At 69.5% G+C, this 55,832-nt stretch carries 54 protein-coding genes and 2 pseudogenes (1 of these 56 running past the window's edge); 17 read left to right on the top strand and 39 right to left on the bottom strand.

The features are described 5' to 3' along the window. A pseudogene (locus H0X91_RS35435) lies at positions 1-100 on the top strand (IS110 family transposase); the annotation flags it as partial. Positions 101-273: 173 nt separating this feature from the next. On the opposite strand, the gene H0X91_RS22920 reads toward H0X91_RS35435, so the two are convergent. From H0X91_RS22920 to H0X91_RS23000, 17 genes are all read right to left on the bottom strand, one after another. Further along, positions 274-1,479, bottom strand: a complete 1,206-nt coding sequence (locus H0X91_RS22920) for an acetyl-CoA C-acyltransferase (protein ID WP_060263952.1) — start codon at positions 1,477-1,479, stop codon at positions 274-276. 23 nt (positions 1,480-1,502) lie between these two features. Next, positions 1,503-1,988 (bottom strand): MaoC family dehydratase, encoded by a 486-nt coding sequence (locus H0X91_RS22925; protein ID WP_034202294.1) that lies wholly within the window; start codon positions 1,986-1,988, stop codon positions 1,503-1,505. Further along, positions 1,988-2,788, bottom strand: coding sequence for an SDR family oxidoreductase (locus tag H0X91_RS22930; RefSeq protein ID WP_006481546.1), 801 nt, complete (start codon positions 2,786-2,788; stop codon positions 1,988-1,990). Before H0X91_RS22930 ends, H0X91_RS22925 begins: the two co-directional genes overlap by 1 nt. Further along, positions 2,785-3,987, bottom strand: coding sequence for an acyl-CoA dehydrogenase family protein (locus tag H0X91_RS22935; RefSeq protein WP_006481541.1), 1,203 nt, complete (start codon positions 3,985-3,987; stop codon positions 2,785-2,787). Before H0X91_RS22935 ends, H0X91_RS22930 begins: the two co-directional genes overlap by 4 nt. Then, positions 3,984-5,222: an acyl-CoA dehydrogenase family protein gene (locus H0X91_RS22940; protein WP_196433372.1), complete on the bottom strand. Its 1,239-nt coding sequence runs from the start codon at positions 5,220-5,222 to the stop codon at positions 3,984-3,986. The genes H0X91_RS22935 and H0X91_RS22940 overlap by 4 nt, the downstream gene beginning before the upstream one ends. A 3-nt stretch (positions 5,223-5,225) precedes the next feature. Continuing rightward, positions 5,226-6,104: an SDR family oxidoreductase gene (locus H0X91_RS22945; RefSeq protein ID WP_006494776.1), complete on the bottom strand. Its 879-nt coding sequence runs from the start codon at positions 6,102-6,104 to the stop codon at positions 5,226-5,228. A 41-nt stretch (positions 6,105-6,145) separates the two neighbouring features. Further along, on the bottom strand, positions 6,146-7,297 hold the full coding sequence (locus H0X91_RS22950) for an acetyl-CoA C-acetyltransferase (RefSeq protein WP_196433373.1): 1,152 nt from the start codon (positions 7,295-7,297) through the stop codon (positions 6,146-6,148). Further along, positions 7,294-8,364, bottom strand: coding sequence for an acyl-CoA dehydrogenase family protein (locus H0X91_RS22955; protein ID WP_196433374.1), 1,071 nt, complete (start codon positions 8,362-8,364; stop codon positions 7,294-7,296). Before H0X91_RS22955 ends, H0X91_RS22950 begins: the two co-directional genes overlap by 4 nt. A 33-nt stretch (positions 8,365-8,397) precedes the next feature. Beyond that, positions 8,398-9,567: an acyl-CoA dehydrogenase family protein gene (locus H0X91_RS22960; RefSeq protein ID WP_006481533.1), complete on the bottom strand. Its 1,170-nt coding sequence runs from the start codon at positions 9,565-9,567 to the stop codon at positions 8,398-8,400. After that, positions 9,564-10,379, bottom strand: coding sequence for an enoyl-CoA hydratase family protein (locus H0X91_RS22965; protein WP_196433375.1), 816 nt, complete (start codon positions 10,377-10,379; stop codon positions 9,564-9,566). The genes H0X91_RS22960 and H0X91_RS22965 overlap by 4 nt, the downstream gene beginning before the upstream one ends. 19 nt (positions 10,380-10,398) lie before the next feature. Continuing rightward, the gene (locus H0X91_RS22970; protein WP_034202287.1) at positions 10,399-11,499 is read right to left on the bottom strand and encodes an NAD(P)H-dependent flavin oxidoreductase; all 1,101 of its coding nucleotides are present in this window, start codon (positions 11,497-11,499) and stop codon (positions 10,399-10,401) included. Beyond that, the gene (locus tag H0X91_RS22975; protein ID WP_196433376.1) at positions 11,496-12,416 is read right to left on the bottom strand and encodes an enoyl-CoA hydratase; all 921 of its coding nucleotides are present in this window, start codon (positions 12,414-12,416) and stop codon (positions 11,496-11,498) included. Before H0X91_RS22975 ends, H0X91_RS22970 begins: the two co-directional genes overlap by 4 nt. 8 nt (positions 12,417-12,424) lie before the next feature. After that, complete coding sequence (locus H0X91_RS22980; protein ID WP_006481539.1) at positions 12,425-13,222, bottom strand: CoA-transferase subunit beta; 798 nt, start codon at positions 13,220-13,222, stop codon at positions 12,425-12,427. A gap of 10 nt (positions 13,223-13,232) precedes the next feature. Then, positions 13,233-14,126, bottom strand: coding sequence for a CoA transferase subunit A (locus tag H0X91_RS22985; RefSeq protein ID WP_048988182.1), 894 nt, complete (start codon positions 14,124-14,126; stop codon positions 13,233-13,235). 9 nt (positions 14,127-14,135) lie between these two features. Then, positions 14,136-15,032, bottom strand: coding sequence for a VOC family protein (locus H0X91_RS22990; RefSeq protein ID WP_006481531.1), 897 nt, complete (start codon positions 15,030-15,032; stop codon positions 14,136-14,138). A gap of 259 nt (positions 15,033-15,291) precedes the next feature. After that, entirely contained in the window at positions 15,292-15,708 is a 417-nt protein-coding gene (locus H0X91_RS22995) for a type II toxin-antitoxin system VapC family toxin (protein ID WP_006481544.1), read from the bottom strand. Continuing rightward, positions 15,695-15,931 carry a FitA-like ribbon-helix-helix domain-containing protein gene (locus tag H0X91_RS23000; RefSeq protein ID WP_006481537.1) on the bottom strand — a complete coding sequence of 79 codons (237 nt, stop codon included), beginning with the start codon at positions 15,929-15,931 and terminating at the stop codon, positions 15,695-15,697. The genes H0X91_RS22995 and H0X91_RS23000 overlap by 14 nt, the downstream gene beginning before the upstream one ends. A gap of 492 nt (positions 15,932-16,423) precedes the next feature. On the opposite strand from H0X91_RS23000, the gene H0X91_RS23005 reads away from it, so the two are divergent. After that, positions 16,424-17,650 (top strand): acyltransferase family protein, encoded by a 1,227-nt coding sequence (locus tag H0X91_RS23005; RefSeq protein WP_034202283.1) that lies wholly within the window; start codon positions 16,424-16,426, stop codon positions 17,648-17,650. A 10-nt stretch (positions 17,651-17,660) separates the two neighbouring features. On the opposite strand, the gene H0X91_RS23010 is transcribed toward H0X91_RS23005, so the two are convergent. The 8 genes from H0X91_RS23010 to H0X91_RS23045 form a co-directional block, all read right to left on the bottom strand. Further along, on the bottom strand, positions 17,661-18,338 hold the full coding sequence (locus tag H0X91_RS23010; protein ID WP_080323790.1) for a hypothetical protein: 678 nt from the start codon (positions 18,336-18,338) through the stop codon (positions 17,661-17,663). 648 nt (positions 18,339-18,986) lie between these two features. After that, entirely contained in the window at positions 18,987-19,760 is a 774-nt protein-coding gene (locus tag H0X91_RS23015; RefSeq protein WP_006481545.1) for an SDR family NAD(P)-dependent oxidoreductase, read from the bottom strand. Positions 19,761-19,794: 34 nt separating this feature from the next. Further along, positions 19,795-21,381: a FadD3 family acyl-CoA ligase gene (locus tag H0X91_RS23020; RefSeq protein WP_058903178.1), complete on the bottom strand. Its 1,587-nt coding sequence runs from the start codon at positions 21,379-21,381 to the stop codon at positions 19,795-19,797. Positions 21,382-21,419: 38 nt separating this feature from the next. Then, positions 21,420-22,469, bottom strand: coding sequence for a ferredoxin--NADP reductase (locus H0X91_RS23025; RefSeq protein WP_196433377.1), 1,050 nt, complete (start codon positions 22,467-22,469; stop codon positions 21,420-21,422). Positions 22,470-22,484: 15 nt separating this feature from the next. Next, positions 22,485-23,003: a flavin reductase family protein gene (locus tag H0X91_RS23030; RefSeq protein WP_006483126.1), complete on the bottom strand. Its 519-nt coding sequence runs from the start codon at positions 23,001-23,003 to the stop codon at positions 22,485-22,487. Continuing rightward, positions 23,000-24,760 carry an FAD-dependent oxidoreductase gene (locus H0X91_RS23035; protein WP_058903180.1) on the bottom strand — a complete coding sequence of 587 codons (1,761 nt, stop codon included), beginning with the start codon at positions 24,758-24,760 and terminating at the stop codon, positions 23,000-23,002. Before H0X91_RS23035 ends, H0X91_RS23030 begins: the two co-directional genes overlap by 4 nt. Before the next feature lie 10 nt (positions 24,761-24,770). After that, on the bottom strand, positions 24,771-25,964 hold the full coding sequence (locus tag H0X91_RS23040) for an acyl-CoA dehydrogenase family protein (protein ID WP_196433378.1): 1,194 nt from the start codon (positions 25,962-25,964) through the stop codon (positions 24,771-24,773). Positions 25,965-26,127: 163 nt separating this feature from the next. Next, positions 26,128-27,267, bottom strand: a complete 1,140-nt coding sequence (locus H0X91_RS23045; RefSeq protein WP_006493091.1) for an LLM class flavin-dependent oxidoreductase — start codon at positions 27,265-27,267, stop codon at positions 26,128-26,130. 260 nt (positions 27,268-27,527) lie between these two features. Here H0X91_RS23045 and H0X91_RS23050 point away from each other — a divergent pair, with 260 nt between their 5' ends. Then, the gene (locus H0X91_RS23050) at positions 27,528-27,878 is read left to right on the top strand and encodes a VOC family protein (RefSeq protein ID WP_006483121.1); all 351 of its coding nucleotides are present in this window, start codon (positions 27,528-27,530) and stop codon (positions 27,876-27,878) included. Positions 27,879-27,938: 60 nt separating this feature from the next. Here the strand turns inward: H0X91_RS23050 and H0X91_RS23055 are convergent, their stop codons facing one another. After that, complete coding sequence (locus H0X91_RS23055; RefSeq protein WP_006483122.1) at positions 27,939-28,799, bottom strand: LysR family transcriptional regulator; 861 nt, start codon at positions 28,797-28,799, stop codon at positions 27,939-27,941. A gap of 157 nt (positions 28,800-28,956) precedes the next feature. Here H0X91_RS23055 and H0X91_RS23060 point away from each other — a divergent pair, with 157 nt between their 5' ends. Then, the gene (locus tag H0X91_RS23060; protein ID WP_058903598.1) at positions 28,957-30,345 is read left to right on the top strand and encodes a DHA2 family efflux MFS transporter permease subunit; all 1,389 of its coding nucleotides are present in this window, start codon (positions 28,957-28,959) and stop codon (positions 30,343-30,345) included. Positions 30,346-30,354: 9 nt separating this feature from the next. Here the strand turns inward: H0X91_RS23060 and H0X91_RS23065 are convergent, their stop codons facing one another. Beyond that, positions 30,355-30,735 (bottom strand): DUF4377 domain-containing protein, encoded by a 381-nt coding sequence (locus H0X91_RS23065; protein ID WP_048988163.1) that lies wholly within the window; start codon positions 30,733-30,735, stop codon positions 30,355-30,357. Between the two features lie 222 nt (positions 30,736-30,957). Here H0X91_RS23065 and H0X91_RS23070 point away from each other — a divergent pair, with 222 nt between their 5' ends. From H0X91_RS23070 to H0X91_RS23080, 3 genes are all read left to right on the top strand, one after another. Next, positions 30,958-32,133, top strand: a complete 1,176-nt coding sequence (locus H0X91_RS23070) for a helix-turn-helix transcriptional regulator (protein WP_059720817.1) — start codon at positions 30,958-30,960, stop codon at positions 32,131-32,133. A 111-nt stretch (positions 32,134-32,244) separates the two neighbouring features. After that, a complete protein-coding gene (locus tag H0X91_RS23075) occupies positions 32,245-33,000 on the top strand; it encodes an SDR family NAD(P)-dependent oxidoreductase (RefSeq protein WP_125331851.1) in 756 nt (251 codons plus the stop codon). A gap of 93 nt (positions 33,001-33,093) precedes the next feature. Next, positions 33,094-34,293: a tyrosine-type recombinase/integrase gene (locus tag H0X91_RS23080; protein ID WP_006483703.1), complete on the top strand. Its 1,200-nt coding sequence runs from the start codon at positions 33,094-33,096 to the stop codon at positions 34,291-34,293. Positions 34,294-34,419: 126 nt separating this feature from the next. Here the strand turns inward: H0X91_RS23080 and H0X91_RS23085 are convergent, their stop codons facing one another. The 7 genes from H0X91_RS23085 to H0X91_RS23115 form a co-directional block, all read right to left on the bottom strand. After that, positions 34,420-34,638: a YXWGXW repeat-containing protein gene (locus tag H0X91_RS23085; RefSeq protein ID WP_077021155.1), complete on the bottom strand. Its 219-nt coding sequence runs from the start codon at positions 34,636-34,638 to the stop codon at positions 34,420-34,422. Between the two features lie 56 nt (positions 34,639-34,694). Then, entirely contained in the window at positions 34,695-35,852 is a 1,158-nt protein-coding gene (locus H0X91_RS23090; RefSeq protein ID WP_077056833.1) for a DUF1501 domain-containing protein, read from the bottom strand. 2 nt (positions 35,853-35,854) lie between these two features. Beyond that, complete coding sequence (locus H0X91_RS23095; RefSeq protein WP_084751492.1) at positions 35,855-37,249, bottom strand: DUF1800 domain-containing protein; 1,395 nt, start codon at positions 37,247-37,249, stop codon at positions 35,855-35,857. A gap of 227 nt (positions 37,250-37,476) precedes the next feature. Beyond that, the gene (locus tag H0X91_RS23100; RefSeq protein ID WP_006483702.1) at positions 37,477-37,980 is read right to left on the bottom strand and encodes a periplasmic heavy metal sensor; all 504 of its coding nucleotides are present in this window, start codon (positions 37,978-37,980) and stop codon (positions 37,477-37,479) included. Beyond that, complete coding sequence (locus tag H0X91_RS23105; RefSeq protein WP_006494754.1) at positions 37,977-38,396, bottom strand: hypothetical protein; 420 nt, start codon at positions 38,394-38,396, stop codon at positions 37,977-37,979. The genes H0X91_RS23100 and H0X91_RS23105 overlap by 4 nt, the downstream gene beginning before the upstream one ends. Next, entirely contained in the window at positions 38,393-39,178 is a 786-nt protein-coding gene (locus H0X91_RS23110) for an RNA polymerase sigma factor (protein WP_077021739.1), read from the bottom strand. The genes H0X91_RS23105 and H0X91_RS23110 overlap by 4 nt, the downstream gene beginning before the upstream one ends. A 226-nt stretch (positions 39,179-39,404) precedes the next feature. Then, the gene (locus tag H0X91_RS23115) at positions 39,405-39,704 is read right to left on the bottom strand and encodes a YXWGXW repeat-containing protein (protein WP_060263996.1); all 300 of its coding nucleotides are present in this window, start codon (positions 39,702-39,704) and stop codon (positions 39,405-39,407) included. 323 nt (positions 39,705-40,027) lie between these two features. Between H0X91_RS23115 and H0X91_RS23120 the strand changes: the two genes are divergently transcribed. From H0X91_RS23120 to yddG, 3 genes and pseudogenes are all read left to right on the top strand, one after another. Continuing rightward, a complete protein-coding gene (locus H0X91_RS23120) occupies positions 40,028-41,713 on the top strand; it encodes a purple acid phosphatase family protein (protein ID WP_006485997.1) in 1,686 nt (561 codons plus the stop codon). Positions 41,714-41,972: 259 nt separating this feature from the next. Continuing rightward, positions 41,973-42,146, top strand: a pseudogene (locus H0X91_RS35025) (hypothetical protein); the annotation flags it as partial. A gap of 126 nt (positions 42,147-42,272) precedes the next feature. Next, entirely contained in the window at positions 42,273-43,214 is a 942-nt protein-coding gene (gene yddG / locus H0X91_RS23130; protein WP_143272892.1) for an aromatic amino acid DMT transporter YddG, read from the top strand. Positions 43,215-43,232: 18 nt separating this feature from the next. On the opposite strand, the gene H0X91_RS23135 is transcribed toward yddG, so the two are convergent. Continuing rightward, complete coding sequence (locus tag H0X91_RS23135; RefSeq protein ID WP_084752139.1) at positions 43,233-43,865, bottom strand: LysE family translocator; 633 nt, start codon at positions 43,863-43,865, stop codon at positions 43,233-43,235. Positions 43,866-43,983: 118 nt separating this feature from the next. Further along, on the bottom strand, positions 43,984-44,880 hold the full coding sequence (locus tag H0X91_RS23140; RefSeq protein WP_034202272.1) for a LysR family transcriptional regulator: 897 nt from the start codon (positions 44,878-44,880) through the stop codon (positions 43,984-43,986). A 321-nt stretch (positions 44,881-45,201) separates the two neighbouring features. Between H0X91_RS23140 and H0X91_RS23145 the strand changes: the two genes are divergently transcribed. The 3 genes from H0X91_RS23145 (at position 45,202) to H0X91_RS23155 (ending at position 47,322) form a co-directional block, all read left to right on the top strand. Further along, on the top strand, positions 45,202-46,068 hold the full coding sequence (locus H0X91_RS23145) for a sulfite exporter TauE/SafE family protein (protein WP_046337914.1): 867 nt from the start codon (positions 45,202-45,204) through the stop codon (positions 46,066-46,068). Positions 46,069-46,491: 423 nt separating this feature from the next. Next, positions 46,492-46,749, top strand: coding sequence for a hypothetical protein (locus tag H0X91_RS23150; protein ID WP_006478949.1), 258 nt, complete (start codon positions 46,492-46,494; stop codon positions 46,747-46,749). Positions 46,750-47,022: 273 nt separating this feature from the next. Further along, complete coding sequence (locus H0X91_RS23155) at positions 47,023-47,322, top strand: DUF4148 domain-containing protein (protein WP_006486001.1); 300 nt, start codon at positions 47,023-47,025, stop codon at positions 47,320-47,322. An 84-nt stretch (positions 47,323-47,406) separates the two neighbouring features. Here H0X91_RS23155 and H0X91_RS23160 read toward each other — a convergent pair whose 3' ends face one another. The 3 genes from H0X91_RS23160 to H0X91_RS23170 form a co-directional block, all read right to left on the bottom strand. Continuing rightward, a complete protein-coding gene (locus tag H0X91_RS23160) occupies positions 47,407-49,179 on the bottom strand; it encodes a sensor domain-containing diguanylate cyclase (RefSeq protein ID WP_058903190.1) in 1,773 nt (590 codons plus the stop codon). Next, positions 49,176-50,306, bottom strand: a complete 1,131-nt coding sequence (locus H0X91_RS23165) for an ABC transporter substrate-binding protein (protein ID WP_060211163.1) — start codon at positions 50,304-50,306, stop codon at positions 49,176-49,178. The genes H0X91_RS23160 and H0X91_RS23165 overlap by 4 nt, the downstream gene beginning before the upstream one ends. Before the next feature lie 182 nt (positions 50,307-50,488). After that, the gene (locus H0X91_RS23170; RefSeq protein ID WP_058903192.1) at positions 50,489-51,211 is read right to left on the bottom strand and encodes a FadR/GntR family transcriptional regulator; all 723 of its coding nucleotides are present in this window, start codon (positions 51,209-51,211) and stop codon (positions 50,489-50,491) included. Positions 51,212-51,478: 267 nt separating this feature from the next. Here H0X91_RS23170 and uxuA point away from each other — a divergent pair, with 267 nt between their 5' ends. The 4 genes from uxuA to H0X91_RS23190 form a co-directional block, all read left to right on the top strand. Then, the gene (gene uxuA, locus H0X91_RS23175; protein WP_196433379.1) at positions 51,479-52,540 is read left to right on the top strand and encodes a mannonate dehydratase; all 1,062 of its coding nucleotides are present in this window, start codon (positions 51,479-51,481) and stop codon (positions 52,538-52,540) included. A gap of 72 nt (positions 52,541-52,612) precedes the next feature. Further along, positions 52,613-53,923 carry an MFS transporter gene (locus tag H0X91_RS23180; protein WP_043204671.1) on the top strand — a complete coding sequence of 437 codons (1,311 nt, stop codon included), beginning with the start codon at positions 52,613-52,615 and terminating at the stop codon, positions 53,921-53,923. A gap of 129 nt (positions 53,924-54,052) precedes the next feature. After that, positions 54,053-55,486, top strand: a complete 1,434-nt coding sequence (locus H0X91_RS23185; RefSeq protein ID WP_084751494.1) for an aminotransferase-like domain-containing protein — start codon at positions 54,053-54,055, stop codon at positions 55,484-55,486. Positions 55,487-55,583: 97 nt separating this feature from the next. Then, positions 55,584-55,832 carry the 5' portion of a hypothetical protein gene (locus tag H0X91_RS23190; protein WP_196433380.1) on the top strand. It continues 141 nt past the right edge of the window, so only the first 249 of its 390 coding nucleotides appear in the window; the start codon lies at positions 55,584-55,586; its stop codon lies beyond the right edge, outside the window.

Genomic DNA, 55,832 nt, shown 5'->3' on the forward strand with positions numbered 1-55,832 from the left:
GAAGGTCGCCCTCGTCGCATGCATGCGCAAGCTGCTCATCACGCTCAACGCCATCGCTCGCACTGGCGAGCGTTGGCAGCCGGATTTCAATTGCGCATGACATGGGCTGTCTCAAGATGGTTGCTGTGTCTGCGGTCGACGGCGGCAGGCGCCGAAACGCCGGCCACCGTCGGCCGCCAGTCTCCGGGCCGTCGGTCGTTGCCGCGGCCTCGAAGGGTCCTGAATGGATGGCCGCTCGTGCGGCGCGGCTCGTCCGCGTGCCGCTACCGGACGTTATGCGCCGACGTCGAACAGCGCGGCCGCCCCCATCCCGCCGCCGATGCACATCGTCACGACCGCGTGCCGCACACCGCGCCGCGCGCCTTCGAGCAACGCGTGCATCGTCATCCGCGTGCCCGACATCCCGAACGGATGGCCGAGCGCGATCGCGCCGCCGTCCACGTTCAACCGGTCGTCCGGGATGCCGAGCGTGTCGCGGCAGTACAGCGCCTGGCACGCGAATGCCTCGTTCAGCTCCCACAACCCGACGTCGGCCACGGTCATCCCGAAGCGCGCCAGCAGCTTCGGAATCGCGAACACCGGGCCGATACCCATCTCGTCCGGCGCGCAGCCTGCCACCGCGAGGCCGCGGAACGCGCCGAGCGGCGTCAGCCCGCGACGCGTCGCCTCGGCGCGCGACATCACGACCACGGCCGCCGCGCCGTCCGACAGCTGCGATGCGTTGCCCGCGGTCACGAACTCGCCCTGCTCGACGAGCTTGCCGCCGCTCCACGACGGCTTCAGCCCCGCGAGCCGCTCGGCCGTCGTGTCGGCGCGCACGCCCTCGTCGCGCGCCGCGCGCACCGCTTCGTGGCCGGCCGGATTGCCTTCCTTGTCGAACAGCGCGCGCCGCACGTCGAGCGGCGCGATTTCCGCGTCGAAGCGGCCGGCTGCCTGCGCGCCGGCGGTGCGCTGGTGGCTCTGCAGCGCGAATGCGTCCTGCGCCGCGCGCGAAATGCCGTAGCGGCGCGACACGATCTCGGCCGTTTCCATCATCGCGATGTACGCGTCGGGCTGGTGCTCGAGCACGGCCTGCGAACGCGCGCGATACGCGTTCTTGTGCTTGTTCTGCGTGAGCGAGATCGACTCGACGCCGCCCGCGACGACGATTCGCGCATCGCCCGCGCCGATGCTGCGCGCCGCGCTCGCGATCGACATCAGGCCCGACGAGCACATGCGGTCGATCGCCATCCCCGGCACCGACGCCGGCAGCCCGGCCGCCGCGGCCGACAGACGGCCGATGTTGTAGCCCTGCGTGCCCTGCTGCGCGGCGCAGCCGATCAGCACGTCGTCGACGTCGGCCGGCGCGACGCCCGCGCGTTCGAGCGCGGCGCGCACGACGTGGCCGCCCAGCGCGGGCGCCTCGGTGTCGTTGAACATGCCGCGAAACGCCTTGCCGATCGGCGTGCGTGCGACGGAAACGATGACTGCGTCTTCCATGTGCTGGCTCTCTGAATCGGAAACTAGAAGTAATAGCGGCTGATCGTGTCGGCCACGCAGCCGGGCCTGGCCTCGCCGTCGATCTCGACGGTCACGCGAATCCATGCCTGCACGCCGCCGTCGAGCGGCTCGACGCGCAGCAGCTCGCCCACGCCGCGCACGCGTGCGCCGACCTTCACCGGCGCGGGAAAACGGATCCTGTCGCAGCCGTAGTTGACGCCGAGCCGCGCGCCGTCGATGCGCACGATCTGCGGCAGGAAATGATTGACGAGCGCCAGCGTCAGGTAGCCGTGCGCGATGCACGCGCCGAACGGGCCGTCCTTCGCGCGCACCGGATCGACGTGCACCCACTGGTGATCGCCCGTCGCATCGGCGAAGCCGTCGATGCGGATCTGGTCGATCGCGAGCCACGCGCTCGCGCCGAGCGTGTCGCCGGCGGCGGCCGCGAGTTCGCCGGGATGCGCGAACACGCGCGGCGTCGCGCGGACGGAGTCGAGGGTCGTATCCATCATGCGTGCTGGCTGCTGACCGACAGCACTTCGCCCGTCATGTACGACGCGTAATCGCTTGCCAGGAACACCATCACGTTCGCAACCTCCCAGACTTCGGCGGCGCGCCCGAAGGCTTCGCGCGACGCCAGTTGATTCAGCAGATCGGCCGGAGCCGACTTCTTCAGAAAATCGTGCATCGCGATGCTCGGCGCGACCGCGTTGATGCGCACGCCGTACGGCGACGCCTCGAGCGCCGCGCAGCGCGTGAGCGCCATCACGCCCGCCTTCGCCGCCGCGTAGTGCGCCTGTTCCGCCTGCGCACGCCAGCCGAGCACCGATGCGTTGTTGACGATCGCGCCGCGGCCGCGGGCCTGCATGTGCGGCAGCATCGCGCGCGTCATCCGGAACGTCCCGGTGAGGCTAATGTCGATCACGCGCGACCATTCGGCATCGTCCATATCGACGATGCGGGTCGATCCGCCGAGCCCGGCGTTGTTGATCAGCACGTCGACGCCGTCGAGCCTGTCCTGCGCTTCGGCGACCAGCGCCTGCACGTCGGCCTCGACCGCGACGTTGCACAGGCGGCCATGGACCTGCTGCAGCCCGGTTTCCGCGCGCAGCGTCTCGACGGCCTGTGCGAGGCGCTTGTCGTGGATATCCGAAATGAACAGCGCGCGGCAGCCTTCCTCCGCGCAGCGGCGCGCGGCCGCGAAGCCGATGCCGGCGCCCGCGGCAGCCGTGATCAACACCGATTTGCCGGCGAGCAACTGATGGCCGGGAACGTATGCCGGCGCTTTCTGGATCTGGGGTTCGGTCATGCTGTGCCTCGTGGTTCTCTTGGCATGCCGAGCCCGCGCTCGGCCATGATGTTGAGCTGGATTTCGTTGGTGCCCGCGTAGATCGTGTCCGCGCGGGAGAACAGGAATACGCGCTGCAGATGGGTGAGCTTGTCGTCGGCCGGATCGAGCACGTTCGCGCGCGGGCCGAGTGCGTCCATCGCGAGCTGGCCGAGATCGCGGTGCCAGTTCGACCAGAAGTACTTGTAGATCAGCGCCTCGCGCCGCAGCGACGCACCCGAGCCGCCGTCGGCATCGTCCGCGCCGGACAGCATCCGCAGCGCGTTGTAGCGCATCACGCGCAGCCCGGCCCACGCGCGGCCGATCCGCTGGCGCAGCACGGGGTCGCGGTCCGCGCCCGATTCGCGCGCCGCGTCGATCACCCATTCGAGTTCGCGGACGAACTGCATCTGCTGGCCGAGCGTCGACATCCCGCGCTCGAAGCCGAGCAGCGTCATCGCGATCCGCCAGCCGTCGCCGGCCGCGCCGACCAGATCGCGTGCGTCGGCCCGCGCGCCGTCGAAGAACACCTCGTTGAATTCCGCGCCGCCGTTGAGCTGCCTGATCGGCCGGATCTCGATGCCCGGCTGGTCGAGCGGCATCAGCAGGAACGACAGCCCCTTGTTGCCCGTCGACGCGGGATCGGTGCGGGCGAGCACGAAGATCCAGTCGGAATCGTGCGCGAGCGACGTCCATACCTTCTGGCCGTGCACGCGCCACGCGCCGTCCGCGTCCTGCTCGGCGCGCGTGCGGACGTTGGCGAGGTCCGAACCCGCGCCGGGCTCCGAGTAGCCCTGGCACCAGAACTGCGTGCCGGCCAGGATGCCGGGCAGGAAGCGCGCACGCTGGTCGTCGGTGCCGCACGCGACGAGCGTCGGCCCAAGCAGCCCTTCGCCGATGTGGCCCATCCGTCCGGGGCCGCCGGCGCGCGCATATTCCTCGTGAAAGATCACCTGCTCGGCGACCGAGAAGCCGCGGCCGCCCTGGCGGGTCGGCCAGCCGAGGCCGGTCCAGCCGCCGTTGGCCAGTTCGCGCTCCCACGCCTTGCGCAACGCGGGCCACGCTTCCTCGTCGCCGGGGCCGCCGCGGTATTTCAGGCATGCGAATTCGCCGGTCAGGTGCGATTGCACCCAGTCCGCCACTTCGTGCCGCAATTGCCGTTCACGCGTTTCGCTGTTCATTGGAGGGCTCCTGCGCGCGCGGCCGATGCACGCGTGGCGATCGAAACCGGCGACGCTGCCCGGGCTTCGTCGCGCGGCGATGCGCCGCCGTCGATCGCACGGGATGCGATCCATTCGAGCAGGTGCGGCGTGCTGCCGAACTGAGCGCTCGACGCCTGTGCGCGCTTGAAATAGAGGTGCGGGTCGTATTCCCACGTGAAACCGACGCCGCCATGCAGCTGGATCGCTTCCTGCGCGCAGAACGCATACGCATCGTTCGCGGCGGCCTTCGCGGCCGCGATGTCGGCGCGCAACGCGGCGCCCGGCATCGCGCCGGTTTCGGCATCCCATGCGTGCGCGGCGCCGAGTACGGCCGAACGCGCCGCTTCGATCAGCACCATCATCTGCGCGCATCGATGCTTGACGGCCTGGAACGACGCGATCGCCCGGCCGAACTGCACGCGCTGGCTCGTGTAGTCGAGCGTCAGGTCGAGGCATTGCTGCGCGCCGCCGAGCTGTTCGGCGGCCAGCGCGAGCGCCGCGAACCAGGCGGTGCGTTCTATCGTCCGGGCCGCGGCGGCGCCGACGGCGAGCAGCGCGTCGCGGCTCACGCGCGTTTCGTCGAGGACGATGCGCGCGATCGGCCGCGTCGCATCGAGCGTGTCGAGCGGCGTGACGGTCAGGCCCGTTGCCGTTGCGACGTCGATCGAGAACAAACCGATCGACTGCCCTTCGTTCGCGACCCGGGCGGGAATCAGCAGCAGATCGGCGCGCACGCCGTCGATCACCTGTGCGACCTCGCCGGACAACGCATAGCCGCTCGCGGCCTCTTCCGCGACGACCGGCAACGACCACGAACCCGCGGGCATCTCGAATGGCAGCGCCAGCGTCGCGCTGCACGCGCCTTCGGCGATCTTTGCAAGCCAGCCGGTGGCGCCGGCCGCCTCGCGGCAGCCAGCCAGTGCGGTCGCCGCCAGGCACGCGGTCGAAAAATACGGCACGCACGCGACGCGCCGGCCGAGCTGCTCCATCAGCACCGTCTGTTCGACCGCGCCGAGCCCGAGCCCGCCCGCCGCTTCCGGCAGCGCAAGCGCGTTCCAGCCGAGCTCGCCCGCGAGCGCGGCCCACAGCGCATCGTCGCGGCCGGCCGATTGCTCGATCGCGCGGCGTACGTCGGCGGACGCGCTGCGTTCGGCGAGCACGTCGGCCGCCGCGTCGCGGATCATCGCCTGTTCGTCGGTGAGCGCCAGATCCATCGGTCAGCTCCCGTACACGCGCTGCGCGGGCCGCGCGTCGGCCAGCAGTCGAGCAACCGCCGGGCCAACCTCTGCCGCCGCCCAGCGCGCGCCGCGATCGACACGGGGGCCGGTGCGCCAGCCTTCGGCGACCGCGATCATCCCGCCCGCGACCTCGAACACCTGGCCCGTCACGTCGGCCGACTGCGCGCTGCCGAGCCACACCACCAGCGGCGCGACGTTGGCCGGATCGAAATAATCGAAGCCGCCGTCCTCGGGCTTCTTCATCATGTCGGCGAACACGCCTTCGGTCATCGACGTGCGCGCGGCCGGCGCCAGCGCGTTCACGCGCACGCCATAGCGCTGGAGTTCCGCCGCCTGCATCAGCGTGAGCGCGGCGATCCCCGCCTTTGCCGCGCCGTAGTTCGACTGGCCGATCGAGCCTTGCAGCCCGGCGCCCGAACTCGTGTTGACGATCCGCGCGTCGACCGGGTTACCGGCCTTCGCGGCGTCGCGCCACGCGCGTGCCAGCACGCTCGACAGACAGAAGTGGCCGCGCAAATGCACGCGCATCACGTCGTCCCAGTCGGTTTCGGTCATGCTCGTGAACATCTTGTCGCGGCAGATGCCCGCGTTGTTGACGAGCACGTGCACGTCGCCGAACGCAGCACGTGCGGCATCGACGATCCGCTGCGCCGTGTCGACCCGGGTGATGTCGTCCGAATTCGCGAGCGCGCGGCCGCCGCGCCGCGCGATCTCGTCGCACACGGCCTGCGCGGCGTCGTGCCGGATGTCGTTGACGACGACCGCCGCGCCCTCGGCCGCGAACGCGAGCGCGTATTCGCGCCCGAGCCCGCCGCCCGCGCCGGTGATGATGACGGTGCGCCCGTTGCAGATTCCCATGCTGGTGCCTCGTGGATCCTGAGATGGTGAAAGTGACGCGCTCACAGGCGCTCGATGATCGTGACGTTCGCGAGGCCGCCGCCTTCGCACATCGTCTGCAGCCCGTAGCGGCCGCCCGTGCGTTCCAGCTCGTGCAACAGCGTCGTCATCAGCCGCGCGCCGGTCGCGCCGAGCGGATGGCCGAGCGCGATCGCGCCGCCGTTCGGGTTGGTCTTTTCGTGCGGGAAACGCGTATCGGCCAGCCACGCCTGCGCGACCGACGCGAACGCCTCGTTCAGCTCGACGACGTCGATCCGCGCCAGATCGAGCCCGCTCTTCTTCAACGCAGCCCGGGTCGCCGGAATCGGCGCGGTGAGCATCCACAGCGGATCGTCGCCGAGCACGCTCAGGTGATGAATGCGTGCGCGCGGCGTGAGGTCGTAGCGCTTGAGCGCCTCCTCCGACACGATCAGGAGCGCCGCGGCCGCATCGCAGGTCTGGCTCGCGACGGCGGCCGTCAGCGAGCCGCCCGGCGTCAGCGGTTCGAGCGTCGCCATCTTGTCGAGCGACGTGTCGGGGCGCGGCGTCTCGTCATGCATCACCCTTTCGAACGGCACGATCTCCCGCTTGAAATGGCCGCCCTCGATCGCCGCGACCGCGCGGCGGTGACTCTCCAGCGCGTAACGCTCCATCGCGTCGCGCGACAGGTTCCAGTGATCGGCGATCCGCTGCGCGGCGACGAACTGCGACACCGGCGCGTCGCCGAAGCGCGCGCGCCAGCCGGCGCTGCCCGAGAACGGATCGGTGAAGCCGAGCGGCGCCGCGCAGGTCATCGCAGACGAGATCGGGATCTGCGTCATCGTCTGCACGCCGCCGGCGACGACCACGTCCTGCACGCCGCTCATCACGGCCTGCGCGGCGAAGTGCACGGCCTGCTGCGACGAGCCGCACTGGCGGTCGACCGTCACGCCCGGCACCTGCAGCGGCAGCCCGGCCGCGAGCCAGCAGGTGCGCGCGATGTTGCCCGCGAGCGGGCCGATCGTATCGACGCAGCCGAACACCACGTCGTCGTATTCGTCGGCCGGGATCGCGTTGCGCTCGACGAGCGTCTTCAGCACGAAACCGCCGAGGTCCGCCGCATGCACGTGCGCGAGCCCGCCCTTGCGGCGGCCGGTGGGCGTGCGCAGCGCGTCGACGATATAGGCTTGTTTCATCGGTTCGTTTCCTCGAAATCGAAGGTCTGCGCGGGGCCGATCGGCAATGCGTCGCCGAGGATCGCGTCGGCCACGCGGGCCTTGTGGAGCGCGCTGTCGCCCCAGCTGCCGGACAGCGCCCAGATGCGCTTCATGAAGATCTGCAGATCCAGCTCCCACGTGTAGCCGATCGCGCCGTGCACCTGCATCGCGTGGCGCGCGGCCAGTTGCGCGGCCGACATCGCGGCGAGCTTCGCGTGCGACACGAACACCGCGCGCTGCGGGTGATCGTCGGCGATCGCCTGCGCGGCGCGTGCGACCACCGGCCGTGCGAACTCGTAGCGGATGGCGACGTCGGCGAGCAAATGCTTGAGCGCCTGGTACGAGCCGATCGCCTTGCCGAACTGCTTGCGCTGCGCGCTGTAGTCGATCGCGACGTCGAGCACGCGCTGCGTGAGGCCGAGCAGTTGCGCGGCGACCGCGAACGCGCCATGGTCGAGCGCGCGGTTCAGCAGCGGCGCGGCTTCGTCGGCGCTCGCGATGCGGGTGGCCGCCGACGGCTCCCAGTCGAGCGTGAACAGGCGCCGCGACGGGTCGACGCTGTCGACCGTGCGCCATGCGCACTGCGCGGGATCGACGCGGTGCAGCTCGCCGCGGTGTTCGCACAGCAGCGTGTCCGCGACATGCACGTCGGCCGCATACGGGTTCACCGGATGCACGAGCGCGACGCGCGCCCGCCCTTCGGCGATGTCGCGCAGCAGCGCGTCGCGCCAGTCGCTCGCGGGCAGCCGCGCCAGCACGCCGGCCGACACGAGCGCCGTGTCGAGCAGCGGCTCGGGGCTGCCGAAATAGCCGTAGGCCTGCGCGAGCAGCGCCCATTCCGCTTCGGTCAGGCCGAGGCCGCCGTGTGCTTCGGGCACCGACACGGCGGTCAGCCCCTGCGACGCGAACAATGCCCACAGCTCATCCGAGCGCCCGGTCGGCGTCGCCCACAGCTCGCGGATCAGCTCGGGCGTCATCTCGGTCATCAGCAGGCGCTTCACGCTGTCCGCGAGCGCTTCCTGGTCTTCATCGAATACGAAATCCATACGATGTCCGTTCAGTGAGTGTCGCCGGCGCGCTTACGCGCGCGGCATGCCGAGCATCCGTTCGGCGACGATGTTGCGCTGGATCTCGTTGGTGCCCGCGTAGATCGTGCCCGCCTGCGCGAACAGGAAACCGTCGAGCCAGTGGCCGAGCGTCGCGTGCTGCGCGGCCGTCTGCGGGACGACCTCGCCGTGCGCACCGAGGATGTCGAGCGCGGTCTGATGCATGCGCAGGTCGAGCTCCGACCAGAACACCTTGTTGGTGCTCGACTCCGCGCCGATGTGGCCGCCCTTCAGCAGCCGGCTCGCGGTCGCATAGGTCGACAGCGCATACGCCTGCGCGTCCATCCAGGCCTGCACCACGCGTTCGCGCAGCGTCGGATCGCGGTCCGCGCTGTCGCGGTGCGCGAGATACAGGTCGCGCAACGCCTGCGCGGTGCGCTGGAAGCGCGCGGGCGAACGCAGCATCAGCCCGCGCTCGAAACCGGCCGTCGCCATCGCGACCTGCCAGCCGGCGCCTTCGGCCGCGAGCCGGTTCTCGACCGGCACGCGCACGTCGTCGAAGAAAATCTCCGCGAAGCCGGTCTGCCCGTTCAGCTGGCGGATCGGCCGCACCGTGATGCCGGGCGCGGACAGCGGCACCATCAGGAACGTCAAGCCGTGGTGACGCGTCGATTCGGGATCGCTGCGGAACAGCCCGAACAGCCAGTCGGCCCACACCGCGCGGGTCGACCAGATCTTCTGGCCGTTCAGCACGTATTCGTCGCCGATCCGGGTGGCGGTCGTGCGGATCGCGGCCATGTCCGAGCCCGCGTTCGGCTCCGACCAGCCCTGCGCCCACACGTGCTCGCCGGCCGCCATCGCGGGCAGGAAGCGCGCCTTCTGCGCATCCGTGCCGAAATCCATCAACGTCGGGCCGAGCAGGAAGATGCCGTTCTGGTTCACGCGCATCGGCGCATCCGCGCGCCAGTACTCTTCCTCGAAGATCAGCCATTCGATCAGGTCGCAGCCACGCCCGCCCAGCTCGCGCGGCCACGTGACCATGCTCCAGCGGCCCGAGTGCAGCGTGCGCTCCCATTGGCGGTGCGCGGCGAAGCCTGCCTCGGTGTCGAAGCTCGGCAGCCGCTCGCGCGGCACGTGCGCGGCGAGCCATGCACGGATTTCCGCGCGAAACGCCTGCTGTTGCGGCGTATAGGTCAGGTTCATGCGCGTGCCTCCGCGGCGCTGGCGCGTGCGTCGAAATGCGAGTCGCGCTTCTCGACGAACGCGGCGCGCGCTTCCGTCGAATCGTTCGTCATGTATGCCTGCAGCGTGAAGCCCTGCTCCCAGCGGTACTTGTCTTCGAGATCGCCGTCCTCGACGCCGTTCAGCGCCTCCTTCGCGAGCCGCACCATCGCCGGGCTCTTCGCGGCGATCTTGCGGGCGATCGCGAGCGCCGCGTCGCGCAGCGCGTCGCGCGTCACCACCTGCTCGAGCGCGCCGAGCCGGTACGCTTCGGCCGCGTCGATCATGTCGCCGGTGAAGTACATCGCGCGCACCTTCTGCACGCCGAACAGCCGCTGCAGGTGCGCGCCGCCGCCCATCGCGCCGCGGTCGATCTCGGGCACGCCGAAACGCGCGCAGTCGGCCGCGACGACGATGTCCGCCGCGCCGCAGATGCCGATCCCGCCGCCGAGCACGAAGCCGTGCACCGCCGCGATCACCGGCTTCGGATTGCGGTGCACCGCGCGGAACGTCTCGTAGTTGCCCGCGTTGACCGCCACGATCCGCTCCGGATGCGCGGCCAGCTCCTTGATGTCGACGCCCGCGCAAAAGCCGCGGCCTTCGCCGCGCACGACGATCACGCGCACGTCGTCGTCCTCGCCGAGCGCGTCGAGCGCGCGGGACAGCGCCTGCCAGCCGTGCGCGTCGAGCGCGTTCACCGGCGGATGGGCGATCACCAGCTCGGCGATGCCGTCCGCGCGATCGATCCGGAACGGCATCGCGCCGGCCGGTTGATTGGTTGCTGCCATCTCCATTGCCTCCCTGTGATGTTCGTCATGCGGCCTGCGCCGCTGCCGCGCCGCGCAGCGCGGCCAGTGCGTCGAGCCGCTCGCCGGCTTCCGCGACGATTCGCGCGATCAGTGCATCGCACGATTCGATCGCGCCGATCATCGCGGCCGCCTGGCCGCTCGGCAGCACGCCTTCGTCGGGGCGGCCTTCGACGATCGCGCGCTGGATCAGGAACGGCGCGTTCGCGGCCATCAGCGTCTGGCTGGCCGTGTAGTCGTGCGAGCGCAGCGCCTTGATCGCGAGGCCGAGCATGTCGGCCGTGCTCAGCCCGTTCTGGCGCCGCCACGCGTCGGCCGTCTTCAGCGCGAACCACGTGCGGCGCAGCGGGCCGAAGCGTTCGAGCTTCAGCAGGTACGGGTTGTCGATCATTCGTTGCGGCAGCCCGTCGAGCGCGTCCGACACGCGGATGCGCGCCGGGTCGCCGACCGCCACGTAGCGCTCGAGCGTCGCGCGCGGTACCGGCGATTCCGCGCTCATCAGGAAGCGCGTCCCCATTGCGATGCCGGCCGCGCCGTACGCGAGCGCGGCCGCCAGTCCGCGCCCGTCGAAGAAGCCACCGGCCGCGACGACCGGCACGCGCACCGCGTCGAGCACCTTCGGCAGCAGCAGCGTGGTCGGCACCGCGCCCGTGTGGCCGCCGCCTTCCGCGCCCTGCACCGTCACGATGTCCGCGCCGAGTTCGACGGCCTTCGCCGCATGCTTCGGCGCGCCGACGGTCGGCATGCAGACGATGCCGGCATCCTTGAAACGGCGGATCGTCTTCGCATCGGGGCCGCGCCCGTAGCTGACCGCGCGCAGCCGGTGCTCGATCGCGAGATCGACCACCTGCGCGGCGTTCTTCTGGAACATGTGGAAGTTGATGCCGAACGGCCGATCCGTCAGCGACTTCACCTTCAGGATCTCGGCCTCGACCTGCTCCGGTTCGAGCGTCGCCCCGGCCAGGAAGCCGAATCCGCCGGCGTTGCTCGTGGCGGCGACGAGCCGCGCGTCGGCCACCCAGCCCATCGCGGTCTGCACGATCGGGTAGCGGCAGCCGAGCAGGTCGCACAGCGGCGTATGCAGCGGGCCGTGAAGCGTCGTGCTCATGCGACGGCTCCGTTGACGGCGACCGGTGCCGGCGCGTCCGCGCGGTCCGCGCCGTTCGGCTGGCGTTGCGAGCTGGCCATGCTGCGGGCGTCGTAACCGCCGAGGCGGTCGCCGCTCACGAGCTCGTTGTGCGCATGCGCGAAGTGATGCCACGCGAACGCCGCGTCCATCGCCGCGCGCTTGCCTTGCAGTTCCTCGACGTGATTCAGCGCCTGCTTGGTCAGCGTGAGCCCGAGGCGCGGCATCGTCGCGATCTTCGCGGCGATCGCGTAGGTCGCGTCGCGCAGCCGTTCGCGCGGCACCACGCGGTTGACCATCCCCATCTGGTACGCGCGCTCGGCCGGCATCCGCTCGCCGAGAAACAGGAATTCCTTCGCGATGCGCGGATTCAGCTCGTACGCGTGGGCGAAATACTCGACGCCCGGAATCCCCATCCGCACGACCGGATCGGCAAAGAACGCATCCTCCGACGCGACGATCAGGTCGCACACCCACGCGAGCATCAGCCCGCCGGCGATGCACGCGCCCTGCACCATCGCGATCGTCGGCTTCGGCAGGTCGCGCCAGCGCCGGCACATGCCGAGATACACCTCCTGCTCGCGCGCATAGAGGAATTCGCCGCCTGCCTTGTCGACGTGGTCGTACCACAGCGACGCGCGCTCGAACGACTCGTGGATGTCGCGGCCCGGCGTGCCGATGTCGTGACCCGCCGAGAAATGCTTGCCGGCGCCCGCGAGCACGATCGCCTTCACCGCGTCGTCGTGCGCCGCGCGCCGGAACGCCGCGTCGAGCGCATACGTCATTTTCGAGTTCTGCGCGTTGTGGTAGTCGGGGCGGTTCATCGTGATCGTCGCGATGCCGTCCTCGAGCGCGTAGTCGACGACACCGTCGCCGAACGTCATCCGGGTCGCTTCCATGTCGGCCCTCATCCCCGGCGCGGCGCCGGATTGTTGCGCACGATCGTCGCGCGCAGGTTGTGCGGATCGAGCGCGCGCACGATGCGCAGGTCTTCCGCGTTCGGCGCTGCCGTCGTGCCGATGTCCGGCGAGGCAAGCAGCGGGAAACCGGTCGCGTCCTGCACCTCGTCGAAGCTCACGCCCGGGTGCAGCGAGCGCACGCGGATCGCGTGGTCGGGCCCGCCGAAATCCATCACGCACAGGTCGGTGACGATGCTGCGCAGGTCGACGAAGGTCTTCATCCCGGGCAGCCGGCGCGCCGGGTTGTAGCCGACCGTGCACACCATGTCGACTTCGCGTTCGACGAACGTGCGCTTGCCGTGGCCGCTGACGAAGAACGAGTTCGCGTGGTTCGTCGTGTTGCCGGGGAAGCCGCGTGCGCCGAGCAACTGGGTTTTCGGGTGCGCGTAGTCGTCGCCGAGCCACGAAATGTTGGCCTGGCCGAAGCGATCGATCTGCGTCGGCATCACCAGCGCATGGCGGCGCCCGTGCCACAGGCAGTCGAACACGCGCTCGTAGGTCATCCAGCCGCTCGCCTTCACGCGATAGCCGTCGGGGCGCGGGCCGAGCGGCACCGGCTCCTCGACGAGATACGCTTCGCCGTCGGTCAGCATCAACCCGTTGTTGTACGCGAGCCGCGCGAGGCCGGCCGCGAGCCGCGGGCCCGTACCGATGCCGGTCGCCAGCACTTCGCCGTCGTCGCGCCACAGTCGCGCGGACGCGACGATCATCAGTTCCGCGAGGGAATGGTCGAGAGATTCGCTCACAGGCGCTCCTTTACAGAATCGGCAACGGCAGCGTCGTCACGTGCGACAGCCCGCCGACGCCTTCGAGGTACTGACGTTCGTCCTGGCCGACCACGTCGCGCAGGTACGCCGCCGTCCTGGCGTCGTCTTCCGCGCTGGTGCAGTACGCGCGCAGGTGCGGCAGGTCCCAGCCGTAGGCCGGCCCGCACGACGTCGGATGCGCACCACCCGGTGCGTGCACGACGCCCGTGACGAGCGAGCGCTCGAACGGATTGCGGCGCGCGGCGTCGAGGTCGTCGCTCGCGAGCGACGCATCGACCGTTTCCGCCGATACGTAGCAGCGCCGCGCGGCGCGCGCCATCCACGCATCGAAGAACGGATCGGGGCCGTCGATGCGCGTATTGCCCATCCGGTCGGCCGCGTTCACGTGCAGCAGCGCGACGTCGAGTTCGATCGCCGGCATCGCGAGCAGCGTCTCGCCGTCGTCGTACGGCGACTGCACCGTGCGCAGTTGCGGCGCGTGATCGAGCAGCGCGGTGCCGAGCCCGGCGCGCGTCGGCAGGAACGGCAGGCGTGCGGCGGCCGCGCGCAGGCCGAGCTGCAGCATCCCTTCGTCGAGTTCGAGCACGTCGATGCGGCCCTGCTCGCGGGCGCGGCGGAAATGCGGCTCGAGCGGGATCACGTCGAGCGACACGAAGCCGAACACCACCTTGCGCACCTTGCCCGCCGCGCACAGCAGGCCCACGTCGGCGCCGCCGTACGCGACGATCGTGAGGTCCTTCAGGTTCGAGCGCGCGATTTCGCGCACCAGCGCCATCGGCTTGCGCCGCGGCCCCCAGCCGCCGATGCCGATCGTCATGCCGTCGGCGAGTTGCGCGACCACGTCGCGCGCGGACATCGTCTTGTCGAGAGGTTTCATCGTCATCGTGCTGGCTTACCGGTATCCGATGCTGAAATCGTGGCCCCACTGGCTCACCTTCGTGGCCTCGAACACCGCGTGCTTCGACCAGTCGACCGTGAGGCCGCCGAAGCCGTATTCGAGATCGAAGCCGCCGGGGGTCTTCATGTAGAAAGAGATCATCTGGTCGTTGCAGTGCCGGCCGAGCGTCGCGGACATCTTCACGTCGTGCGCGGCGACGCGGTCCAGCGCGCGGCCCACTTCGTCCATCGAATCGACTTCGGCCATCACGTGCACGCAGCCGGACGGCACGGCCATCTCGAACAGCGCGAGGCTGTGATGGCGCGCGTTGCGGCAGTGCATGAAATGGATGCGCTTTTCCGGTTCGGCCGGGTCCGGCGTGAACTTCACGCGGTAGATGTCGGACAGCTCGAAGCCGAGCACGCCGCGCACGAACGCATCGGTCGCGTCGAACTGCGGCGCGGGCAGCACCGCGTGGCCGAGCCCCATGTCGCCGGTGACGAAACGCGCGACGCCCAGCGGCGACACGAAGCGGCGAAAGTCGCAGCGTGCGCCCCAGTACAGCTCGTGGCGGTTGCCGGACGGATCGGTGCACCACGCCATCGCCTGCACGCGGCGCAACGCGGCTTCGTCGCGGCTGGCGCGCACCGGCTCGACGCCGGCGCGCTGCAGCGCCGCGAGCGCGGCGTCGAACGCGGCGCCGTCGGACAATTCCCAGCCCGATGCGAAATAGCGGTCGGCCGCGCCGGGAACGATCACGTAGCGGAAATCGCGCTCGTCCATCTTCAGATAAAGCGCGCCGTCGGGCGCGTCGAGCGCCTGCATGCCCAGCACGTCTTCCGCGTAGCGGCGCCACGCATCGACGCGCGTCGCCTCGACGACGACGTAGCCCAGCGCACGGACATCGATCATGTCGGCCTCCTCCTGGTTCAGAATCCGTTGTTCGTGAAAGGATTCTGGCCGGTCGGAGGTGGCGTTACATCGTCTGTTGGGACGAGAGGACGGGCGGTAAAAGGCGGGGATGGCGGCGCGGAAGCGCGCCGCAGGAGGATTCGGTGCTCGGCGGGTGAAAGGTGGCGGCCGGTCACGGCAGCCAGGGCGGTGCGCTCGCCTGCCGGGCGGTCACCGCCCGCCCCGGCTTCGCGCGACCGGCAGGCCGCCTGCCGCGACGTTACTCGAACGGATTCAGCAACCGGACGCCGGTGCGAGCGAAATCGTCGACGTTGCGCGTGACGACCGTCAAATCGTTGATCAACGCGGTGGCCGCGATCAGCTTGTCGAGTTCGTGCGTCGGATCGGGCACGCGCAAATGCCCCCACATCTGGCCGGTTTCGACATCGACCGGCAGGATGTTCGGCGCATAGCCGGACAGGATCATCGTCAGCCAGGCCTCGAGCGCCGACGCCTGGCTGTGATCGCCGCGATGACGGATCAGGTCGACACCGCGCCGCAACTCGGCCACCGTCACGACGGACAGGTAAAGCGGGCTCGCGTCGGCTTCGGCCTGCCTGAAGAACGCCCGCACGCCGCGGTTGGTTCGCTTGCCCTTCCTGATTTCGCTGATGACGTTCGTATCAATCAAAAACACGCCTGACCTCGCCTGAATCCTGAACACGTTGGAAATCCGCGTCTTCACCCACCTCCGGCATGCTCATCAGCACTTGCGCGAATGTGCGCCGCTTCGGCCGGCCGAGCGCCTCGGCCAGAATGGCTCGATGTTCGGCCTCGGCGCTCCTGCCGTTGGCCGCCGCCTGCTCGCGCAGGCTTTGAACGAGAGTGTCATCCACGTTACGCACCAGAAGATTTGCCATGATTACCTCCATCCAGATTTGCTATCAATGATAGCGTCATGAAGGTAAATTGCAAGCATTGCTATCACCTTCCTGACCGGACGGACCCTGGAGTCGGCGTGAGCCCGTGGCAACGGACGACAGGAATTCGTCCCCCTTCCGCCGCTGGCCCGACGCATCGAACTGCTGTCGCTCAAGGTAAGCCGGAGCGGGACGATCCGGAAGCCGGCCAAATGGCCAGTCGGGTGGCATCGACCACGATGAAGGTCCGGCGGCAAGGAACGGAATTTGCGGCGCGACCCGCCGTTGGCGACATCGGCGACCGATACGCGCGTCGCACCGGTTCGCGCTGAAACATCATGTTGCACAACGAGCCGCGACCGTCGCACATCGTTTGATACCATCGAACGACAAGACCGGCGATCGAACGCCGTGCGAAGCGCGCAGAAGACCTTGCATCGACGCGGACCCTCCGTGCCTGAAATCCCGATCCAAGACACGAGACGCTCTTCAGTGGACCTTGTTACGCCTGCCCTGCAAACCCTGTTCTCCCCGACACCCGACAAACTCTACTTCCCGGCATGCCTGGCGGCCGTGGCGATCATCGCGTGGCGCGTCGCCCGGCACGTGCCGTTCTACCGGGCGGCCGTCGACAAATCGCTGTCGATGCGCTACCGCAATCTCGACGGCTTCCGCGGCATCCTGGCCACCTCCGTGGTGTTCCATCACTTCGCGTGCAACCAGGCATTGCTGTCGACCGGCGTCTGGGGCGCCGGCACCGATTTCCTGCGCAATCTCGGGACGATTCCCGTCGCGATGTTCTTCATGGTCACCGGGCTGCTGTTCTGGGAGCGCGCATGCAGAGGCACGCTCGACGTGCGGACCTTCTTCGTCGGGCGCGTGCGACGCCTCGCGCCGCTCTATCTGTTTTATGCGGCCGTCATCGTCATCTGCACGCTTTACTGGTTTCCCCGCAACGCCGTCGGCGCACCGGTGCAGTTGCTGGCCGATCTGCTCAAGACCGTTTCGCTCGGCTGGTTCGGCGCGTTCCCGATCAACGGAGCGGCGCGCACGCCCTATCTGAGCGGCGTCTGGTGGACCCTCGCGTACGAATGGCGGTTCTACGTCGCCGTTCCGTTTCTCGCATGGTTCGTCGCCACGCGTGCATGGCGCAAGCTGCTCGCGCTCGCGATCGTCCTCGCCTGCGCCGCGCTGTTCGGGCCGCCCGGCGGGATGGCGCTGCTGTTCGCGTTCGGCGCCGTGGCCTACGAGGTGTCGCGGCACCCCGCGATCCGCGCGCGGCTCGCCACGAAGGCGGCGGCGACCGTCGCGCTGCTGATCCTCGCGATGTCGCCGTCGCCAGCCGAACGCTATTCGATCGCAGGCGCGCTGCCGCTGCTTCCGGTGTTCTTCTGCATCGCATGCGGGAACACGTTCTACGGCGTGCTCAAGACCCGCCCGCTCGCGCTGCTCGGCACCGCGAGTTTCAGCATCTACATGATCCACATGGTGATCGTGTACATGATCATTCACGCATTCAACAAGTTCGTGTTCCCGATCAATTCGACCGACGACTCGGGCATCTGGGCGCTCGCGCTCGTCTGCGCGCTGGTTGCCGTCCTGTGTTCGCTGCTCACTTACCGCTACGTCGAGCATCCGTTCATCGCGAAGCGCAACGACGCACGCGCAGCACGCCGCGCGGCCGAACCCGCTCGCGAGCGCCAAACGGTCGCGCCGTGACCGGGCGCGTTCAGAAGCGGTACGAGATGCCGATCTGCAGCACCGGATACCACCGGTAGCGCGACATCATCTGCCGCAGCGAGTCGAGCCCGCTCGCGACCAGTACCTGGCTCTTCGCCGGTCCGGCCGCCGCGGCCAGTTCCGGCGACAGCGTGTACGAACATTTCGGTATCCCGTACGCGACGCCGATGTCCGCGACGAACCCGAGCCCTTTCGACGCCGGTCGATGTCCGTAGCCGATCCCGACATACGGCATCACGGTCGGATAGCGCGCTTCCGCGACCGCGTACATCCCCGGCAGCGCCGGATAGCGCTTGCCGCCGAACACGTAGGTTCCGTTGGTCGGCACCGACACGCCGTGAAGCTCGTCGTCGTTGAAGCGCAGCCCGAGCGTCGCGCGAAAGCCGCTGCCTCGCCACGGGAAGATGTCCGCATAGATGCCGCCCTGGCGCAGCTTCAGGTCGTCCTGATAGCGGTTGCCGGCCACCGTGAAGTCATGCGTCAGATTGATCGCGTTGAAATCCGCGTGCGCGCCCAGTATCGAATTGAAGCTCACGGCCGCGCCGATGCCGACGCCCTGCGTGCCGCCCTGCAGGTAGATTTCCTGCGCGTGCGCGCTCGCGACGAACATCACCGCGACCGCTGCCCATTGGTTCGCTGTCGTTTTCACGGGCGTCTCCCCCGACATGTGCCGGGCACGACGCGACGCACACGCGACCTTCGTCGCGATGCGCGATGCGAACCCCGGCACGACACCTTGCAAGCACGCTTGCTGTTCGACGGATCGGGGACGCGTTGCGCGGTGCGCATGACCGATACGACATGCGCTGCGCAGGCGCCGTGGCACACGGCGCGCGCGACCCGATCCGATTCCCCGTCTGTTTCGATGTCGTTACATGCCGCCGATGCGCGGATCGTTCTGGCGAAATGCGTCTGCGCGGGCGACATCGGGGGAACCGCAAAGGGCGTGCCATGCGGCGCGGACCGAAGCGGAAGAAGCGCTACCCATCGGGACAGGGCGTGGCGCGGATCGCAAACGAGGGGAAATGTTTCAGGAACGTATCCGTATTCGGCGAGCGGCGCCGAAACACGCGAAAGGCGGCCTCTCGCGCCGATCGCGCGATGCAGGCACGACGAGGCCGGACGGCCGTCAGCGCACGTGGATCGCCGTTGCGATCACTCGTGCGCGGAGGAATACGTTGAAAAAGCGTTGCAAAAGTGCGACCTCGTGCCGGTCGCAAGCGGCGCTGATGCGCGCTCGTGCGTGACGAGGCAGGGCAAATACCGATGCGTGCGCATGCATCTGGTCGGCGTCACGCGCAACGGAGATACGCGGTTACAACCCGTACCCGCCCGAGACGTTCAACTGCTGCCCGGTGATGTAACCCGCCCGGTCCGACGCGAGAAACACCGCCGCGCGCCCCACGTCGTGCGCCTTGCCCCAGCGCTTGAGCGCGAGCATCTTCCGCGTCTCGTCGATCCACGCCGGGTCGAACTGGCCCTGCTCGAGCAGCACCGGAAACATCCCGGCCTCGATCACGCCGACCAGGATCGAATTCGCGCGAATGTCGTAACGCCCTTCCTCGCGCGCCAGCCCCTTGACCAGCGCCTCGTTCGCTGCCTTCGGCGCGACCGACAGCCCGTCGCGATCGGGCCAGCGCAGATGGCCGGCCGAGCCGAGCGTCACGAACGAGCCACCGCCCGACGCACGGAAATGCGGCAGCGCGGCTTTCGCGGCGACGAAGAAGCCGATCGTCTCGACGTCGATCGCGCGGCGCCAGTCGTCGTGCGTCATGTCGCCGATATGGCGCTGGTTCACGAATGGCCCCGCCGCCCAGACGACCGTATGCACGCGCCCATGCGCGTCGATCGCCGCCGCGAGCGCGGCATCGACCTGCGCCGGATCGGTCACGTCCACGCAGTGCGTGGTGGCCGCGACGCCCTCGCCGCGAATATCGCGCGCCACGCGCTCGGCGACGTCGGCCTTGCTGCGGTAACCGACCGCGACCGGCACACCGGCGCGCGCGAACTCGAGCGCGACGCCCTGCCCGATGCCGCCGCTGCCACCGAACACGAGTACCGCGCCCGCTGGAAATCCGTTGTCGTTCATGCGTTCATCCCGTTCAGGGTTGTGGCTTCTTCGCTCAGGCCGCCGCCTCGGTCGCCGCGCGCAGCCGATACTTCAGCACCTTGCCGGCCGCGCTCGTCGGCAGTTGCGCGACGAACGTGAAATACCTCGGCACCTTGTAGTTCGCCATGTTGCGGCGCGCCCAGTCGTTCAGTTCGTCGGCATCGGCGTGCGCGCCGGGCCGCAACACGACATAGGCGTGCCCGACTTCGCCGAGCCGCGTGTCGGGCACGCCGACCAGCGCGACCTGCGCGATCGCCGGATGCGCGGCGAGCAGCCGCTCGATCTCCGCCGGATAGCAGTTGAAACCGCCGACGATGAACATGTCCTTGATACGGTCGGTGATCTTCAGATTGCCGTTCGCGTCGACGCAGCCGAGATCGCCCGTATGCAGCCAGCCCGCCGCATCGACGGTCTCGCGCGTGGCGTCGGGCTGATTGAAGTAGCCGCGCATCACGTTGTAGCCGCGCACCCAGATCTCGCCGGTCTCGTCCGGCCCGAGCGGCTCGCCGCCCGGCCCCGCGATGCGCAGCTCGACGTCCGGCATCGGCCGGCCCGACGTACGGGCGACCGTCTCGGCATCGTCGCCCTGGCGGCACAGCGTCGCGAAGCCGCACGACTCGGTGAGCCCGTAGCCGGTCAGCACCGTCTCGAAACCGAGCTCCGCGCGCATCCGCTCGATCAGGCTCGGCGCGATCGCAGCCGCCCCCGTCACCGCGATCCGCAGCGACGACAGATCGCGCGTCGCGCGATCGGGCGCGTCGAGCAGCGCGTAGTACAGCGTCGGCGGGCCGGGCAGCACCGACACGCGGTCGGCGGCGACGCGCCGCAGCACGTCGTCCGGCTGGAACACCAGATGCGGCAGCACGGTCGCGCCGCTCGACAGCGCGGCGAGCCAGCCGGCCTTGTAGCCGAACGTATGGAAGAACGGATTGACGATTAGATAACGGTCGTCCGGGCGCACGCCGGCGATCGCCGCCCACGCCTGCGCGGCACGCAGGTTCTGGCCGTGCGCGGTCATCACGCCTTTCGGGCGCCCCGTCGTGCCGGAGGTGAACATCAGGTCCATCACGGTGTCGGGCGTGACCTGCGCCTCGCGTTCGCGCACCGCGGCAAGCGGCACCGCCGCGCCGCGCGCGAGAAACGCGTTCCAGGTCTCGTCGTGCGCCCCCGAAGGCGGTTCGCCGTCGAACACGACGACGCGCTCGAGCGTCGCCGGCCGATGCGGCGCGAGCATCGCCGGATAGGATTCGCCGAGGAAGGTGCCGCAGCAGAACAGCAGCCGCGCACCGCTGTCGTGCAGGATGCCGCCGACCTCCATCCCCTTCATCCGCGTATTGACCGGCACGAGGACCGCGCCGACGGTATGGATCGCGAGCGCCGCGACGATCCATTGCGGCAGGTTCGGCGCCCAGACCGCGACGCGGTCGCCGGAATCGATGCCGCTCGCGAGCAGCGCGCGGGCCGCGTCGATGCGCGCGGCGTCGAGTTCCGCGTAGGTCAGCCGGCCGTGCTCCGACTCGATCGCCGGATGCGCGCCGTGGCGCGCGGCTGCCCGCGCGATCAGCGCGGGCGTGGTCAGGATTTCGTTGTCCATCGTCATAGATCAGGTTGCCGCGCGCGCCGCCGGCGCGCCACGGCTCAGTCGGGAAACACCACGCGCAGCGCATCGCTCGCGGGCCGCGCGCAACAGGCGAGCGTCCAGCCGGCCGCGATCTCGTCGTCGTCGAGCACGTGGTTGCGGTCGAGCGCGACCGCGCCGCGCTCGATCCGGCACATGCACGCGCCGCATTGCCCCGTCCGGCACGAATTCGGCGCCGGGACGCCCGCGCGCAGCATCGCGTCGAGCAGCGTTTCGCCGGGCGCGCCGTCGAACGCGAATGCGTCGCCGTCGAGCACCGTCTCGATCGCGGCAGTTGCACCGGACGTCGACGTTGCCGGCGCCGCGTCCGCCGGCGCGCCGCCAGCCTGCGCCGGCGCATCGGGCAGCGACGCGAACCGCTCGACGTGCACGCGCGCACGCGGCAGCCCGAGGCCGAGCATCGCGGCCAGCGCGTTCTCCATGAACAGCGCGGGCCCGCAGATGAACGTCTCCTGCTGGCTGAACGGCCGCGCGAGTTCCTCGAGATGGCGCTGTTGCGGAATGCCCTGCACGCTGTCGAGCCAGTGCATCACGCGCAGGCGGCCCGGATGGCGCTGCGCGAGCTGCTGCAGTTCGTCACGGAAAATCACCGCACGCTCGTCGCGATTCGCATAGATCAGCGTCAGCATCCCGCGGCCGTGCACGAGCGCCGATTTCAGGATCGACAGCACGGGCGTGATGCCGCTGCCGCCCGCGAACAACAGCAAATCGGCGTCGAGCGTGCGCGGCGTGAACACGCCGGCCGGCGGCAGCACGTCGAGCGCGTCGCCCGCCTTCACGCGATCGCACAGCCAGTTCGATGCGCGACCGTCACGCACGCGCTTGACGGTGATCTTCGGCGCCGCATCGATGCCGGGTGCGCTAGACAGCGAATAGCAGCGCGCGACGCTCGCATCCGCGCACGGCACGTTCAGCGTCAGGAACTGCCCCGGCCGGTACGCGAACGCGTCGCGCAACGCGGCCGGCACGTCGAACACGAACGAGCACGCGTCGTCGCTCTCGGCAATCACGTCGGCCACGGTCAGCCGATGGAAGCGTGAATCGCTCATGGCCGGTTCCTTGCGTCACGCGGCCGCATGGGCCACCGGCGCGCCGGGTGTCGTATAGGCGCCGTCGAGATAGACGAGCGGATCGACGTCGCCGCTCATCAGCACCTCGCGGATGCGCCCGATGAACACCGTATGCGTGCCGTATTCGAAGCGGCCGTCCTGCTCGCACACGAGGCTCGCCTGCGAATCGCGCAGATACGGCACGCCGTGCGGCGACGTGTGCCAGTCGCCGGTCGTGAAGCGCGCTTCGCCCTTCAGGCGGCCGCTGCAGTCGATCGCGATGCCTTCGTGGCGCGCGGACAGCACGTTCACGCAGAATGGCGCGCCCGCATCGAGCGGCGGATACAGCGACGCGGTGCGGTTGATGCAGATCAGCAGCGACGGCGGATCGGTCGACAGCGAATCGACCGCCGTCGCGGACATCGAGTAGCGCCGGCCGTCGTGCGCGCTGCTGATGACCGTGACCGAACGCGCGAGGCGACGCATCGCGAGCAGCATGTCGGTGCGCAGCGGATGGGGGGTGAGATCGCTCATGATCGGACTCCGTCAGGTTCTGTCGTGGATGGTCGGGCGGACCGCCCGCCGGCGTCGGCCGCGCAGGCGGCCAGGTGATCGGCGGCGAGATACCCGAAGGTCATCGCCGGACCGAGCGTCGAGCCCGCGCCGGGGTAGCTCGCGCCCATCATCGATGCGCTGGTGTTGCCGATCGCATAGAGGCCGTCGATCGGTTCGCCGTCGGCGCGCAGCACGCGGGCGTGCGCGTCGGTGACGAGCCCGCCCTTCGTGCCGATGTCGCCGGCGTCGATCCGCACCGCATAGAACGGCGGCTGGTCGACCGGCCCCAGGCACGGGTTCGGCTGGTTCCGCGGGTCGCCGTAATACGTGTCGAACGCGTTGTCGCCCTTGCCGAACGCTTCGTCGACACCGGTGATCGCGTAGCGCGCCATGTCGCGCAGCGTGGCGTGCAACCCCGCCGCGTCGACGCCGATCCGCGCGGCCAGCGCGTCGATCGTGTCGGCCTTCACGAGCACGTCGCGAAACGCATCCGGGACCCTCGAATCGGGCATCATCGACGCCGGCATGATCGGCCCGCACGGATACTTGCGGCGAAAGCGCGCGTCGAACACCATCCATGCCGGCACGCTCGCGCCGGTGCGCGCATGATCGCGATACATCGCGGGCACGAATTCGGAATACGGCGCGGCCTCGTTGACGAAGCGCCGGCCGAGGCCGTTGACGATCACGCAGCCCGGCAGGTTGCGTTCGACGAACAGCGCGCGCTGCTTCTCCTCGCCCGCGACGCCGACGGTCGGCGCACCCCACACGTGCTCCATCAGCGCCAGCGCGCCGCCGAGCCGGTGACCTTCCGCAATCGCATCGCCCGTGTTGGACGGCGGCGTCGCGCTCCACTGCGTCCGGGTCGGCTGCGGCAGGTAACGTTCGCGCATCGGCTGGTTGCGCTCGAAACCGCCCGCGCCGAGGATCACGCCGCGCCGCGCGGCGATCGTCACCGGCTGTCCGAAGCGCTGCACGCGTACGCCCGTCACGCGGCCGTCCACCTCGAGCAGGTCGCGCATCGGCGTCTCGAGCCACACGGGCACGTGACGGTCGAGCAGTGCGCGACGCAGCCCGCCGATCAGCGCATTGCCGAGCGTCAGGCGCCGGTCGCGCCGCGTGCGGCGGCGCATGCCGACATCGAGCCAGTAGCGGCCGAACTGCGCGATCGCGAGCCGCATGAAACCGGGGCCGCGCGAGAACAGCGTATGCGCTTCCTTCGACGTCACCGCGACGCGCCCGCCGATCAGCGTGCCGGGCGACGGCGGCCGCAGCCGCTCGAACTCGTCGCCGAGCAGCCCGCCGTCGAATGGCAGCGGATCGAGCGCGCGATACCCCGGCATCGCGCCCGGCAGCTTCTGGAAATAGTCCGCATACATCGGCAGCGCCTGATAGCGCACGGGCGTCTTCGATTCCAGATAGCGCAGCATCTCCGGCGCGCGGTCGAGATACGCATCGAGCTTGTCGGGCGTCGAGGCGCCGGCCGTGCACGCGTCGAGATAGCGGCGCGCGGCGTCGCGCGAGTCGGTCGCGCCGAGTTCGGCGATATGGTGATTGCACGGCACCCAGATGCCGCCGCCCGATACCGCCGACGTGCCGCCGTACCGCGCCGTCTTCTCGATCACCACGACGGACAGCCCGTGGTCGGCCGCGCGGCACGCGGCGAGCAGCGCGCCCGCGCCCGAGCCGACGACCACCACGTCGAACGCGTATTGCCGTGCTTGCGTGTCGTTCATCCTGGCCCCGTCAGATGAAGAAATCGGTGTTCTCGCGGCCGAGCATCACCGCGCCGAGGTTCTGGCCGAAGCGGTCCACGTTGTTCGCGTAGTGCGCGCGGGCCGCATGCAGGTCGAGGAAGCGGCGCACCAGCGGATTGCGGTGATAGATGCCGTTGCCGCCCGCATAGCGCAGCAGCGCGTTCGCGGCCTGCGCGCAGCGTTCGGCGACCTGCGCGGACTGGTAGCGGAAATGCACGCGGCGCTCGATCGACACCGCCGGGCCGCCGGTCACCGACGCCATCAGTTCCGCGAAATTGCGCTGGAGCAGCACCTTCATCTCGTCGATCGCCACCGCCGCGTTCGCGCATGCGTGCTGCGCGCCCGGATCGTCGGTCGTCTTCGCGCCGCTGTTGGCGGACACGCTCGTCGCCGCATAGCCGGTGAAATCGTCGAGCGCACCCTGCAGCGCGCCGATGCACGACGTGCACACCGCACGCACGAAAATCTGCGCGAACGGCAGCTTGAACAGCGGCGCGTCGTTGACCGCCAGCCCGGGGCTCGTGCCCATCATCCCGTCGATCGCCTTGTGCGTGCGGTACGCAGGCACGAACGCGTCGTCGACGACGATGTCGTGGCTACCCGTCGCGCGCAGGCCGAGCACGTCCCAGTCCTGCTCGATCCGGTAGTCGGCTTTCGGCAGCAGGAAGGTGCGGTATTCGGGCGGCTGGCCGGCCTCGGCCGGCGGCACCAGCGCGCCGAGGAACACCCATTCGCACAGTTCGCTGCCGCTCGAGAACTTCCAGTGGCCCGACAGCCGGAAGCCGCCGTCCACCGGCGTCACGCGGCCGACCGGCATGTAGGTCGACGCGATCAGCGTCGCCGGATCGTTGCCCCACACGTCCTGCTGCGCGCGTTCGTCGAACAGCGCGAGCTGCCAGTTGTGCACGCCGACCACGCCGTACACCCACGCGGTCGACATGCAGCCGCGCGCGAGCGCCATCTGGATCTCGAAGAAGGTCTGCGGATCGAGCTCGTAGCCGCCGTAACGTTTCGGCTGCAGCACCTTGAAGAAGCCGGCGGCCTGCATGTCGGCGATCGTCTCGGCCGGGATGCGGCCCTGCGCTTGCGCGTGCGCGGCGCGGCCGGCCAGCGTCGGCGCCAGCGCCTCGGCCCGGGCGATCAGCGTGGCGGCCAATGCGTTCGAATCGTTGTCGCGATGCACGAATGTCTCCTGTGGAACGGGGGCGGCGCCGCGGCGCCCGCCCCGCTCCCGTTCAAAGTTGTTCGGCGCGGCCTGGCCGCGGGCGATGCTCGCCACCACCGATGGTCAGCTTCGCGCGAGCGCGCCGCATCGTCCGACCGGACGACGGGCGCGGCCCGGTGCATCACGCGCAGGCCCGTTCCTTCTCGCGATTGAAGAACGGAATCACGTGCTCGCCGATGTTGCGGATCGTCTCCATCTGCGCTTCGTGCGGCACCGTACCCATCTGGCACAGGAACAGCACTTCGTCGACACCGGCTGCCTGCAGGCGGCCGACATAGCCGATGCAGTCGTCCACCGTGCCGTACGCGTGGTTCGGGTTCATCATCGCGAGCGCCGGGTCGGCGAAGTTCACGACGACTTCCTCCGACGCGAAGCGCGAGCGGATCACCATCTCGCCGGTGTCGGCCTGCACGAGGTCGTCGCCCCACTTCGCCGGGTCCGGCCGCTCGCCGCCCGTGTACCAGTACGCGAGCGATTCCATGAAGTAGCGCTGGCCGCGGATGCCGATCTTGCGGGCCGCCTGGCCGTCCGCCATCACGACCGTCGGGCACAGCGCGGCGAGGTGCTGCGTCGGGCGGAAGCCGACCTGGTCTTCCGGCTTGCGGTTCGCCCATGCGTCGCGGTACACCGCGTTCTTCTTCGCGACTTCGTCGGGGCCGCCGAAGCCGAGCACCAGCGCGCCCATCCCGCGCTGGCCGGCGCGCAGCAGCGCGTCGGTGTTGGTGCATGCGAGGTACATCGGCGGGTGCGGGTCCTGGAACGGCTTCGGGTGGATCGGGCGCTTCGGAATCTTGATGTACTGGCCGTCGTGCTCGATCTCGTCCTGCACGAACATCTTCGGCACGAGGTACATCGATTCGTCGATCATCGGCTGCAGCGCGTCGAGGTCGTAGCCGAACGCGCCGGCTTCCTGCTGGCTGCCGCCCTTGCCGACGCCGAAATGCACGCGGCCACCCGACAGGATGTCGAGCAACGCGACCCGCTCGGCCACCTTGATCGGGTGATTCATCGCCGGCGGCAGGCACACGACGCCGTGGCCGAGGCCGATGCGCGTCGTGCGGCCGGCCAGGTACGCGAGGAAGGTTTCCGGCGCGCTCATGTGCGCATAGTTGGTCAACGACGTGTGTTCCACGCACCAGATCGTGTCGAAACCGACCTGCTCGGCGAGCAGCGCCTGTTCGACCGTTTCCTTGAACACCCGGTGGTCGCCCTCGCGCGACGCGTCGGTGGTCTGGGCTTCGTAGATGAGGGAAAACTTCATTGCGTGCGTCTCCATGTCTGTTGGACGAATCGGGGTCGCGCAGGCCGCCCGCACGATACGGACGAATAGCGACGGTCCACGAATGGGAGTGTCGGCGCGCCGGCTGGCGCGGGCATCATCTGTTCGGAGTAGCCGGACGCCCGCGGCGACAGAGGGGTTTCACGGTCATCCGATCGGACTGCGTGAGCACGCGAGCGGCGCGCTAGCATCGGACGACGGCGCATTGCACGCCGCCCACATCAAGACAAGGGAGAACCGGGATGAAGGTATCGATGCTGCTGTATCCGGTCGACGACATCGACACGGCGTTGCCGCTGTTCGTCGACGGGCTCGGCCTGAACGTGAAGTTTCGCGACGGCGACCGTTATTGCGCGCTCGACGGCGGCCCGCTGACGATCGCGCTGGTCGCGGGCGACGAGCAGATCGTCGAGCGCGCGGCGCTCACGCTGCGCGTCGACGAGGACGACGACCTGTATGCGGCGATGGCGCGGGTCGTGAAGGCCGGCGCATCGGTGCGCGTGCCCGTGCAGGCCGGACCGCACGAATACCGCGCGGTGCTGGAGGACAGGAACGGCGCGTTGCTGGTGATTTCGCAGAAACGGTCGGCATGACGATGCACGGCGCGGTCGCCGGATGCACGCGCGCCGGATGCCGCGCGGGCGTAGCCGGCGTCACGCGTCCGCGCCCGACGCGCGCAGATCGCTGGTTTCCAGCAGCTCGAGCAACGTGCCGGCCGGCTGGCTGAGCCGCTTCGCGGCCAGCGCGATGAATTCGACGTCGGGCAGCGCGGGCAGCCCGTCGCCGTTCACGGGCGGCGCCAGGCCGCGCGCGGACAGGTACTGCGACGTCGCGGTCAGCCCGAGCCCCGCGCGCGCGGCCGCGATGCAGCCCGGCTGGCTGCTGCTCGAACACACGACTTCCCAGCCGATGCCCTTTTCCGCGAGCGCATTCAGCACCACCGCGCGCGTGACGCTCGGCTCGGCCACCAGCACGAGCGGCAGCGGGCGCTCCAGATCGACGACGGTGCCCGGCCGCGCGACCCATTCGAGCCGCGCGCGCAGCAGCGGCGTGCCGCGCCGTTCGCCGAGCCGCCGCTTGCCGATCATCAGGTCGAGCGCGCCCGCGTCCATCAGTGCGTAGAGCCGGCTCGTCATGCCGGTGGTGATTTCCAGCGCGACATCGGGATGCGCGGCGCGGAACCCGGCCAGCACCTCCGGCAGCGCGACGAGCGCGAGATCGTCCGACGCGCCGAGCCGCACGCGCCCCTGCAGCCGCGGCTTGCGAAATTGCGATTCGGCGCGGTTCAGCGCCTGCAGGATCACGTTCGCATGCACGAGCAGCGCCTCGCCGTCGGCCGTCATCGCGATCGAATGGGTATCGCGCACGAACAGCCGGCGGCCGACGCTCTCTTCGAGGCGACGGATGTGTTCGCTGACGCTCGACTGGTTGAGCCCGAGCTGCCGGCCCGCTTCGGTGAAGCTGCGGCAGTTCGTGACGGTCGCGAACGTCTTGAGCCAGACGGGATTGAGCATCCCGCATTGTCATCGTCATTTCCGATGACAGTCAATGCCTTGAGGCGGCTTCCCGATGACCAGCGGAATCGGTACCATCGAGCGCTCGACGTCCGGCACGCGCCGCGCGACCGCGCAGCGGCGCCGCCTGCCGGACCTTCGCCCCACCGATTTCGCCATGTCCCGGGAACCCACACACTCCGCGCTGCTCTGGATCGTCGCCGCTGCGTTCTTCATGCAGTCGCTCGACACGACGATCGTCAACACCGCGCTACCGTCGATCGCCCAAAGCCTGCAGGCGTCGCCGCTCGCGATGCAGCCCGTCGTGGTCGTCTACACGCTGACGATGGCGATGCTCACGCCGGCGTCCGGCTGGCTCGCCGACCGGTTCGGCACGCGCCGCGTGTTCTCGGTCGCGATCCTCGTGTTCGTGCTCGCGTCGATCGGCTGCGCGGCGTCGCATACGCTCGGCCAGTTGGTCGTCGCGCGCGCCGTGCAGGGCATCGGCGGCTCGATGCTGCTGCCGATCGGGCGGCTCGCCGTGCTGCGTCGCGTGCCGGGCGAACAGTACGTCGCGGCGATCGCGTTCGTGTCGATCGCCGGCCAGCTCGGCCCGATCGTCGGGCCGACGCTCGGCGGCTGGCTCACGCAGGCGATTTCGTGGCACTGGGTGTTCATCGTCAACGTGCCGGTCGGCGTGGTCGGCTTCATCGCCGTGCAGCGCTACCTGCCGCACGACCAGGCGACGCAGCCGCCGCCGTTCGACTTCGTCGGCTGCGCGCTGCTGTCGGCCGCGATGATCGCGCTGTCGCTCGCGATCGACCCGCCGATGTCCGCGCACCGCGCCGCGTGGGCGGCCGCGCTCGCGGTGCTCGGGCTGGCAAGCGCGCTCGCGTACCTGCCGCACGCGCGGCGACGCGCGCAGCCGCTGTTCCGGCTCGGGCTGTTCCGCGAGCCGAACTTCGGGTCCGGGCTGCTCGGCAACCTGCTGTGCCGGATCGGCACGAGTTCGGTGCCGTTCATGCTGCCGCTGTTGATGCAGGTGCAGCTCGGCTATACGCCGCTGCAGTCGGGGCTGATGATGCTGCCGGCCGCGATCGCGGGCGTCGTCGCGAAACGGTGGATCGCGCCGCTCGTGAAGCGCTTCGGCTATGCGACGTTTCTGGTCGTGAATACGGGGATCGTCGGCTGCGCGATCGCGGGGTTCGCGCTGGTGTCGGCGCGGCCCGCGCCGGTGCTGGAAGGCGTGCTGCTGATCGTGTTCGGCGCGGCGAATTCGATGCAGTTCGCGGCGATGAACGGCGTGACGCTCAAGGGGCTGTCGCATGCCGACGCCGGCAGCGGCAACAGCCTGTTCACGATGATGCAGATGCTCGCGATGGGTCTGGGCGTCTCGATCGGCGGCGGGCTCGTCAACCTGTTCGCCGCCTATCGCGGCTCGATGGCGCACGGGTTCATGCTGTCGTTCGCGTGCATGGGCGCCGTGACGCTGCTGTCGTCCGTCGTGTTCCGGCGGATCGATACGGCCGCGCCGCCGGCCCATGCGGCGGCGCGCCCTTCCGCGTGATCGCGGCCGTCAGTTCACCGGGCGGCGCTCGACGACGCGCTTGAGCACCCAGCGGATCGACGAACCGTCGGCCGGCGGCTGCGCGACGCGATATTCGTCGACTTCGAGCGTGTACAGGTAGCCGGGCTGGTACGCAAAGCCTTCGATACCCGCGTACCACAGGCTCCACGGCTCGCCCGGGCTGCCGCGCACCTGCAGGCACTCCATCGGCGCGACGCCCGTGCAGCGGGCGGACTGCGGCGCGACGTAGACGGTCCGGGTCACGGGCTTGCCGTCGGCCGGGCGGGCCGCGGCCGGCGCGGTCGCCGCCGCATCGGTCTGGCATCCGGCGAGGAGCGTGCTGCCGGCAAGGATGGCCGCGCCAAGCAGCGTTCGGGAGGGGCGAATCATCTGATGTTCCTCTGGGAGCGTTGGAGGGCCGATTAGACGAGCCGCCCGGCGCGAAAGTTCACAAATACCTTACAAAACCGGTTCGACCACCCTCATTTATGGGATGTCGCGCGCGCGCCGATACGTTACCGTGTTCCGGTTCCGCTCTGCGCAGCCGCCGGCGGTCCGCACGTGCACGCCGAGCGCATCGCGACCCGGCGGCCGCAACAGGAGACAACCCGAATGACCACGGCGACCGCGGCCCTGCCGCCGCATCTTGCCCAGTCGAAACTGACGCTCGAGCAGTTCGACGCCTTGCTCACGAAGATCTACGAAGGCCCGCTCGAGGACGTCCCGTGGGGCGGCGCGCTCGAACAGATCCGCGTGCACCTGCACGCGAACTACGCGACGATGATCCTGCGCTGGCCCGCCAGCGGCCATGCGGGGCTGATGATCAATGCGTCGGAAAACAGCGCGCCGCTGCCGGGCGTCGCGTCGTACAACAGCTACTACTACGCGCTCGACCCGTTCGTGAACCTGCCGACCGATCGCGTCGTCACGGTCGACGAGTTGCTCGGCGCCGGCGTCTGGCGCAACAGCGCGATGTATGCCGAATTCCTGAGGCCGCTCGACGTCGGCCATCTGATGGGCGCCGACCTGCGCACGCACGACGGCGTCGAGTGCCGCTTTCGCGTGTGCCGTTCGCATCGCGACCACGCGTTCTCGGCGACCGACAAGGCCGTGTGCAACGCGCTGCTGCCGCACCTGAAGCGCGCGGTGCGGCTGCACGCGAAGTTCGGGATGGTCGAATCCGAGCGCACGTTGTATGCCAGCACGATCGACCGCATGCTCGTCGGCACCGCGATCCTCGACGAGCGCGGCGCGATCATGAAGACCAATTCCGTCGCCGACGAGATCTTCGCCGAATGCGACGGCCTGCGCGTGCGCGGCGGCGCGCTCGAAGCGTCGTATCCGCTGGAGGACCGCAAGCTGCAGAAGCTGATCCGCCAGGTGCTCGCGGAACGCACGGGCAGCACGCCGTCGGTCGCGCACGCGATCGCGGTGCCGCGCCCGTCCGGCAAGCCGCGGCTCGGCGTGCTGATCCGCGCGGTGCCGCTCAGCGAGTGGTCGGAGGACAATCCGCGCCGGCCGGCGTGCGCGATCTTCATCCGCGATGCCGAGCGCAAGTCGCAGGCGTCGCACGAGATCGTGCGCAAGCTGTTCGACCTGACGCCGGCCGAGACCGCGCTGGCGCTCGCGCTCGTCAACGGACAGACGCTCGAGGAAGCGGCCGACGAGCTGGCGATCAGCAAGAACACCGCGCGCTCGCATCTGCGTGCGATCTTTTCGAAGACCGGTGTCACGCGGCAGGCAACGCTGGTGCGGCTGTTGTTGAACAGCGTGCTGTCGCTGGGGTGAAGCGTTCGCCGCAATGCCGCCACCGCCGAATCCGCCTAGTCCGTTTCAACGTCGAAGCATCGGCGCAGCCCGCCTAACCTGTCCGTCCGACCCGCGCTTCAGGAGACAGGAATGGAACGCTTCGCAGGACAAGTCGCCGTCGTGACCGGCGCGGCGACCGGCATCGGACGCCAGGCCGCGCTGTGCTTCGCCGAAGCCGGCGCGCAGGTCGCGCTGCTGGACACCGCCGTGGCGGCCGCGGAAGACACCGCGCACGAGATCGAGCGCCTCGGCGCGAAGGCGATCGTGCTGCGCACCGACGTGTCGCGCGACGCCGACGTGCGCCATGCGATCGACACGACGGTCGACACCTTCGGCCGCCTCGACCTCGCGTTCAACAACGCGGGCATCGCGCCGCGCGGCGCACCGGCCGCCGAATTCGACGAGGACGAATGGGACCGCACGATCGCGGTCAACCTGAAAGGCGTGTGGCTGTGCATCCGGCACGAATGCCGGCACATGCTGCAATCGGGCGGCGGCGCGATCGTCAACACGTCGTCGATCATGGGGCTCGTCAGCGGCCCCAGGCTCGCCGCGTATTCGGCGTCGAAAAGCGGTGTCGTCGGCCTCACGAAAGCGGTGGCGCTCGACTATGCGAGCCGCGGCATTCGCGTGAACGCCGTGTGCCCCGGCGGCATCGCGAACACGGCGATCACCGACCGGCCGGACAACCGCGCCGACATGGCGCGGCTGATGCAGGCCACGCCGATGGCACGGCTCGGCGAGCCGCGCGACGTCGCGGAAACGGTGATGTGGCTGTGCTCGCCCGCCGCACGCTTCGTGACCGGCCAGGCGATCGCCGTCGACGGCGGCTTCACCGTGTGGTGATCGTGTACCATCGGCGCTTCCCGATACGCTTTGGCGCGCTGCCTTCGTCCGCCCGGCCACGCCCGCGCGGTTCGCGCAGCGCGTTTCCTTCGCATGACCTCATCCGCTTCGTCCGACGACACCGCGCTGCGCCCGCTGCCGATCGATACGCTGGCCGTGCCGGCCGCGCTCGACGGACGCACGGGCACCAACCGCTCGGGCAGCGCGCATCCGCAGATCGCCGCGACCCATGACCTCGACGCCGTGCGCGCCTGGCTCGCGCGCTTCGTCGATACGCCGGCCACGTTCCAGAACTACCGCAAGGAAGCCGAGCGCCTGCTGTTGTGGGCCGTGATCGCGTGCGGCAAGCCGCTGTCGTCGCTCACGCACGAGGATCTCGTCGTGTACCGGCAATTCCTGCTCGCGCCCGCGCCGGCCGAGCTGTGGTGCGCGAACGGCGGCCGCAAGCATCCGCGCGACGATCCGCGCTGGCGGCCGTTTTACGGGCCGCTGTCGGCAGCCAGCCAGCGGCAGGCGCTGGTGATCCTGAACGTGATGTTCTCGTGGCTCGTGCAGGCCGGCTATCTGGCCGGCAATCCGCTCGCGTTGTCGCGGCAGCGGCAGCGCCGGCCCGCGCCGCGCGTCACGCGCCATCTCGGGCAGCCGCTGTGGCAAGCGGTGAAGGATGCGATCGCCGCGATGCCGCGCGACGATGCACGCGCCCGCTTCCATGCGGATCGCGCGCGCTGGCTGTTCACGTTGCTGTATCTCGGCGGGCTGCGCATCACCGAAGCGGCCGATACGACGATGGGCCGGTTCTTCTGCCGCCGCGATGCGGACGGGCACGAACGCTGGTGGCTCGACGTGACGGGCAAAGGCGGCCGGCAGCGGCTCGTGCCGGCCACCGACGAGATGATGACCGAGCTGGCGCGCTACCGGCGTGCGCACGGCCTGCCCGCGCTGCCGGTCGACGGCGAGCCGACGCCGCTCGTGCTGCCGGTCGGCCAGGCGCGCAAGCCGCTCACGCGTGCGGCGCTGCACCGGATCGTGAAGCAGGTGTTCCGGCACGCGGCCGACCGGCTGCGCGCGAACGGTGAAGCTGGCGAGCACGCGGCGCGCGTGCTCGAACAGGCGTCCGCGCACTGGCTGCGTCACAGCGCGGGCTCGCACATGGCCGACGGCCGCGTCGATCTGCGGCTCGTGCGCGACAACCTCGGCCATGTGTCGCTCACGACGACGAGCCAGTATCTTCACGCGGACGACGACTGGCGCCATCGCGAGACGCAAGCGAAGCACCGGATCGGGTGGGACTAGACTGCGTTGCGCCGCTCGACGGACGAGGTCGATCCCGCCGAGATCCGCCGTGGCTGCGGCACTTCGCATCGCCGCTTGCTCCGGCGCGTCGATCCCGCCGCGCGACACGTCGACACGCTTGCCGTGTCAGTACACCGCCACCCAGTGCCCGGGCACCCACGCCCAGTGATTGCCGGCCCACCGGTAATGCCCCTTGGCCCAGCGATAGCCGGGTGCGGGCGGTGGCGGCGCCACCTCGGCGACGGGCGCGGGCTGCGGCGGCCGCACGGGCTCGACCACGCACGCGGACATCAGCACGGCGCTCGCGCTCACCAGCATGGCGAGCGAAACAGACCGGATCTTCATTGTCGATGTTCCCTGTTGTGTCATCGGTTGTCGGCCGATCGCGGCGACACGACGCGTCACGCGGCTGCGTGAATCAGGCCGCTCATCGGCCGTGCCGCACCGCTTTCCGCGAACAGCGCGGATGCGGTGCGGCGCGGGTCGAGCCGCAGGCTGTCGGCGGCGGCGCCCGCGATCAGCGCATCGAGCGACGCAGTCGGCTTCAGGTCGCGCCCTTCGTACAGGTCGCCCGGCCGCAGCCCCGGCCAGTCGGCGATCACGCGGCCACCTGCCACCGCGCCGCCCGCGAGCATCGCGACCGACGCCTGCCCGTGATCGGTGCCGCCCGTGCCGTTCACCGCGGCCGTGCGGCCGAATTCGGTCGCGACCAGCACCGTGGTCTGCTGCCACGCGGGCCCGAGGCCGTCGCGCAACGCGGCGAGCATCGTGTCGAGCGCCTTCAACTGATTCGCGAGCCGCGCGTTCTGCGCGCTATGGGTATCCCAGCCGCCCGTCTCGATCATCGCGATCCGCGGGCCGTCGTCGCGCGCGAGAAACGTCGCGGCGAGCTTGCCGACGCCGGCCGGGTCCTGTCGCGCATGCGCGTCGCCGGCGAGGCCGCGTGCTTCCATCGCGGATTGCCACAACGGGCCGAGCTGCGCATCGGCTTCGTAGAGCGCCGACACGCGCGTGAGCAGATCGTCCGGCGCGGCCGGCAAACCGGACGGCGCATACGACGCGGCCTGCACCGCGCCGCGCAGCGCGAGCGGTACGGTCGGCGCGAACGCGATTGCGTTGTCGCGCGTCGCCGGCAGCAGCGCGGCGAGCCGGTTCAGCCAGCCGTCCTTGACCTGGTACGGCGCCCGGCCGCCCGTTTCGAGCACGTTCTGGCCGTCGAAATGCGAGCGGTCGCGATACGGCGACGCGATCGCATGGACGAACAGCGCCTGACCGTCGCGGTACATCTGCGCGGTTTGCGCGAGCGACGGATGCAGCGCGAACGTGCCGTCGAGCCGCGTCGCGGCCGTCGTGTCGATCGCGAGCGGGCCGCGCAGCGACGCATACGCGGGCTCCGCATACGGGACGACGATGTTCAGGCCGTCGGCCGCGCCGCGCTGGATCACGAACACGAAGCGCCGGTCGGTCTCGACATTCGCGAACACGAGCCGCGGCGCGACGAGCATCGCGCCCGCGCCGGCCGCGGCCACACTGAGGAATCGTCGGCGGGACAGTGCCATGGTCATCTCCGTTGGAAATCGGGCGAAACGAGCAGCAGTGCGAGCGACGTCGTCGCGCTTTCGGCGCGCGCGAGCGCGGTCGCGGTCGGCGCGCTCAGCGAACCGGCGAGCAGCGTGTTGCCGAGCGTGCGCGGATCGAGCCGGTCGCCCGTGCGTGCGGCCAGACGCTGCGCGATCTCGACGCGGCGCACCAGCGCATCGGGCGCGGCCCAGCTCGCGGCGACGTCGTCGTAGCCGGCCGGCGAACCCGGCCGCCACACCGGCTGGCCGAGCTGGGCGAGCAGCGGCGCGGCCTTGAGATCGCCGGTGTCGCGCCAGCCGAGCCCGCGCAGCGACGACACGGCCCACTCCCACGGCGTCTTGAACTTGCGGTTGACCGGCGACCACGCGTCGGGCGCGTCGACGAGCGCGCGATAGACGGTCGGCAGGTCGCCGCCGCTCGCATCGAAGGCGCGCGCGAGCCGCTCGGTCAGCGCGGGCGGCGGATTGTCGGCGACGACATGACGGGCGAGCTGGAACGCGACGTGTCGGCCGGTCGCCGACGATCGCGCGAGGTCGCGCAGGATCGCGCGCGCCTGCGCTTCACCCGGTTGATCGTAGGTGCGCCCCATCACCGTGCGCGTGCCGGGTTCGTGCAGATTCGGCCGGAACACGAATGCGCCCGGCGCCGCATCGCCCGGTTGCACCCCGCGCCCGCCGGCGATGCTCCAGCCGGTCAGCGCGCGGGCGAATTCCGTCACGTCGGCCTGCGTGTAGCCGGTGCGCACGCCGAGTGTGTGCAGCTCCATGATTTCGCGTGCGAGGTTCTCGTTGAGCCCGCGCTTCGCGGACGGATCGCGTGCCTGCGCACGCAGTGCGGCCGGGCTGTCGGGACCGACCGAGCGCGCCTGGTCGAGGAACACCTGCATCGCGGGATGCTGCTCGACGGCGACGAGCATGTCCTCGAAACGGCCGAGCACGTGCGGACGGATCGCGTCGCGTTCGAATGCGCCCGCGTACGCGGCCACCTGCCCCTTGTCGACCGACACCGCGAAATGATTCGCCCAGAAATGCACGAGACGCTCGACGAACGGCGTGGACGTGTTCAGCGCGCTGTTCATGCGCGCGGCGACGGCGCCGCGATACGCGTCGTAGCCGTCGCGGCGGATCGACTGCGCGGTGGCGCGCTTCGCGGCCGCGTCGTCGCCCGTCATCGCGTTGCGGGTGTTCGCGAAGCGCGTGGCGAGCGTGACCGCGTCCGGCTCGCCGGCCCATGCGGCGGGTCGCGCATCGTAGCGGTCGAACTGGGCGAGCAATGCGGCCTTCGGGTCGGCGGGAGGGGCTTCGTCGGCGCGCGCGCCGAGACCGAAGCGGTTCAGCGCGATCGCGGCCGGCGTGGCGTCGTTCGGGTGGTCCATGACGGGCTCTCTTGCGGTGCGTATTCACGTTCAACGCAAGCACGCCGGGAAATCCGTCGCGGGGCGGGAAAATATTTTTTGCTGTGGAAGCGCCGGGCGGAAATCGCGCAACACGGCGGCGTGGATCGTCAGCGGACAACGACCGCGCGATTCGCCGGAACCGGCGCACGCATGACGCACGAGCGGCGCACGAGCGGCGCGCAGATCGCGCGCCGCCCACGCGCGGCTTACTCGCTCGTCGACGCGTCCGGTTTCTTCTGCAGCCTCGGCGGCAAACGCCAGTTGCCGCTGTGCTGCAACCCGTCGACGAACTTCGCGCGCTCGTCGGGCGTCAGCGTCGCCGCGAAATCGACGACGCTGCGCTCGACCTGCGCACGCATCGCAGTGTCGGCCGCGCGCGTGCGGTCGAGCGCCGCATCGATCGCCGCGCGATCGAGTTGCGGCGCGGCGAGCAGGTCCAGCACGGTGATCCGGCCGTCGCGCCCTTCGCGCGCGAAGTCGCGACCGCTCTTGCGAGCCGCCTTCAGCGCCGCGGCGAATTCGCGCTGCCGCGCATCGGGCAAGCCGTCCGCCGCGAAACGCAACGCGGTGCGCGATGCGGGCGCGCCCGCCGCGTGCCCGTCGCGGTGAGTCGAGAACCATTGATACGCGCCGCCGCCGATCGCGCCGAGCATGAACACGTTCAGCACGACCGAGCCGACGAGGGTGAATTTCCAGCCGCGTTCGGTCATTCGTCACTCCCGTCCACGCTCGGACCGCCAAACGTCGTCGTCAGATAGCCCGGCTCGTGCTGCGCCGGCGACGCGCTGCCGAGCATCAGCATCGACACGGCCACCGCCCCCGCGAGCGCGCCGGCCAGGCCGACGCCCGCGAACGCCGCGCCCGACCACCATACGGCGCCGCGCCGGCGGGCGCGCTGCGGCGCGGGCGCCGTCGCGACGATGCGCTCGACGAGCGCCGGCGCCGGAGGCGCGACCGTGTCGTACGCGAGCCACGCATCGAGGTCGGCCGCATCGTCGAGCGCCAGCAGCGCTTCGCGCGGGTTCGCGTGCGCCCACGCCTCGGCGGCCGCGCGCTCGCCGGCCGGCCAGCGCCGCGCGTCCGAGCCGTACGCGGCGACGATGGTACGAAATCGTTCGGGTGTCATCGCTTGTCCTCGCTAGGTGGGTCGCCGGCCAGTTGCGCGCGCAGGTTGCGCCGCGCACGGGCGAGCAGGCTTTCCAGCGCATCGACGGTGATGCCCATCAGGTTGGCCGCTTCCACGTTCGACATGTCCTGATAGTACTGGAGCACCAGCGCTTCCCGCTGCCTCGGCGGCAACGCGGCCAGCGCCTGCCGCACGCGCGCATCGCGCGAACGCAGTTCCGCATGCGCGGCCGGCTCCGGTTGCGGGTCGGGCACGTCGGGCAGCGTATCGACGGGCGCCTCGCGCCGGCCGCGCAACCGGTCGTAGCACAGGTTCAGCACGACGCGATGCAGCCACGTGTCGAAGCGGGCTTCGCCTTCGCGCCAGCGCGGCGCCTGGTTCCAGATTCGCAGGAACGTCTCCTGTGCGACGTCCTCGGCTTCGCTCCGGTCGCCGAGCATGCGCGTCGCCAACGCGAGCAGCCGCGGCAGCTTGCGCGCGACGAGCACGCGCACCGCCGACGCATCGCGCGCGCCGACGCGTGCGACGAGTTCCGCGTCCGGATCGCGGTCGCCGCGATCGCTCAACGCCGCCTGCTCCGTCGCGCGGCGCGTGCGCGCCGCACTGTCACGGCGGCGGGACCCGCCGCCCGGCTGAAGCTCATCGTCGTGCTCTCCTTGCATGCGTCGGGCCATCGCCGGACGGCGCCATGCCGACGGTGCGTCGACGCCGCGCGCGTCGCGCCCGGCATCGCACACGGTGCCGGCCGAGCCGGATTCATCGACATCCGGTTCGCGCCGCATGTCGATCCTCGCAGCCCGCCACGCGAGCGTGGGCCGGCGCGCTCAATATACGACGACCGGCGCGGGCCGGTAATACACCGGACGGGCCGGCACCACGACGCAGCCGGCCAGCGCGATCGCCGCGGCCGCCAGTATCACGATGATTCGAAAAGGCATCGCTTCGACTCATGATGTTGCGTGAAAAATCCGCTGCGCCGGCATCGCGTGCCGCGCGGCGGCCTGCACGTCAGGCCCAGTGGCCCGGCACCCAGCGCCAGGCCGGGCCGCGCGCGGCCCAGTGTCCGGGCACCCAGTGGTAACCGACCCGCACCACTTGCCAGTGGCCCGGAATCCACACGTAGCGGCCCTGCCGCCAGTGCCAGTGGCCCTGATCCCATACGTAACCGGCACGCGGCGCCGGCATGACTTCGACGCGCGGCGGCGGCGGCGCGTGAGGCGCGACGATGACGGCCTGCGCGAATACGGCGGACGTCGCGAGCGCAGCCAGGCATCCGACGGCCAATCGCAATGGAACGGAAAGTTTCATGAAAGACTCCGAAATAACGGGCATCGACCGGAAGCGGTCGTTCATGCGTTAAACGGAGCGGACGGGAGAAATCCGTCGCGGTATCGGCAAATAAATTTCGGAGAAAGTGAACGGGCGCGGGAGCGGACCGGCAGCCACGACGCGCGCCTCTGCACATCGGCGGCCGCAGGCGCAGGGTTGCGGCACTGTCACAACGCGGCAAAACTGCCCTTCGACAATGCACGCGACCGGGATCCCGCTCGTTTCCGGCCCACGCCCCGGCCGTGCGCGCGCATGGCCGCGCGGTTCCGCGTCTCGCGCCCCATCAACGAAAAACACCGACCATGTCGAACCAGGACACTCTCCCTGACCAGCCGAACGAGCCGGCCGCCTCCGTGTCGCGTCGCGGCTTCCTGAAACTCGCCGGCGTCTCCGGCCTCGCCACCGCCGCCGGCGGGCTCGCGGCAGCCCGCGCCGCCGCGTCGAACCCGGACGGCACGCCCGAGCAGGTTCACCTGACGTGGGGCAACGACCCGACGTCCGAAGTCGTGATCTCGTGGGCGTCGCTCGCACCGGCCGTCAATCCGCGCGCGCGCATCGTCGCCGACGGCGAGCCGGCGCGCACCGTGCATGGCGTCCAGCGCCTGTACACCGACGGCCTGAACGGCGAGACCGTGTTCGCGTACCACGCGCGCGTGCACGGGCTGAAGCCGGATACGCGCTACCGCTACGAGATCACGGCCGACAACGACGGCAATGCGGCACAGCCGTTCTCCGCGCACTTTTCGACCGCGCCGCGCGGCCGGGCGCCGTTCCGTTTCACGAGCTACGGCGATCTCGCGACGCCCAACGGCGCGTGGGTGCTGTCGTCGCCGCAAAGCCGCTTCGCGGTGCAGGCCGTCGAGCAGTTCCAGCCGCTGTTCCACCTGCTGAACGGCGACCTCTGCTACGCGAACCTGAACCCCGCGCACCAGCCCGAGGTGTGGCGCGATTTCGGCAACAACAACCAGACGTCGGCCGCGAATCGCCCGTGGATGCCATGCCCCGGCAATCACGAGATCGAGTTCAACAACGGTCCGCAGGGGCTCGACTCGTATCTCGCCCGCTATACGCTGCCGGAGAACGGCACGCATTTCCCCGGCCGCTGGTACAGCTTCCGCGTGAGCTCCGTGCTGTTCGTGTCGCTCGACGCCGACGACGTCGTGTACCAGGACGCCGCCGCGTTCGTCGGCGGCCCCGCGCCGCTCGTGCCGGCCGCGAGCACCGGTCGCCCGCCGATCGAGCCCGGCACGTCGTTCTACGTGCGCGGCTACAGCAACGGCGAGCAGACGCGCTGGCTCGAACGTACGCTGCGTCACGCCGCGCATGACGACGACATCGACTGGATCGTCGTGCAGATGCACCAGGACGCGCTCAGTTCGTCGAAGACGGGCAACGGGTCCGACAAGGGCATTCGCGAAGCGTGGCTGCCGCTGTTCGATCGTTACGGCGTCGATCTCGTGCTGTGCGGCCACGATCACGACTACGAGCGCAGCTATCCGGTGCGCGGCTGCAATCACCGCGCGGGCGTCGACGCGAAGACCGGCGAAGTGGTCGAAACGCTGCAGCCGCGCCCGGTCGGCTCGAACGATCCGAACCGTACGACGTTCGACACGAGTCACGGCACGATCCACCTGATCCTCGGCGGCGGCGGCACCAGCGCGCCGCTCGACGTGTACGGCGAAAACCCGTCAACCGGCTTTGCGCAGGCGAAGGTGTTCACGAAGCCGAACCGGCCGGTGCCCGGCACCGCGCCGAACACGTTCGTGCGCCAGCCGGCCGATGCGCTCGAGGATGCGATCTGGTCCGCGCGCCGCGATACCGGCACCGGCTACGGGATCGCGGTGTTCGATCACGATCCGGGCAAGCCGGGCGGCCACACGACGATCACGATGCGCTACTACCACGCGCCGGGCGCCGACCAGCACCCGACCGCGCAGTACGAGCTGTTCGAGACGATCGAACTGAGCAAGAAGCGGCACGAGCGGTGACCGGGCGGGCGCCCGCTGCGGCGGGCGTCTGACGCTTCGATCGCCCGGCTCGTTGCGCGCGCAACGTGACGGGGCGATCAGGATGCCGCGATTCGCGAAGCACCGGTCGAACGTCGCGCGCGGCATCGCCACGTTTTGCTGCGTGCGCACGTCGAACCCGGACGGGTTGTGGAACAGCCAGTCGCCCGTGTCGCGGTTGGTGCCGAACACGAGGACCCGATGCCCGCCGCGCGACGGCGGCTCGAAACCGTCGTGCCGGATGACAAGGCGGCCCTCTCTTGGTGGTTTCGTGAAGCCGGCACGCGGACGTCGACACGGTGAGCTTCGCCGATCCGGCGGACCCCGGCGGCAATTCCTCGAGTACTCGGCCGAATTCGACCTGAAGCGCATCGTGCTAGAGTGCGGCGGCAAGAATCCGGCGCTCGTGCTGCCCGATGCGCCCGATCTCGACGCGGTCGCGCAGCCGATCGTCGACGGCGCGTTCCGGAGCATGGCGGGCACTGCCCGGCGCCGTCGCGTCATCCGAAATCGAATTGGCATGTTGAAACAGGCAGCAAGCATGAAACGCAAGAACAAGGCAACGCTCATCGGGCTCGGTGCGGTGCTGCTATGGGCCTCGGTGGTCGCGCTCGTTCGCGGCGTCAGCGAAAGCCTCGGCGCGACCGGCGGCGCGGCGATGATCTATACGGTGGCGTCCGTGCTTCTGCTGTTCTCGATCGGCTTCCCCGACCTGAGCCGATTCCCGAAAAACTACCTGCTGTGGGGCGGGCTGCTGTTCGTGTCGTACGAGCTGTGCCTGTCGCTGTCGATCGGCTATGCGAGCAACGGTCGGCAGGCGATCGAAGTCGCGATGGTCAACTATCTGTGGCCGAGTCTCACGCTGGTCGCCGCCATCGCGTTCAACCAGCAGCGCGCGAACCTGCTGGTCGTGCCCGGCGTCCTGCTGTCGATGCTCGGCATCTGCCGGGTGCTCGGCGGCGACCAGGGGCTCGATCCGGCCGGCATGCTGCGCAACGTCGCGGACAATCCGCTCAGCTACGGGCTGGCGTTCGTCGGCGCGCTGATCTGGGCCGGCTATTGCACGGTGACCGCGCGCATCGCCGACGGCAAGAACGGCGTCACGCCGTTCTTCATGCTGGTCGCCGCGGTGCTCTGGATCAAGTTCGCGATCGAAGGCGGCGGCGGCATGACGTTCAGTTTGCACGCGGTCGGGTATCTCGTGCTGGCGGCGTCGGCGCTCGGCTTCGGCTATGCGGCCTGGAACACCGGCATCATGCACGGCAACGTGACGGTCATCGTCGGCGCGTCGTATTTCACGCCGGTGCTCGCCGCCGCCGTCGCCGCCACGCTGCTGCACGCGCCGCTGTCGGCCGAGTTCTGGCAAGGCGCGTCGATGGTGTGCGGCGGCTCGATCCTGTGCTGGCTCGCGACGCGCAGCCGCCGTGACAAGGCCAGGCCCGTGCGGATCGTCAACGAGGCCGACGGTAGCTGCCACGGGTGACGAGACCCGGTGCCATCGTCAATTTTGCGACTCCAGCGCGATCCGCACGGCCAGCCCGGCCAGCACCGTCCCCATCAGCCAGCGCTGAACCACCGCCCAGAGCGGCCGCCCCGCGAGAAAACCCGCGATCGAACCGGCCGCGCACGCGATCAGCGCGTTGACGCTGACGCTCACCGCGATCTGCACGCAGCCGAGCGCCAGCGATTGCGCGAACACGCTGCCGTGCCCCGGCACGATGAACTGCGGCAGCAACGACAGATACATCACCGCGATCTTCGGGTTCGCGAGGTTCGTGACGAAGCCCATCGTGAACAGCCTCACGCGGCTGTCGTGCGGCAACTGCCGGACCTGGAACGCGGAGCGCCCGCCCGGCTTCAGCGCCTGCCACGCCAGGTACGCCAGATACAGCGCGCCGGCAACGCGCAGCGCATCGTACGCATACGGCACGGTCATCACCAGCGCGGTGATGCCCACGGCCGCGCACACCATGTAGAACACGAATCCCAGCGCGACGCCGCCGAGCGACACCAGCCCGGCGCGGCGGCCCTGGCAGATCGAGCGCGAAACCAGATAGATCATGTTCGGCCCGGGCGTCAGCACCATGCCGAGCGACACGAGTCCGAACGCAAACAGGGTGGGCAAGGCTGGCACGGCGCACTCCTTCAGGGCAACGATCACGAGGTCAGAACAATGTATTGCATGTTGACCTTCGCCATCGTGAATAAACTGCAAGCGCCCCATGAGCGCCGTTCATCGTGTCCGCCCGTCGCTATCTGCCCTTTTTCGCACGGGTCCGGACCGTCTTTTCCGCCTTCGCGCGTTGCGCGTCGACGAGCCGTACGAACGCGTCGGTGACCGCGTTGCCGGCGGTATTCCACGCCAGTCGCACCGAGCGATGCAGCCGTGGCGACAGCGCCAGCACGCGCCCGCCGAACGGCGTGTACGTGAGCGTGATGCGCGGCACGATCGACACGCCCATGCCGGCCTCCGCCATCGACAGGATCGTGCGCATCTCGACCACGTTGAATGCGGGCCGAAGCGGCGCGCCGCCGCGCGCGAAGTAATCCGCGATCACCGGCCCGCATCCCGCCTTCGAGAAAATGAACGGCGCCGCGGCCAGCTGCCGGGCCGACACGCTCTTGCGGCCGGCGAACATGTCGTCGGCCGCCACCGCGACGAAATCCTCGTCGAGCAGCGGCAGGTGGTGCGCGAACGTCTTCGCGCCGGCCACCACGCCGACGTCGGCCGTGCCGTCGTCGAGCCACCCTTCGACTTCGCTGTCCGTGCCTTCGAGCAGCACCGCCGATACGCCCGGGTGCATCTCCTTCAACGCCTCGATGGCGGGAACGACGAACGCCAGCGACACGCTCGGCAGCGACGCAACCACCAGCTTCCCTTCGAGCTTGCCGCGCGACAGGCTGAACTGCTGGCGCAGCATCTGCGCTTCCCGCACCACGCTCTGGACATACGGCCACAGGCGTTCGCCGGCCGCCGTCAGCACGACCGGCTGCCGGTCGCGCCAGAGCAGCTTGACCTGCGTGAGGTCCTCCAGCTCCGTCAGCGCATGGCTGATCGCGGATTGACTGCGACTGAGCCGGTCTGCCGCGGCCGTCAGCGAGCCGAGTTCGACCACGGCAGCGAGGGCCTGCAACTGGGCGAGCGTCATCGGATTTCCTCGTTCGAAGGTATGTATGCCGCGCATGAGACGGCCGATTCACTTGAATTATATTGAACCGGTGCGACGGTTATGCAGCCGACACGCGCACCGCGCCATCCGCGAGCCGAATGCCAGATGCAACGCTCGGGTAAGATGCGTGATCGAACCGCCGCGTCGATGCAGGCGCATCACGCTGCACGACGGGCCGGGCCGCACAACCGGCCGATCAGGTTCGCACCGATCCCGAACACCTTGCGTGCACGATGCACGCGACCGCCACGGGCGCCGTCGACGACGCTCGCTGCCGGCTACGCCGTGACATGCCATTCCATGATGCATTTCAATCTGACTGAAGGGGTGCTGGTCTCCAGCCTGCAGGGGCTCACCGCGTTCGAACTGGCCGGCATCGCCGTCGCGCTGCTGCTCGGCGGGATGGCCAAGGGCATCACCGGCATCGGCGTGCCGCTGATCGCGATGCCGATCCTCAGCCAGTTCCTGCCGATCCGGCATGCGGTGCTGCTGCTGTCGATGCCGATCATCCTCGGCAACATCCCGCAGGCGCTGGAAGGCGGCCAGGTACTCGCGACGGCACGCAAGATCGCGGCCCCGATCGCCGGCACCGTGATCGGCAATGTCGTCGGCGTGGCGATCCTGCTGTCCCTCAATCCCGGTCACGCACAGGCCGCCTCCGGCGCGCTGCTGATCGTGGCCGCGACACTGATGCTCGCGGCGCCGAAGCTCGACCTGCCGCAAGCGTGGCAAAAGCCCGTCGGTTTCGCGCTCGGCTTCGGTGCGGCGCTGATGGAAAGCATCGCATCGGTGCCCGGCCCGCTGCTCGCCACCTACCTGATTTCGTCGGGCGCGACCGGGCGCGTATTCACGAAGCAGATCGCGATCATCCTCGTGGTGTCGATCGTCACGCTGATCACGACGTTCAGCGGCGCGGCGCACGCGAGCGGCGCCGACCTCGCGATCTCGGCGGCCGCCAGCCTGCCGGCGATTGCCGGCATGTGGCTGGTTCGCCCGCTGCGGGACAAGATGTCGCCCCGGATCTTCAGGATGGTCGTCCTGCTGTTCGTGCTCGTCGCGGCGGCGCAGATGATCTGGAAGTCGGGCGTATTTCGGCACGGCGGATCGGCCACGGCCCAGACGGGTGGTGTGCACGCGACCCAGCCGTCGATCGCGCATGCGTTCTGAAAGCTGCCACGCGTAGTATGCGCAGACCACCCGGCGTATCGCTCCGACCGACAGCGCGGACGATACGCGGCCGGCTTTGCTGCACGTACGCTGATACCGATGTCAGCATGGCCATGTCGTCAGAGGCAAGAAATGGAAACGTATGTATTGCTGGGCTGCGGATTGGGCCTTGGCCTGTTGATCGCGATCTGGGGCATCTGGTCGCTCCGCTGACGCGCGGCGGCCCCGTCCGCGCGCAAGGAATCCGTCTGGAGCAGGACGCGAAACCGTTGTGTCGATGAACGGTTCCGGTCGATTTGATTCGCAGTCCGATTCGGCCTGCCATCGCCCGCCTCCGAGCCGTCGGCCATCGCCGCCGCCCGGCACGCAGCCCGTCCGGCCCCGCGCCCTGCTCCATTCCCGAAGACGCGTTAGACTAGTCGGATGGAACAATGCCGTTATTGCCAGAGAATCCGCGATGAATGGGATTGCCACGGCGACGAATGCCGCCGGGCAATCGCCAAGGCGCTGCGCCGGCAGCGCGCCGGCCTGCCGATGGTCCCCGACCGCATCCGCAACGAGCTGCCGTCCGGCGCGCCGACCCAGCAGGTGATCGCCGTCCTGTCCCGCCAGCGCCTGCGCGCGCGGCGCGGCAACGAAGAACGCCGCGAGCGCAAGGAAATCGACGACGACGGGGTCTGATCCGACAGCCTCGCCGCTTCGACGCGATATTCGGCGGCCCTTGCCGCCGCGCGCATGCCCGTGCGGCCCCTCTGTTCACGCTCCCGCCAATTGCTTGCAATCCCCGCAATACCGAATGGGGACGGAAGACGTTCGTCTCGAAATTATTACCTCGAGCGCAACGATCTTTCACTCAAACTCGCGTTTACCCTAGGTGAAGCGACGCCTACGATGTAATCAACCGCTGACGACATGGTGTCGAACGCGGAAAGCCAATAAACATCGGAGGTCATCATGAAATCGCTCGTTTCCGCAGTCGTTGCCGCCGCCGCCCTGTCCGCGTCGTTCGGCGCATTCGCCCAAAGCACCGTGACCCGCGCCCAGGTGCGCAACGAACTGGTCCAGCTCGAAAACGCGGGCTACAAGCCCAGCCAGTCGAGCCCGTACTACCCGGCCGACATCCAGGCCGCGCAAGCCCGCGTGCACGGCATCGACAACAGCGGCGCCGGCTCGCAACCGGCCGCGACCGTCGAGGGCGGCGCACCGGTCGTCCGCGCGCAGAACCCGCGCGACTCGGTCTACTTCGGCCACTAAGCCTGCCGCTGCGCGCTTCGCACCTGCAGCCCGCCCATGCGACGAGCCCGTCCCGCGACGGGCTCGTCGCGTTTCGGCCCGCGGTCAGCGGCTGCCGCCGGATGCGACGCGGCCAGTCTCGTCGGGTGCGCCGCTGCGCACCAGATCCTGGTAGCGCACGCACACGCACTGCGGGGACGCCTTCGCCGCGTACATCGCCGCGTCGGCCTTGACGAGCAACTCCTCGGCCGACGCGCCATCCGCCGGAAACTCGCTGACGCCGATGCTCGCGCCGACGGCCATGCGCCCTTCGTCGAACTCGAGCGCCTCGGCCATCACGATCTGGATGCGCGACGCGACATCGCCGATCACCGCCGGCGAACGCACATCCGACATCAGCACGATGAATTCGTCGCCGCCCAGCCGCGCCACCATGTCGCCGCTGCGCAGCACCTGGCTCAACCGCTTCGCGACTGCAACGAGCGTACGGTCGCCAACCGAATGCCCGTGCTGGTCGTTGATCTGCTTGAAGCGGTCGAGATCGACGAACATCACCGCCAGCCCCTCGCGCACCGCGGCCGCATGCCGGATCGCGGCATCGAGATGCTCCATGAACAGCAGGCGGTTCGGCAGGCCCGTCAGCGGATCGTGGCCGGCGAGGTGCGTGAGCTCCTGCTGCTTCGCGCGCAGCATCGCGACCTGTGTGCGAATCTCGACGCGCATGCTGTCGAAACAGCGCGCGAGCACGCCGATCTCGTCGGCCCGCGCGACCGGCAGCCGTTCGGCGGCCGGATCGTCGAACACGTGCGTGGCGGCACGCGCCAGCGTCTGCAACGGCCGCGTGATCGCCCGCGCGAACAGGATCGCGAGGATGACCGCCAGCAGGCTCGATACGAGCACCATCCTGACGATCCGTTCGCCCAGCATGCCGGCCGGCGCGAGCACGTCGGCGAGCGGCCGGCCCATTCCCAGCACGACGAAGCGGTTGCCTTCGTCGTGTCCGAACGGCGTGCGGACGAACGCGAACATCTGGCCGGGCGCCGCATCGGGCTGCGCAAGGCCATTGAGCGTCACGTTCATGCGTCCGCTGTCGAACAGCGCGCGCGTGACGGCAAAGCGATCCTGCATCAGCACGCGCCGGCCGCGATCGAAGCCGAACGTCTGTTCCGGATCGGGATGCACGAGAAAATCGCCCCACTCGTTCGCGAGATAGACCGCATAGTCGTCCGGCAAATCGCGTTCGAGCCGGTCGAACACGCGCGACAGCTCGACGTCGACGACGAGCGCGCCGACCGTCTGGCCCGCTGCGTCGACCACCGGCGTGCCCACGCGCAGGATCGGCAGCCCCTCCGCCGCGTGCGAGCCCGTCTCGTGATTGACCACGATCGGCGACAGGTAGATGTGGCCAGGCGCCGTCGCGAGCGTATCGAATACATAGGAGAACTGCCCTTTCTCCTGGAATTCGCGTTCGGGCAGCACGACGATGCCGCGCGCATCGCGATCGAGGCGAATGCGTTCGATCCCGAAATGCCCGCGCGCGATCAGACGGATCTGCAGGTATTCCGCGTGATTCCGCATGAAGCTGTAATACACCTGTTCGAGCCGCATGCGGCGCGCGTCGTCCGGATGGTCGGCGCCCGCGACGAACGCGGACGACGGCAACTGCGCGAGCACGAGCGCATCGTCGGCGACGTCGGCGAGCGCGGTCGTGAAGCGCTGCCCGAGCAGTTGCGTCGACATCAGCAGACTGTGCTGCGCCTCCTGCACGAGCATCGCGCGGTTGGCGCGATACGCGTAGTAGCCGGTCGTGCCGGACGCGATCACGCCGATGCACGCGAACAGCACCGACAGCTTCGACGTGAGCCCGAGCCGGATCATTTTCCGAACCGCTCCGGCCGGTCGCCCGACACGATGCGGCCCCACAGCGATTCGCGGCGCGCGATGTCCTCCACGGGCTGAAGCCATACGAGATGCTCGTGCCCGGTGTCGAGGCCGCGCGGCGGCTCGAGCGTGTTCGCGAGCCCCTGGCGCTCGGTCAGCAGCGCGCCGATCGCCGGTTCGAGCATGTAGTTGATCCACGCGAACGCGAGCTCGGGACGCAGCGCGCCGCGCGTGACGGCCCAGCAGTCGAGCCACGCGAGCGCGCCTTCGTCCGGGATCACGTAGCCGACGTCCGCGCCGGCGCGGCGCAACTGCTCGACCTGCTGCGTGCCGTAGTTGCCGAACATCAGCGCCGCGCGATGCTGGACGAACAGCGCGGTCGCCTCTTCCGGAAGCGTGTAGTAGGTCAGCAGGTTGCGGCGCAGGTCGATCAGCTTGCGCGCGACGGCAAGCGTCTGCGCGGGCGACAGACGGAACGGATCGGGATAGCCGAGCGCCAGCGCCGTGAACGAGAAATTGTGCTGCGCGCTGTTGAAGTCGAGCACCTTGCCGCGATAGCGCGGATTCCACAGTTCGCGCATCGAGCGCGGCGCGGCCGGCACCTGCTTGCGGTCGTAGATCAGCCCCATCGACGAATAGGTGAACGGGACTGCGTAGGACGCGCCGTCCTGCACGAGGCCGCCGATCATCGCGAGCTGCTGGAAATTCGGCAACTGCCGCCGCCGGTTCGGGATGCGCGACAGGTCGACCGGCGCGAGCAGGTGCTCATGCGCATAGCGCTGGATCTCGGCCGTGTTCGCGGCCAGCACGTCGTACGGCGGCGGCGAGGCGCTGTGCAACCGCGTCCACAACGCTTCGTCGGAATCGACCAGCGTCACTTCCACACGCACATGAAACTGCGCCTCGAATGCGCTGACGATATCGCTGTCCGCATAACCGGGCCACGCCAGCACGCGCAGCACGTTGTCGTTGACGGTTTCGGGTGAGGCGGCGACGGCCGGCGGGACGGGCGCCAGTAAGCCTACCGTCAATATGACAAGCAGCGTACGCACGGCGCGGCGCGCGCGCGTGCCTGCGCCGATTCCCCTGATCAATCGGACCCCGCGTGAATCGCCCGGCTGCATTCGACTGTCCTTTTTCGAGTCGATGCGATATCCCGCAACGAGACCATAAAACGCAGGGTCACGCAATCGGAACAAGCCGCACACGGCGCATATTCATTGGCCTTGCGACTGAATGCGACGCAGTTACCGGGGCCTGCATCGCGGCGCGAATGCAAGCATGCGCGGATACGCGAAGACGAACGTCAGCGCCAGGCCTGCGTGAATTCCGCGATCACGCGCGACAGGTGCGCGCGCATCGCGTCGCGCGCACCGTCCGCGTCGCGCGCCATGATCGCCGCGAAGATCCGCTGGTGATCTTCCTGCGACGCTTCGCGCAGCGCGGTCGAGTGAAAGTGCTCCTCGATCTTGTCCCACAGCGGATCGCTGCGCGCGCAATCCCACATCGCCGTGACCATGTGCAGCAGCACCGTGTTGCCGGTCGATTCCGTGATTCGCAGGTGGAACTGGCGATCGGCCGCGTCGTAGGCGGCCTTGTCGTTCATCTGCTCGCGCATCGTCGTCAGCGAGAAAAACAGGCGGTCGAGATCGGCATCCTTGCGTTCGGTCGCCGCGAGCGCCGCGACTTCCGCCTCGATCAGCCCGCGCGCGCGCAGCGTCTCGATCGGCCCGGGGCCGCGCGGGACTTCGAACGTCACCGGCCGCGCGGCATCGGCCGCCGACACGTAGATGCCCGAGCCGATCCGCACCTCGACGATCCCCTGCACCTCGAGCGCGATGATCGCCTCGCGCACCTGCGTGCGGCTTACGCCGAACTGGTCGGCCAGGCTGCGCTCCGACGGCAGCCGCGCACCGGCTTCGAACGCGCCGGCGGCCACCATCGCGTGAATCTGCCGCGCAAGGCCGATATAGGAGCGGTCCGCGGCATCGGTGTCGCGGCTGGCGGGCAGGCTGGAAAGATCGGTCATCGGAAGGCTCGCAACAGGCTGGCGGGCGCCGCTGCGGCGCCGGATCGTCAAAATGGTACACCAATTTGGCGACACCCCGGCTCGCCCGTTGGCCGGCCTCGCCTGACGCTTTCGGAAACGTCACACGGGCCGACGCTTGCCCGAACAACTGGTAAACCACTATCCCTCAAAACTGGCATACCAATCATAATCCGCACACCGACGACGGGCCGGCACGCTGCCGCCGCGCTCGTCCAACGCATGAACCGCCAGCCAGGAGCCGCTCCAGTGAAGATGTCTTTCCGTTGGTACGGCGAGTCCGATCCGGTCTCGCTGCAATACATCCGCCAGATCCCCGGCGTCACGCACATCGTGTCCGCGATCTACGACGAACCGGTGGGCGAAGTCTGGCCCGCGCACAAGATCGAAGCGCTGAAGACGACGATCGAACGCGCCGGCCTGCAGTTCGACGTCGTCGAATCGGTGCCGGTGCACGAGGACATCAAGCTCGGCAAGCCGGGCCGCGACCGCCTGATCGACCACTACCGGCAGACCATCCGCCATCTCGGCGCGGCCGGGATCCGCGTCGTCTGCTACAACTTCATGCCCGTGTTCGACTGGACGCGCACCGAGCTGTCGAAGACGCTCGACGACGGCTCGACCTGCCTCGCGTTCAGCACCGACGCGGTCGACCGGATCGATCCGAACGACGGCATCGCGCTGCCCGGCTGGGATTCCAGCTACCGGCCCGAACAGTTGCAGGCGCTGCTCGCCAACTACCGCGACGTCGACGAGAACGCGCTGTGGGCCAACCTCGAATACTTCCTGAAGGCGATCATTCCGGTCGCCGAGGAAGCCGGCGTGAAGATGGCGATCCACCCCGACGATCCGCCGCGCCCGATCTTCGGGCTGCCGCGCATCGTGAAGAACCGCGACGATCTCGCGCGGATCGTGCGTCTCGTCGACTCGCCCGCGAACGGGTTGACGCTGTGCTCGGGCTCGCTCGGCGCCGGCCCCGAAAACGACGTCGAAGCGCTCGTGCGCGAGTTCGGCGCGATGGGCCGCATCCATTTCGCGCACATCCGCAACGTGAAGGTCGACGCGAACGGCGATTTCGAGGAAACCGCGCATCTGTCGAGCTGCGGCTCGCTCGACATCGCCGCGATCGTGAAGGCGTACCACGACACCGGTTTCACCGGCTACGTGCGCCCCGACCACGGCCGCATGATCTGGGGCGAGACGGGCAAGCCCGGCTACGGCCTCTACGACCGCGCGCTCGGCGCGGTCTACCTGAACGGCCTGTGGGAAGCGCTGGCGAAGTTCGACCGCGCGCCGCAAGCGTCGCAGTAATTCGCCTTTCGAGGCGGCCGGCGCAGCGGATCGCCGGTCGCCCGCCACGACATTCCGCGCGGAGACACCGCCATGCCACGCATCCGATGGGCCATGATCCTGATGTGCTTTCTGGCCAACGTCATCAACTTCATCGACCGCGCGAACCTCGCGATCGCGGCGCCCAGCATCCGTGCCGACCTCGGGCTCGACGCGGTCGGCATGGGGCTCGTGCTGAGCGCGTTCTTCTGGACCTATGCGTTCCTGCAGTTACCGGCCGGCTGGTTCATCGACAAGGTCGGCGTGCGCGTGAGCCTCGCGCTGGCCGTCGGCTGGTGGTCGGTGTTCACCGTCGCGACCGGCGCCGCGCGCGGCCTCGCGCAACTGGTCGGCGTGCGGCTGATGCTCGGCGTCGGCGAAGCGGCCGCGATCCCGTCGTTCGCGAAGGTCGCGTTCAACTGGTTCCCGCGCAGCGAGCGCGGCCTCGCCAGCAGCATCTTCGACAGCGGCTCGCGCGTCGGCTCCGCGCTGTCGCTGCCGCTCGTCGCGTGGCTGATCTCGCTCGTCGGCTGGCGCGGGTCGTTCGTGATCACGGGCGGCATCGGCATCGTGTGGGCGCTGGCGTGGTGGTTCGTCTATCGCGACCCGGAACGCTATCGCGCGATCGCGCCGGACGCCGTCGATGCGCTGCTCGCGCAACGCGGCGCGCCGATGGTTGCGGCCGCAACCGACGGCCCGAAGGTGTCGTGGCTCGACCTGTTCCGCTACCGCACCGTGTGGGGGATGATGATCGGCCTGTTCTGCCTGAACTTCGCGATCTATTTCTTCATCACGTGGTTCCCGAGCTACCTGCTGCAGTCGCGCGGCTTCTCGCTCGCGTCGCTCGGCACGTGGGGCATGCTGCCCGCGCTGCTCGCGATTCCCGGCGGCTGGCTCGGCGGCTACGTGTCGGACAGCCTGTTCCGCCGCGGCTGGAGCGCCACCGCCGCGCGCAAGACCTGTCTCGTGCTCGGCATGCTGCTGTCGTCGTCGATCGCGCTGTCCGCGTTCGTCGAAAACGTGTGGGCCTGCCTCGGCCTGTTCGCACTCGCATATGCCAGCCTGTCGTTCGCCGGCGCCAACGTATGGACGCTCGTCGGCGAAGTCGCGCCGACGCCCGCGCACGTCGCGTCGCTCGGCGGCATCCAGAACTTCGCGGGCAATCTCGCGGGCATCTTCATCACGACCTTCACCGGCGTGATGCTGTCGATCACGAAAGGCTCGTTCGTGGTGCCGCTCGCGGTGGCCGGTGCGCTGTGCGTGGTCGGGGCGTTGTCGTACCTGTTCGTGGTCGGCAAGGTCGAGCCGTTGCCGCCGCTGCGTCGCGGCGGCAGCGGACGGAATGTCGAGCCGAACGCGGCGTGACGCGGCGGGACGGCGCGGCCGAAACACCCGCGCTTTCCTTTTCGGGCCGCGCATCGGACAATGAGCCGCGCCCGCCGGCGCGGCGCCGCTCCGGCCCGCGTGCGGCGACGCAGCGCTCCGCCCACGCCGATGAAACGCTACGAAACCCTCGCCCATACGATCGCCGACGACATCCGCAACGGCAACCTCGCCGTCGGCACGCGCCTGCCGTCGTTGCGGCAGATCATCGCGCAGCATGGCGTGAGCCAGTCGACGGTATTTCGCGCGTATTACCTGCTCGAACAGTGGGGGCTGATCCGCGCGCGCGAACGCTCGGGCTACTACGTCGCGCCGGGCGCGCAGCCGGCCGCGAGCCCGGCAACGAAACGCCGTACGCGCCGCACCGACGCAACCCGCAAGGTCGACATCAGCAATCTCGTGTTCTCCGTGCTCGATGCGGCCACGCAGCCCGGCATCGTGCCGCTCGGTTCCGCGTTCCCGGCGCCGCAGCTGTTTCCGCTGCCGCGTCTGGCGAAGTCGCTCGCGCAGGCCACGCGGCTCGTGAGCCCGTGGAGCACGGTCGTCGACCTGCCGCCCGGCAACGAGGCGCTGCGCCAGCAGATCGTGCGGCGCTATCTCGCCACCGGCATCTCGCAGCCGATCGACGAACTCGTCGTCACGAACGGCGCACTCGAAGCGCTGAACCTGTGCCTGATGGCGGTCACGCGGCCGGGCGACGTCGTCGCCGTCGAAGCGCCCGGTTTCTACGCGGCGCTGCAGGCGATCGAGCGGCTCGACCTGCGCGCGGTCGAGATTCCCGTCGATCCGCGCACTGGCCTCGACCTCGCCGCGCTCGCGAACGCGCTCGACCGGCACGACATCCGCGCGTGCTGGTTCATGACCAATTTCCAGAATCCGACCGGCGTCACGCTGACCGCCGACAAAAAGCGCGCGCTCGTCGAATTGCTCGCGGCGCGCAATGTGCCGCTGATCGAGGACGACGTCTACGGCGAACTGCATTTCGGCCCGGACTATCCGCTGCCCGCGCGCGCATTCGACCGTCACGGCCTCGTGATGCACTGCAGCTCGTTCTCGAAGACGCTCGCGCCCGGCTACCGGATCGGCTGGGCCGCCGCCGGCCGGTTCGCGGAGAAAGTGCAGCGGCTCAAGCTGATGACGACGCTGTCGGCCAGCATTCCCGCGCAGGCCGGCATCGCGAACTATCTCGAGCACGGCGGCTACGACCGGCACCTGCGCGTGCTGCGCGGCGCGCTGCACGCGCAGCTCGACCGGATGGACGACGCGCTGCGGCGCTGGCTGCCGGCCGGCGTCGAGTGGGTGCGGCCGGAAGGCGGGTATTTCCTGTGGCTCGCGTTTCCCGACGCGATCGACGCGATGGCGCTGCATCGCGAGGCGATCGCACGCGGCATCAGCTTCGCGCCGGGTCCGCTGTTTTCGGCCGCGCACGGCTTCGAGCGCTGCGTGCGCGTGAACTTCGGCCATCCGTGGAGCCGCGACATCGAGCGCGCGATCCGCGTGCTCGGCGAACTGGTCGCGCAGCCGTCGGTCCGCAAGGCCGGCTGAGCGCGCAGGAAGCGCGCCGCGCTGCCGGTGTCGCGGCCATGCAGCCGATCCGCGCGCGGGTTACATTGCAGGTCCAACCGCCCCTTCACGATTGCCCATGAGCCCACTGCCTTACCTCGATTACGACGCGCTGCTGACACTGACGGCAGAAGCGGCGCACGTCACGCAGCCGTGCACGTGCACCAAGACCTCGCTCGCCGGCTGGACGACCCTGCCGCTGTCGCTGCCGGACACGCAACTGCTCGAAGTGGCCACGCTCATGCCGCCGGGCGATGCCGAGCCGACCTACGCGGAATATCATCCGGCCGGCACGCACTATGCATCGGACGACGCGCCGATCGCGCCG

The sequence above is a fragment of the Burkholderia sp. 9777_1386 genome (genome assembly GCF_015712265.1).
GTDB lineage: Bacteria > Pseudomonadota > Gammaproteobacteria > Burkholderiales > Burkholderiaceae > Burkholderia > Burkholderia cenocepacia.

Bases quoted from the DNA above. Each gene is read 5' to 3' on its own strand.
- H0X91_RS23065 (WP_048988163.1), bottom strand. From the start codon at position 30,735: ATGATTCGCCCCTCCCGAACGCTGCTTGGCGCGGCCATCCTTGCCGGC.
- H0X91_RS23090 (WP_077056833.1), bottom strand. From the start codon at position 35,852: ATGGCACTGTCCCGCCGACGATTCCTCAGTGTGGCCGCGGCCGGCGCG.
- H0X91_RS22985 (WP_048988182.1), bottom strand. From the start codon at position 14,126: ATGACGATGAAACCTCTCGACAAGACGATGTCCGCGCGCGACGTGGTC.
- H0X91_RS23070 (WP_059720817.1), top strand. From the start codon at position 30,958: ATGACCACGGCGACCGCGGCCCTGCCGCCGCATCTTGCCCAGTCGAAA.
- H0X91_RS23155 (WP_006486001.1), top strand. From the start codon at position 47,023: ATGAAATCGCTCGTTTCCGCAGTCGTTGCCGCCGCCGCCCTGTCCGCG.
- H0X91_RS22975 (WP_196433376.1), bottom strand. From the start codon at position 12,416: ATGGAAGCGACCCGGATGACGTTCGGCGACGGTGTCGTCGACTACGCG.
- H0X91_RS23035 (WP_058903180.1), bottom strand. From the start codon at position 24,760: ATGAACGACACGCAAGCACGGCAATACGCGTTCGACGTGGTGGTCGTC.
- H0X91_RS23160 (WP_058903190.1), bottom strand. From the start codon at position 49,179: ATGATCCGGCTCGGGCTCACGTCGAAGCTGTCGGTGCTGTTCGCGTGC.
- H0X91_RS23140 (WP_034202272.1), bottom strand. From the start codon at position 44,880: ATGACGCTCGCCCAGTTGCAGGCCCTCGCTGCCGTGGTCGAACTCGGC.
- H0X91_RS23000 (WP_006481537.1), bottom strand. From the start codon at position 15,931: ATGGCAAATCTTCTGGTGCGTAACGTGGATGACACTCTCGTTCAAAGC.
- H0X91_RS23120 (WP_006485997.1), top strand. From the start codon at position 40,028: ATGTCGAACCAGGACACTCTCCCTGACCAGCCGAACGAGCCGGCCGCC.
- H0X91_RS23060 (WP_058903598.1), top strand. From the start codon at position 28,957: ATGTCCCGGGAACCCACACACTCCGCGCTGCTCTGGATCGTCGCCGCT.
- H0X91_RS23165 (WP_060211163.1), bottom strand. From the start codon at position 50,306: ATGCAGCCGGGCGATTCACGCGGGGTCCGATTGATCAGGGGAATCGGC.
- H0X91_RS23020 (WP_058903178.1), bottom strand. From the start codon at position 21,381: ATGACGATGGACAACGAAATCCTGACCACGCCCGCGCTGATCGCGCGG.
- H0X91_RS22965 (WP_196433375.1), bottom strand. From the start codon at position 10,379: ATGGAGATGGCAGCAACCAATCAACCGGCCGGCGCGATGCCGTTCCGG.
- H0X91_RS22940 (WP_196433372.1), bottom strand. From the start codon at position 5,222: ATGGATCTGGCGCTCACCGACGAACAGGCGATGATCCGCGACGCGGCG.
- H0X91_RS23080 (WP_006483703.1), top strand. From the start codon at position 33,094: ATGACCTCATCCGCTTCGTCCGACGACACCGCGCTGCGCCCGCTGCCG.
- H0X91_RS22990 (WP_006481531.1), bottom strand. From the start codon at position 15,032: ATGATCGATGTCCGTGCGCTGGGCTACGTCGTCGTCGAGGCGACGCGC.
- yddG (WP_143272892.1), top strand. From the start codon at position 42,273: ATGAAACGCAAGAACAAGGCAACGCTCATCGGGCTCGGTGCGGTGCTG.
- H0X91_RS22955 (WP_196433374.1), bottom strand. From the start codon at position 8,364: ATGGATTTCGTATTCGATGAAGACCAGGAAGCGCTCGCGGACAGCGTG.
- H0X91_RS23115 (WP_060263996.1), bottom strand. From the start codon at position 39,704: ATGAAACTTTCCGTTCCATTGCGATTGGCCGTCGGATGCCTGGCTGCG.
- H0X91_RS23180 (WP_043204671.1), top strand. From the start codon at position 52,613: ATGCCACGCATCCGATGGGCCATGATCCTGATGTGCTTTCTGGCCAAC.
- H0X91_RS22970 (WP_034202287.1), bottom strand. From the start codon at position 11,499: ATGAGCACGACGCTTCACGGCCCGCTGCATACGCCGCTGTGCGACCTG.
- H0X91_RS23045 (WP_006493091.1), bottom strand. From the start codon at position 27,267: ATGAAGTTTTCCCTCATCTACGAAGCCCAGACCACCGACGCGTCGCGC.
- H0X91_RS22950 (WP_196433373.1), bottom strand. From the start codon at position 7,297: ATGAAACAAGCCTATATCGTCGACGCGCTGCGCACGCCCACCGGCCGC.
- H0X91_RS23030 (WP_006483126.1), bottom strand. From the start codon at position 23,003: ATGAGCGATCTCACCCCCCATCCGCTGCGCACCGACATGCTGCTCGCG.
- H0X91_RS23185 (WP_084751494.1), top strand. From the start codon at position 54,053: ATGAAACGCTACGAAACCCTCGCCCATACGATCGCCGACGACATCCGC.
- H0X91_RS22930 (WP_006481546.1), bottom strand. From the start codon at position 2,788: ATGACCGAACCCCAGATCCAGAAAGCGCCGGCATACGTTCCCGGCCAT.
- H0X91_RS23095 (WP_084751492.1), bottom strand. From the start codon at position 37,249: ATGGACCACCCGAACGACGCCACGCCGGCCGCGATCGCGCTGAACCGC.
- H0X91_RS23075 (WP_125331851.1), top strand. From the start codon at position 32,245: ATGGAACGCTTCGCAGGACAAGTCGCCGTCGTGACCGGCGCGGCGACC.
- H0X91_RS23050 (WP_006483121.1), top strand. From the start codon at position 27,528: ATGAAGGTATCGATGCTGCTGTATCCGGTCGACGACATCGACACGGCG.
- H0X91_RS23010 (WP_080323790.1), bottom strand. From the start codon at position 18,338: ATGTCGGGGGAGACGCCCGTGAAAACGACAGCGAACCAATGGGCAGCG.
- H0X91_RS23100 (WP_006483702.1), bottom strand. From the start codon at position 37,980: ATGACCGAACGCGGCTGGAAATTCACCCTCGTCGGCTCGGTCGTGCTG.
- H0X91_RS22960 (WP_006481533.1), bottom strand. From the start codon at position 9,567: ATGAACCTGACCTATACGCCGCAACAGCAGGCGTTTCGCGCGGAAATC.
- H0X91_RS23105 (WP_006494754.1), bottom strand. From the start codon at position 38,396: ATGACACCCGAACGATTTCGTACCATCGTCGCCGCGTACGGCTCGGAC.
- H0X91_RS22935 (WP_006481541.1), bottom strand. From the start codon at position 3,987: ATGAACAGCGAAACGCGTGAACGGCAATTGCGGCACGAAGTGGCGGAC.
- H0X91_RS23150 (WP_006478949.1), top strand. From the start codon at position 46,492: ATGGAACAATGCCGTTATTGCCAGAGAATCCGCGATGAATGGGATTGC.
- H0X91_RS23110 (WP_077021739.1), bottom strand. From the start codon at position 39,178: ATGCGGCGCGAACCGGATGTCGATGAATCCGGCTCGGCCGGCACCGTG.
- H0X91_RS23170 (WP_058903192.1), bottom strand. From the start codon at position 51,211: ATGACCGATCTTTCCAGCCTGCCCGCCAGCCGCGACACCGATGCCGCG.
- H0X91_RS23015 (WP_006481545.1), bottom strand. From the start codon at position 19,760: ATGAACGACAACGGATTTCCAGCGGGCGCGGTACTCGTGTTCGGTGGC.
- H0X91_RS23085 (WP_077021155.1), bottom strand. From the start codon at position 34,638: ATGAAGATCCGGTCTGTTTCGCTCGCCATGCTGGTGAGCGCGAGCGCC.
- H0X91_RS22945 (WP_006494776.1), bottom strand. From the start codon at position 6,104: ATGGGAATCTGCAACGGGCGCACCGTCATCATCACCGGCGCGGGCGGC.
- H0X91_RS23145 (WP_046337914.1), top strand. From the start codon at position 45,202: ATGATGCATTTCAATCTGACTGAAGGGGTGCTGGTCTCCAGCCTGCAG.
- H0X91_RS23055 (WP_006483122.1), bottom strand. From the start codon at position 28,799: ATGCTCAATCCCGTCTGGCTCAAGACGTTCGCGACCGTCACGAACTGC.
- H0X91_RS23025 (WP_196433377.1), bottom strand. From the start codon at position 22,469: ATGAGCGATTCACGCTTCCATCGGCTGACCGTGGCCGACGTGATTGCC.
- H0X91_RS22920 (WP_060263952.1), bottom strand. From the start codon at position 1,479: ATGGAAGACGCAGTCATCGTTTCCGTCGCACGCACGCCGATCGGCAAG.
- H0X91_RS22925 (WP_034202294.1), bottom strand. From the start codon at position 1,988: ATGGATACGACCCTCGACTCCGTCCGCGCGACGCCGCGCGTGTTCGCG.